The 55,566-nt window shown below is 57.4% G+C and carries 58 protein-coding genes (1 of these 58 only partly in view); 33 read left to right on the top strand and 25 right to left on the bottom strand.

Annotated elements, in window-relative coordinates; genetic code table 11:
• Together ppk2 and DK510_RS21880 are read left to right on the top strand one after the other, a co-directional pair.
• Positions 1–57: the 3' end of a polyphosphate kinase 2 gene (gene ppk2 / locus DK510_RS21885; RefSeq protein ID WP_109313917.1), read on the top strand. It extends 867 nt beyond the left edge of the window; the window shows 57 of its 924 coding nt (coding positions 868–924); its start codon lies beyond the left edge, outside the window; the stop codon is at positions 55–57.
• A 105-nt stretch (positions 58–162) separates the two neighbouring features.
• Positions 163–1,527, top strand: a complete 1,365-nt coding sequence (locus DK510_RS21880) for an MATE family efflux transporter (RefSeq protein WP_109313916.1) — start codon at positions 163–165, stop codon at positions 1,525–1,527.
• Positions 1,528–1,538: 11 nt separating this feature from the next.
• On the opposite strand, the gene DK510_RS21875 is transcribed toward DK510_RS21880, so the two are convergent.
• Positions 1,539–1,940, bottom strand: coding sequence for a hypothetical protein (locus DK510_RS21875; RefSeq protein ID WP_109313915.1), 402 nt, complete (start codon positions 1,938–1,940; stop codon positions 1,539–1,541).
• Between the two features lie 10 nt (positions 1,941–1,950).
• Entirely contained in the window at positions 1,951–3,153 is a 1,203-nt protein-coding gene (locus DK510_RS21870; RefSeq protein ID WP_109313914.1) for a pyridoxal phosphate-dependent aminotransferase, read from the bottom strand.
• 91 nt (positions 3,154–3,244) lie between these two features.
• Between DK510_RS21870 and DK510_RS21865 the strand changes: the two genes are divergently transcribed.
• From DK510_RS21865 to DK510_RS21855, 3 genes are all read left to right on the top strand, one after another.
• Positions 3,245–3,637 carry a helix-turn-helix domain-containing protein gene (locus DK510_RS21865; RefSeq protein WP_109313913.1) on the top strand — a complete coding sequence of 131 codons (393 nt, stop codon included), beginning with the start codon at positions 3,245–3,247 and terminating at the stop codon, positions 3,635–3,637.
• Positions 3,638–3,672: 35 nt separating this feature from the next.
• Positions 3,673–3,891, top strand: coding sequence for a succinate dehydrogenase assembly factor 2 (locus tag DK510_RS21860; protein ID WP_108860430.1), 219 nt, complete (start codon positions 3,673–3,675; stop codon positions 3,889–3,891).
• 78 nt (positions 3,892–3,969) lie between these two features.
• Positions 3,970–4,467 carry a MarR family winged helix-turn-helix transcriptional regulator gene (locus tag DK510_RS21855; protein WP_186437453.1) on the top strand — a complete coding sequence of 166 codons (498 nt, stop codon included), beginning with the start codon at positions 3,970–3,972 and terminating at the stop codon, positions 4,465–4,467.
• Here DK510_RS21855 and DK510_RS21850 read toward each other — a convergent pair whose 3' ends face one another.
• The 3 genes from DK510_RS21850 to DK510_RS21840 are packed head-to-tail and all read right to left on the bottom strand — an operon-like array spanning position 4,468 to position 6,316.
• Positions 4,468–5,190, bottom strand: a complete 723-nt coding sequence (locus DK510_RS21850; protein WP_109313912.1) for a DUF1194 domain-containing protein — start codon at positions 5,188–5,190, stop codon at positions 4,468–4,470.
• Positions 5,187–5,891 carry a DUF1194 domain-containing protein gene (locus DK510_RS21845; protein ID WP_109313911.1) on the bottom strand — a complete coding sequence of 235 codons (705 nt, stop codon included), beginning with the start codon at positions 5,889–5,891 and terminating at the stop codon, positions 5,187–5,189. The genes DK510_RS21850 and DK510_RS21845 overlap by 4 nt, the downstream gene beginning before the upstream one ends.
• The gene (locus DK510_RS21840; protein ID WP_109313910.1) at positions 5,888–6,316 is read right to left on the bottom strand and encodes a VOC family protein; all 429 of its coding nucleotides are present in this window, start codon (positions 6,314–6,316) and stop codon (positions 5,888–5,890) included. The genes DK510_RS21845 and DK510_RS21840 overlap by 4 nt, the downstream gene beginning before the upstream one ends.
• Positions 6,317–6,491: 175 nt before the next feature.
• Here DK510_RS21840 and thyX point away from each other — a divergent pair, with 175 nt between their 5' ends.
• The gene (gene thyX, locus DK510_RS21835; protein WP_058274136.1) at positions 6,492–7,403 is read left to right on the top strand and encodes an FAD-dependent thymidylate synthase; all 912 of its coding nucleotides are present in this window, start codon (positions 6,492–6,494) and stop codon (positions 7,401–7,403) included.
• 229 nt (positions 7,404–7,632) lie between these two features.
• Here thyX and DK510_RS21830 read toward each other — a convergent pair whose 3' ends face one another.
• Positions 7,633–7,839, bottom strand: coding sequence for a cold-shock protein (locus DK510_RS21830; protein ID WP_010439113.1), 207 nt, complete (start codon positions 7,837–7,839; stop codon positions 7,633–7,635).
• Between the two features lie 215 nt (positions 7,840–8,054).
• Between DK510_RS21830 and DK510_RS21825 the strand changes: the two genes are divergently transcribed.
• The gene (locus DK510_RS21825) at positions 8,055–8,372 is read left to right on the top strand and encodes an ArsC/Spx/MgsR family protein (RefSeq protein WP_109313909.1); all 318 of its coding nucleotides are present in this window, start codon (positions 8,055–8,057) and stop codon (positions 8,370–8,372) included.
• A 39-nt stretch (positions 8,373–8,411) separates the two neighbouring features.
• Entirely contained in the window at positions 8,412–8,780 is a 369-nt protein-coding gene (locus DK510_RS21820; protein ID WP_058275883.1) for a hypothetical protein, read from the top strand.
• 1 nt (position 8,781) lies between these two features.
• On the opposite strand, the gene DK510_RS21815 is transcribed toward DK510_RS21820, so the two are convergent.
• The 5 genes from DK510_RS21815 to thrS form a co-directional block, all read right to left on the bottom strand.
• Complete coding sequence (locus tag DK510_RS21815) at positions 8,782–9,309, bottom strand: DoxX family protein (protein WP_058274133.1); 528 nt, start codon at positions 9,307–9,309, stop codon at positions 8,782–8,784.
• Positions 9,306–10,067, bottom strand: coding sequence for a DNA-binding domain-containing protein (locus DK510_RS21810; RefSeq protein WP_109313908.1), 762 nt, complete (start codon positions 10,065–10,067; stop codon positions 9,306–9,308). Before DK510_RS21810 ends, DK510_RS21815 begins: the two co-directional genes overlap by 4 nt.
• A complete protein-coding gene (locus tag DK510_RS21805) occupies positions 10,064–10,921 on the bottom strand; it encodes a DUF692 family multinuclear iron-containing protein (protein ID WP_109313907.1) in 858 nt (285 codons plus the stop codon). Before DK510_RS21805 ends, DK510_RS21810 begins: the two co-directional genes overlap by 4 nt.
• 70 nt (positions 10,922–10,991) lie before the next feature.
• A complete protein-coding gene (locus DK510_RS21800) occupies positions 10,992–11,294 on the bottom strand; it encodes a DUF2282 domain-containing protein (RefSeq protein WP_058275886.1) in 303 nt (100 codons plus the stop codon).
• A gap of 222 nt (positions 11,295–11,516) precedes the next feature.
• Entirely contained in the window at positions 11,517–13,475 is a 1,959-nt protein-coding gene (gene thrS / locus DK510_RS21795; RefSeq protein ID WP_109313906.1) for a threonine--tRNA ligase, read from the bottom strand.
• 195 nt (positions 13,476–13,670) lie between these two features.
• Between thrS and DK510_RS21790 the strand changes: the two genes are divergently transcribed.
• The 5 genes from DK510_RS21790 to DK510_RS21770 all read left to right on the top strand — a co-directional run bounded on the left by DK510_RS21790 (position 13,671) and on the right by DK510_RS21770 (position 17,273).
• Complete coding sequence (locus DK510_RS21790; RefSeq protein ID WP_109313990.1) at positions 13,671–14,420, top strand: alpha/beta fold hydrolase; 750 nt, start codon at positions 13,671–13,673, stop codon at positions 14,418–14,420.
• The gene (locus tag DK510_RS21785) at positions 14,417–15,412 is read left to right on the top strand and encodes an alpha/beta fold hydrolase (protein ID WP_109313905.1); all 996 of its coding nucleotides are present in this window, start codon (positions 14,417–14,419) and stop codon (positions 15,410–15,412) included. Before DK510_RS21790 ends, DK510_RS21785 begins: the two co-directional genes overlap by 4 nt.
• Complete coding sequence (locus tag DK510_RS21780; protein ID WP_109313989.1) at positions 15,412–15,840, top strand: VOC family protein; 429 nt, start codon at positions 15,412–15,414, stop codon at positions 15,838–15,840. The genes DK510_RS21785 and DK510_RS21780 overlap by 1 nt, the downstream gene beginning before the upstream one ends.
• A 17-nt stretch (positions 15,841–15,857) precedes the next feature.
• A complete protein-coding gene (locus tag DK510_RS21775; RefSeq protein ID WP_109313904.1) occupies positions 15,858–16,472 on the top strand; it encodes a hypothetical protein in 615 nt (204 codons plus the stop codon).
• Positions 16,473–16,556: 84 nt separating this feature from the next.
• Positions 16,557–17,273, top strand: a complete 717-nt coding sequence (locus DK510_RS21770) for an alpha/beta fold hydrolase (RefSeq protein ID WP_109313903.1) — start codon at positions 16,557–16,559, stop codon at positions 17,271–17,273.
• Here DK510_RS21770 and DK510_RS21765 read toward each other — a convergent pair.
• Both DK510_RS21765 and phaZ read right to left on the bottom strand, forming a co-directional pair.
• Complete coding sequence (locus DK510_RS21765) at positions 17,264–17,836, bottom strand: DUF6151 family protein (RefSeq protein WP_370247442.1); 573 nt, start codon at positions 17,834–17,836, stop codon at positions 17,264–17,266. The genes DK510_RS21770 and DK510_RS21765 overlap by 10 nt on opposite strands.
• A gap of 17 nt (positions 17,837–17,853) precedes the next feature.
• Positions 17,854–19,125: a polyhydroxyalkanoate depolymerase gene (phaZ, locus tag DK510_RS21760; RefSeq protein ID WP_109313901.1), complete on the bottom strand. Its 1,272-nt coding sequence runs from the start codon at positions 19,123–19,125 to the stop codon at positions 17,854–17,856.
• A gap of 110 nt (positions 19,126–19,235) precedes the next feature.
• Between phaZ and DK510_RS21755 the strand changes: the two genes are divergently transcribed.
• The 4 genes from DK510_RS21755 (at position 19,236) to DK510_RS21740 (ending at position 23,077) form a co-directional block, all read left to right on the top strand.
• Positions 19,236–21,038: an alpha/beta hydrolase gene (locus DK510_RS21755; protein ID WP_109313900.1), complete on the top strand. Its 1,803-nt coding sequence runs from the start codon at positions 19,236–19,238 to the stop codon at positions 21,036–21,038.
• Positions 21,039–21,170: 132 nt separating this feature from the next.
• Positions 21,171–21,617, top strand: coding sequence for a phasin family protein (locus DK510_RS21750; RefSeq protein ID WP_058274073.1), 447 nt, complete (start codon positions 21,171–21,173; stop codon positions 21,615–21,617).
• A 135-nt stretch (positions 21,618–21,752) separates the two neighbouring features.
• Positions 21,753–22,307, top strand: coding sequence for a polyhydroxyalkanoate synthesis repressor PhaR (phaR, locus tag DK510_RS21745; protein WP_109313899.1), 555 nt, complete (start codon positions 21,753–21,755; stop codon positions 22,305–22,307).
• A gap of 11 nt (positions 22,308–22,318) precedes the next feature.
• Positions 22,319–23,077 (top strand): serine protease, encoded by a 759-nt coding sequence (locus DK510_RS21740; protein ID WP_109313898.1) that lies wholly within the window; start codon positions 22,319–22,321, stop codon positions 23,075–23,077.
• Between the two features lie 6 nt (positions 23,078–23,083).
• On the opposite strand, the gene DK510_RS21735 is transcribed toward DK510_RS21740, so the two are convergent.
• The 7 genes from DK510_RS21735 to DK510_RS21705 form a co-directional block, all read right to left on the bottom strand.
• Complete coding sequence (locus DK510_RS21735; protein WP_109313897.1) at positions 23,084–24,298, bottom strand: DegT/DnrJ/EryC1/StrS aminotransferase family protein; 1,215 nt, start codon at positions 24,296–24,298, stop codon at positions 23,084–23,086.
• Positions 24,299–24,411: 113 nt separating this feature from the next.
• A complete protein-coding gene (locus DK510_RS21730; protein ID WP_109313896.1) occupies positions 24,412–25,716 on the bottom strand; it encodes an FAD-binding oxidoreductase in 1,305 nt (434 codons plus the stop codon).
• Between the two features lie 8 nt (positions 25,717–25,724).
• On the bottom strand, positions 25,725–27,083 hold the full coding sequence (locus tag DK510_RS21725) for a glutamine synthetase family protein (protein WP_109313895.1): 1,359 nt from the start codon (positions 27,081–27,083) through the stop codon (positions 25,725–25,727).
• Positions 27,083–27,763, bottom strand: coding sequence for a type 1 glutamine amidotransferase (locus tag DK510_RS21720; RefSeq protein WP_109313894.1), 681 nt, complete (start codon positions 27,761–27,763; stop codon positions 27,083–27,085). Before DK510_RS21720 ends, DK510_RS21725 begins: the two co-directional genes overlap by 1 nt.
• A 59-nt stretch (positions 27,764–27,822) precedes the next feature.
• Positions 27,823–29,142 carry a glutamine synthetase family protein gene (locus tag DK510_RS21715; protein ID WP_109313988.1) on the bottom strand — a complete coding sequence of 440 codons (1,320 nt, stop codon included), beginning with the start codon at positions 29,140–29,142 and terminating at the stop codon, positions 27,823–27,825.
• Positions 29,143–29,272: 130 nt separating this feature from the next.
• On the bottom strand, positions 29,273–31,459 hold the full coding sequence (locus DK510_RS21710) for a xanthine dehydrogenase family protein molybdopterin-binding subunit (protein ID WP_109313893.1): 2,187 nt from the start codon (positions 31,457–31,459) through the stop codon (positions 29,273–29,275).
• A gap of 3 nt (positions 31,460–31,462) precedes the next feature.
• Entirely contained in the window at positions 31,463–31,927 is a 465-nt protein-coding gene (locus DK510_RS21705; RefSeq protein WP_109313892.1) for a (2Fe-2S)-binding protein, read from the bottom strand.
• Positions 31,928–32,068: 141 nt separating this feature from the next.
• On the opposite strand from DK510_RS21705, the gene DK510_RS21700 reads away from it, so the two are divergent.
• Positions 32,069–32,671, top strand: coding sequence for a TetR/AcrR family transcriptional regulator (locus DK510_RS21700; protein WP_058274090.1), 603 nt, complete (start codon positions 32,069–32,071; stop codon positions 32,669–32,671).
• 53 nt (positions 32,672–32,724) lie between these two features.
• Here the strand turns inward: DK510_RS21700 and DK510_RS21695 are convergent, their stop codons facing one another.
• From DK510_RS21695 to DK510_RS21680, 4 genes are read right to left on the bottom strand one after another with little or no spacing between them, the layout of a single operon-like run.
• On the bottom strand, positions 32,725–33,513 hold the full coding sequence (locus tag DK510_RS21695) for a heme ABC transporter ATP-binding protein (RefSeq protein ID WP_200833270.1): 789 nt from the start codon (positions 33,511–33,513) through the stop codon (positions 32,725–32,727).
• Positions 33,514–33,516: 3 nt separating this feature from the next.
• On the bottom strand, positions 33,517–34,593 hold the full coding sequence (locus tag DK510_RS21690) for an iron ABC transporter permease (protein ID WP_234999198.1): 1,077 nt from the start codon (positions 34,591–34,593) through the stop codon (positions 33,517–33,519).
• Complete coding sequence (locus tag DK510_RS21685) at positions 34,590–35,465, bottom strand: hemin ABC transporter substrate-binding protein (protein WP_109313890.1); 876 nt, start codon at positions 35,463–35,465, stop codon at positions 34,590–34,592. The genes DK510_RS21690 and DK510_RS21685 overlap by 4 nt, the downstream gene beginning before the upstream one ends.
• Positions 35,465–36,520 carry a hemin-degrading factor gene (locus DK510_RS21680; protein WP_109313889.1) on the bottom strand — a complete coding sequence of 352 codons (1,056 nt, stop codon included), beginning with the start codon at positions 36,518–36,520 and terminating at the stop codon, positions 35,465–35,467. The genes DK510_RS21685 and DK510_RS21680 overlap by 1 nt, the downstream gene beginning before the upstream one ends.
• 233 nt (positions 36,521–36,753) lie before the next feature.
• Between DK510_RS21680 and DK510_RS21675 the strand changes: the two genes are divergently transcribed.
• The 6 genes from DK510_RS21675 to DK510_RS21650 are packed head-to-tail and all read left to right on the top strand — an operon-like array spanning position 36,754 to position 41,486.
• Positions 36,754–38,784, top strand: a complete 2,031-nt coding sequence (locus tag DK510_RS21675; RefSeq protein WP_234999196.1) for a TonB-dependent receptor domain-containing protein — start codon at positions 36,754–36,756, stop codon at positions 38,782–38,784.
• A gap of 20 nt (positions 38,785–38,804) precedes the next feature.
• Complete coding sequence (locus tag DK510_RS21670; RefSeq protein WP_109313888.1) at positions 38,805–39,251, top strand: hypothetical protein; 447 nt, start codon at positions 38,805–38,807, stop codon at positions 39,249–39,251.
• A gap of 28 nt (positions 39,252–39,279) precedes the next feature.
• Positions 39,280–39,924 carry a MotA/TolQ/ExbB proton channel family protein gene (locus DK510_RS21665; RefSeq protein ID WP_234999194.1) on the top strand — a complete coding sequence of 215 codons (645 nt, stop codon included), beginning with the start codon at positions 39,280–39,282 and terminating at the stop codon, positions 39,922–39,924.
• Positions 39,914–40,285, top strand: a complete 372-nt coding sequence (locus DK510_RS21660; RefSeq protein WP_160116591.1) for a biopolymer transporter ExbD — start codon at positions 39,914–39,916, stop codon at positions 40,283–40,285. Before DK510_RS21665 ends, DK510_RS21660 begins: the two co-directional genes overlap by 11 nt.
• The gene (locus tag DK510_RS21655; RefSeq protein WP_109313885.1) at positions 40,282–40,677 is read left to right on the top strand and encodes a biopolymer transporter ExbD; all 396 of its coding nucleotides are present in this window, start codon (positions 40,282–40,284) and stop codon (positions 40,675–40,677) included. The genes DK510_RS21660 and DK510_RS21655 overlap by 4 nt, the downstream gene beginning before the upstream one ends.
• A complete protein-coding gene (locus tag DK510_RS21650; protein ID WP_109313884.1) occupies positions 40,674–41,486 on the top strand; it encodes an energy transducer TonB in 813 nt (270 codons plus the stop codon). Before DK510_RS21655 ends, DK510_RS21650 begins: the two co-directional genes overlap by 4 nt.
• Positions 41,487–41,506: 20 nt before the next feature.
• Here the strand turns inward: DK510_RS21650 and DK510_RS21645 are convergent, their stop codons facing one another.
• A complete protein-coding gene (locus tag DK510_RS21645) occupies positions 41,507–42,289 on the bottom strand; it encodes a FadR/GntR family transcriptional regulator (protein ID WP_109313883.1) in 783 nt (260 codons plus the stop codon).
• A gap of 350 nt (positions 42,290–42,639) precedes the next feature.
• Between DK510_RS21645 and DK510_RS21640 the strand changes: the two genes are divergently transcribed.
• The 9 genes from DK510_RS21640 to DK510_RS21600 all read left to right on the top strand — a co-directional run.
• Positions 42,640–43,689: a TRAP transporter substrate-binding protein gene (locus DK510_RS21640; RefSeq protein WP_109313882.1), complete on the top strand. Its 1,050-nt coding sequence runs from the start codon at positions 42,640–42,642 to the stop codon at positions 43,687–43,689.
• 113 nt (positions 43,690–43,802) lie between these two features.
• Positions 43,803–45,866 (top strand): TRAP transporter large permease subunit, encoded by a 2,064-nt coding sequence (locus DK510_RS21635; RefSeq protein WP_109313881.1) that lies wholly within the window; start codon positions 43,803–43,805, stop codon positions 45,864–45,866.
• A 12-nt stretch (positions 45,867–45,878) separates the two neighbouring features.
• The gene (locus DK510_RS21630) at positions 45,879–47,066 is read left to right on the top strand and encodes an alpha-hydroxy acid oxidase (RefSeq protein WP_109313880.1); all 1,188 of its coding nucleotides are present in this window, start codon (positions 45,879–45,881) and stop codon (positions 47,064–47,066) included.
• Positions 47,063–48,760, top strand: coding sequence for a D-lactate dehydrogenase (gene dld / locus DK510_RS21625; protein ID WP_109313879.1), 1,698 nt, complete (start codon positions 47,063–47,065; stop codon positions 48,758–48,760). The genes DK510_RS21630 and dld overlap by 4 nt, the downstream gene beginning before the upstream one ends.
• A gap of 235 nt (positions 48,761–48,995) precedes the next feature.
• Complete coding sequence (gene phbB, locus DK510_RS21620; protein ID WP_109313878.1) at positions 48,996–49,718, top strand: acetoacetyl-CoA reductase; 723 nt, start codon at positions 48,996–48,998, stop codon at positions 49,716–49,718.
• A gap of 38 nt (positions 49,719–49,756) precedes the next feature.
• A complete protein-coding gene (aceE, locus tag DK510_RS21615) occupies positions 49,757–52,411 on the top strand; it encodes a pyruvate dehydrogenase (acetyl-transferring), homodimeric type (RefSeq protein ID WP_109313877.1) in 2,655 nt (884 codons plus the stop codon).
• Between the two features lie 27 nt (positions 52,412–52,438).
• Positions 52,439–53,686: a dihydrolipoyllysine-residue acetyltransferase gene (gene aceF / locus DK510_RS21610; protein WP_109313876.1), complete on the top strand. Its 1,248-nt coding sequence runs from the start codon at positions 52,439–52,441 to the stop codon at positions 53,684–53,686.
• An 11-nt stretch (positions 53,687–53,697) separates the two neighbouring features.
• A complete protein-coding gene (gene lpdA / locus DK510_RS21605) occupies positions 53,698–55,428 on the top strand; it encodes a dihydrolipoyl dehydrogenase (protein WP_109313875.1) in 1,731 nt (576 codons plus the stop codon).
• A gap of 10 nt (positions 55,429–55,438) precedes the next feature.
• Positions 55,439–55,566 (top strand): hypothetical protein (locus DK510_RS21600; RefSeq protein ID WP_160116555.1); only part of this gene is annotated, 128 nt, incomplete at its 3' end.

Genomic DNA, 55,566 nt, shown 5'->3' with positions numbered 1-55,566 from the left:
GTGATCCAGCACTCGGAACATATTCTGGGCAATTCACTGCATCCTGAAACCGTGTGATAAGAGTCCTCTCAGCTAACATTTGAACCTTCGGGTGTAGTCTCAAGGTGAAATTTCGTCGTTCGCCTCTTGTCCCGGCCTCGGGCCGGGCATAAGGCTGTCCGGATGAGTAAGGTGATGACATATGGTGGCCACTTCCGGGCCATTTCTGTGCTGGGCCTGCCGCTGATCGGCGGGCACCTGGCCCAATTTGCTATTGGGCTGACGGATACGGTCATGCTGGGTTGGTACGGTGTCGAGGCGCTGGCCGCCGTGACCTTGGCCAGCAGCTATTTCTTTGTGCTGTTCCTGTTTGGGGCCGGATTCGGTTTGGCCGTCATGCCGATGGTGGCGACGGCTGCGGCTGAAGAAGACGAAACAAGTATTCGCCGTACAACGCGCATGGGGTTGTGGTTGTCGTTGATCTATGCGGCCGTCATGATGCCAATGCTGTGGTGGTCTTACCCTATTTTCCTTGCGTTGAAACAGGACCCGCAAGTCGCTGAAACCGCGTCCCAGTACCTTAGGGTTGCTGGGTGGGGCTTAATTCCGGCGCTTTTGGTGATGGTGCTGAAATCTTATCTGGCCGCGTTGGAGCGCACCCAGATCGTTTTGTGGATCACCGTGGCCGCGGCAGTGGTCAATGCGATTACCAACTATGCCCTGATCTTCGGCAATTGGGGAGCCCCTGAGCTGGGTGTGATGGGTGCCGCCATCGCGTCGGTTGTCACTCAGATCGTATCGTTGGTCTGCGTGGTGATCTACGCCATGCGCGTTTTGCCCGAACATAGCCTGTTCCAAAGGTTCTGGCGTCCGGACTGGGAGATGTTTCTGAGCGTTCTCCGCCTTGGCGTGCCGATTGGCCTGACGACCCTGTCCGAAGTCAGCCTGTTCGCAATGTCGGCGATCATGATGGGCTGGCTGGGTCAGGTTCCGCTGGCGGCACATGGCATTGCACTTAATTTGGCATCCGCGACGTTCATGGTGCATCTGGGGCTGTCAAACGCTGCGACGATCCGGGCAGGGAATGCGTTGGGCCGGAAAGATAGGCCACATCTGGAACGCGGCGCGATTGCGGTGACGGGGATGTCTTTGGTGATCTCGGTCGTGACTGTTATCCTGTTCCTTGCCTATGCTGAGCCTTTGATTTCCCTGTTCATGGAACCGGATGACCCGCAGCGTCCGGAAATTCTGATGATCGGTACAGGCCTGCTGGCCATGGCGGCTTTGTTCCAATTGGTGGACGGGGCACAGGTCATTGCGCTTGGCCTCCTGCGTGGGTTGCAGGATGCAAAGGTCCCGATGGTCATGGCCGCACTCAGCTATTGGGGCGTGGGGATCACGTCGTCGTATTACTTCGGCTTCGTCTTGGGCATGGATGGAATCGGAGTCTGGCTGGGCCTTGTTCTGGGCCTGGCCTGCGCAGCGGTTATGCTGATGGCGCGGTTCTGGATGCGGTCCGTCCGCGAGGTCGGTGTGCCCGCCGAGTAAGATTCGGCGGGTCAGTCTTTGCTGAAGCGGTCTGCCTTTTTTCGCACCAGGACAGAACGTAGATCATGCATGGCCAGCAGCAACCGGTCGGTTACATCCTCAAGCTGCTCTGGTGTCGCCTTGGATTGCGCCCATTGCGTGGTGAGGTTCAGATAATCAACCGCGCGGTGAATGTCGTCGATGTCGCGCTGGGCGAGCAATGCTTTGCGCGCCTCCATCCAACGGGCAATCTCGGCCTTGTCGGCGTCGGACAACGTGCGTTGGCCTTGCGGTTTCACCTCGCCATTGCGGATGTTGATGACCGCGATCTGATCCATCTCGATCCTGCGCTGGCGGTTTTCAGTGTCGATCCTGAAAACCGCCGCACCATTTTCGCGAACGCGGAAATAATATTCGGGCAGTTCCGACGTCATTTGCGCTTACTCAAGTCAATGATGCGCAAAAGCGCTGGATGCGGGTGCAGGCTTCGGTCAGCGCCTCGTCCGAGGTCGCATAGCTGACCCGAAAGTTTGGCGACAGGCCAAAGGCCGCACCGAACACGACGGCCACGTCCACCTCTTCCAGCAATGCGGTCGCAAAAGCCTCATCCGAGTCAATCACAGTGCCTGCGGGGGTGGTTTTGCCAATCAATCCGGCAATGGACGGATAGACATAGAACGCGCCTTCGGGTATCGGGCAGCTGATGCCGTCGATTTCGTTCAGCATGCGAACAACCAGATCACGGCGGCGTTTGAACGTTTCGTTGTTGGGGGCCAGGAAGGACTGAGTGCCGTTCAGTGCTTCAACCGCCGCCCATTGGCTGACCGAGCAGGGGTTCGAAGTTGATTGCGATTGGATCTTGCGCATGGCGGCGATGACCTCGACCGGTCCTGCCGCGTAACCTATGCGCCACCCAGTCATGGCGTAGGCCTTGGAGACACCGTTGCAGGTCAGCGTCCGGTCATACAAGCGGGGTTCAACTTCCGCCGGTGTGCAGAATTCGAACCCGTCATACGCCAGATGTTCATACATGTCGTCGGACATGACCCAAACATGCGGATGGCGCATCAGGACGTCGGTTAGTTCTTTCAGCTCTTCACGGCTGTAGCCTGCACCTGTGGGGTTCGACGGTGAGTTGAAGATAAGCCACTTGGTCTTCGGCGTGATCGCAGCCTCAAGCTGATCTGCAGTCAGTTTGAAGTTGGTCTGGATCGAAGTTTCCGCGATTACCGGAGTGCCTCCGGCCAAAAGCACCATGTCGGGATAGCTAACCCAATAGGGTGCAGGGATCACAACCTCATCGCCCTCGTTCATCGTGGCCATCAGGGCATTGTACAAGGTTTGCTTGCCGCCGGTGCCGACCGAAATCTGCGCGGGCGTGTAATCCAAGCCGTGGTCACGCTTCATCTTGGCGCAGGCCGCTTGTTTCAATTCTGGGATGCCGTCAGGCGCAGTATATTTGGTCTTCCCGGCTGCGATGGCCGCTACTGCTGCGTCCTTGATGTTCTGCGGAGTGTCGAAATCGGGCTCGCCCGCGCTTAGGCCGATGACATCGCGCCCGGCAGCTTTCAACTCGGCCGCTTTAGCGGTTATCGCAATGGTGGGCGATGGCTTCACGCGTGACAGTGTCGCAGAAAGGAAACTCATGGTCGGCCTCGATTTGTATGTTCAGCTTGACTGTCATAGGGTGCGCTCGAATGACGATCAAGCGATATGAATTATGGAATTGGAGAGCCCGATGAACGACGACAATGACTGGTACGGACCGGACTCTGCGACATTCGGGGACAGGCTGGCAGGGGCACGCGAAGCGGCTGGTATGACCCAGGCCCAGATGGCCCGCAGGCTTGGCGTGAAAAAGACGACAATTGCAGCCTGGGAAAATGATCTGTCCGAGCCACGCGCGAACCGTCTTTCCATGATGGCAGGCATGGTCAACGTGTCGATCATGTGGCTGCTGACCGGCGAAGGCGAAGGCATGGATGCCCCCGTCGAAGCGGAAGAAGGCGCACCCGAGCTTGCGGATGTCGTGGCTGAGCTGCGTTCCATTCGCGGTGAAATGCGCGCCAGCGCCGAGCGGGCCGCGAAGCTGGAGAAAAGGGTCCGTCTGATGCTGGAGCAGGGTCGGTGAACGAACCACGAGACGTTCGTATAAAGCGGCTGAAGATGCGATCCATGCGGCGTGGGATCAAAGAAATGGATCTGATCCTGTCAGCCTATGCTGACCGAAATCTGACGGCTATGGAGCCGTCGGATCTGGATAATTATGATGCGTTGCTGCACGAAAACGACCAGGATCTTTATCAGTGGGTCACAGGGCAGGTGCAGCCGCCCGAAACCTATTCCGAATTGATCTCGGACATCGCGCAGACCTTTCAAAAATAAAAGAAAATCCGGCTTAACCGATTTTTCGGGATTTCCATTCATCCTGCCTTAAACAGCGCGACTGAATCGGAGGATCGGATGAGTATGGAAATGCAGGTCTCCGCGCCGGGAACCAAGGGGTTCATGACCAGCTATCTTGAGGCACTTGCCTTGGTGGAACGGCTGCACCGGTTGCTATTGGACGTCATCAAGGATGAGTTTGAGCGTGTTGGCGTATTGGAGATCAACGCCGTGCAGGCCTTGCTTTTGTTCAATATCGGCGACCATGAAGTTACCGCGGGTGAACTGAAAAGTCGTGGGTATTATCAGGGCAGCAACGTCAGCTACAACCTGAAGAAACTGGTCGAAATGGGGTACATGCACCATCAAAGATGCGAGATCGACCGCCGTTCCGTAAGGGTTCGATTGACCCCACGCGGTCGTGAAATACGCGATGTGGTATCCGAGTTGTTTTTGCGCCACGCTGAGGGGCTGCAAAATCGCGGCGTGTTGGGGCTGGAAGGCATCGACGACATCACCACATCCCTGCGTCGGGTCGAGCGGTATTGGACGGACCAAATCCGGTACATCTATTGATCAGGGGCGCAGGGAATCTGTGGCGTCGGACAGGGTTAGCCCCTCCAGCTCGCGTATCAGTTTGCGGGTCATCGCGTCCTCATAGGCCTCAAAGCCCAAAGCGACTTCGACGAAGGCTCCGGGCCCCAGAATAACCCATGTGTTGTAATAGGCGGAAAGCTCACCGACCTGGACATAGCGTTTGTCGCCATGACTGGGATCGTCTGCTCCGATCACGAGCCCGTTGATCGTGATGCCGGTGTTTTCCAGTTCGGCTTTCACGCTGCGTGGATGAGGGCCCAGATTGTGCTTGCCGTCCCCTGACAGATCCAATGTGCGTTTCCAGCAATTCGGTTGCTGCGACAGTAGATTGGCTCCGAACCGCATTGCCGACCCAACAGCCGTGCCCTGTGGTGCGTTACCCCGCGCGACGGTCTTCAATTGGTCGCTGATCCGTGCAAGATCTTGTGCCGTGCGGATCTTAGTCCAGTTTACCAACATGCGTTGATGGCGGGGCTCGCTCCATTCGTAGATCGCCAATCGCACAGGCGCGCCGATGTCGGACAGGATCAGTTGAACAACTTCAGGGCGTTGCAAGGCCGCAGCCAGACCGCCGGTTTGCATCCTATACTCGGCGCTGTCGACCGAACCGGACACGTCCAGCCCCAACGCCAGTGCTTGCCTGCATTCCGACGCAGCGGCGCTGGCGAACATGGAAATTATCGCGGCCAGGAGGCGGATCATTGATGTGCACCCTCCTTCAACGCACCGATCTGCAACCCTTTCAATTCTCGTTCCAGCTTGCGACGCATCGCGCGCTCAAAATCCTCGAACCCTTGCGCGATTTCCAGAAACGCACCGGGGCCGTGCAGAACGTTGTTCTCGAAGAACGGGATGAGGAACAGCTCTCCTTCAAAGTCTGCAGCGTTGATTACCAACCCGTTGACCACGACGTTTTGAAAGGGAAAGTGCCGGTATGCAGAGTCCGGCCCATAGCCGTCATTGTTTGAACCATCCCCGGACAGATCGATAGTTTGGAACAGGCAGGGCGGTGCTTGCTGCATCAAAGTCGCGCCAAATGCCAAGGCATAGCCCATTGCTGTGGCTGAGCCACTATCCGAACGAACAGATTGTTGCACTGTTGAAGCTGCAACCAGCAGGTCGGCTTCGGTGTTGATCATGGTCCAGTTCAGAACAACGCGTTGTGTGGTGCGACCACTCCACTCATACACGGCCAGCGCCACCGGTGCGGGCGAGGCAAAAAACGCCTCGACCACTTCTGGTGCGATCAATGCAGCCGCAAGACCCTGCCGTTGCAAAACGTCTTCGTTCTCGTCCACGGAAGTCGAGATATCCATAGCGAGTGCCAGTGCAAGCCGGCAGGTCTCGGCCCGAAGGGGGCTGGCCAGAACGGCCAGACCCAGTGCTATCAGCCAGCGGATCACCAGGTGCCGCTGCTTTCCATGCTGGCCCAGGGTTCAGCTGGTTCCAGCTCTTCGCCGTTTTGCAGCAGTTCGACCGAGATATTGTCCGGAGACCGCACAAACGCCATACGACCATCGCGCGGCGGGCGATTGATCACAATGCCGTTGTCCTGCAAGTGCTGGCAAACCTCATAGATGTTGTCGACCCCATAAGCGAGATGCCCGAAATGACGGCTGTCGCTGGGCAGGGTGTCATCCCCATCCCAGTTATGCGTCAGCTCGATCGGCCGATCCTCTTGTCCCGGGGGGGCCATGAAGATCAGTGAAAATCGGCCCGCTTCGCTGTCATAACGGCGGGTTTCCTTCAGGCCCAGCAGTTCATAGAACGCCATCGACTTCTCCAGATCCTTCACGCGGACCATGGTGTGAAGATATGTCAGCCCCATTGTGGCTTCCTTTCTATTCAGGTGATGGGCTGCAGCTTAGCGCGCGGGCCAAGCGTGTCGAGGGGCAGGGTGGACACAATTTGGAAATTGCGACGCTTGGTGCACATGTCGCGGTTCCTGTCTGTGAATTGCCGATATATAGTGGTGAGCGACTCATTGCTGGAAAGGAACATTCATGCCGCTGTCCTCTGACCAACTGGCCGAGATCGAAGCGCAACGGGCGCAATCGCATCCAACACGCCGCGTTGTGGCTGAGGGGATGGAAGACCACCTCTATACCGCGCATCAAGTACTGGACCACGGATTTGTGCGCGTCATTGACTACATGGGGGATGACGCAGCAATTTGTCAGGCGGCACGTGTATCTTACGGCAAGGGCACCAAATCGGTGCAGAACGATGAGGGTCTGATCCGCTATCTGATGCGGCACTGGCACTCGACCCCGTTCGAGATGTGCGAAATCAAGCTGCACGTCAAACTGCCGGTCTTTGTGGCCCGTCAGTGGATTCGTCACCGCACCGCCAACGTGAACGAATACTCAGCCCGCTATTCGATTTTGGACCGCGAGTTCTATATCCCCGCACCGGACCACGTGGCCGCGCAGTCCGAAGTGAACAATCAGGGCCGCGGCGACGCCCTGCAAGGCGAAGAGGCAGCCCGCGTTCTGGAAATGCTCAAGGCCGACAGCGCGCGGTGCTATGACAATTACGAAGCCATGATCAACCAGGATGGTCAGCAGGGGCTGGCGCGAGAATTGGCGCGCATGAACCTGCCTGCGAATATCTACACGCAGTGGTACTGGAAGGTGGATCTGCACAACCTGTTCCATTTCCTGCGCCTGCGGGCCGATCCACATGCTCAGTACGAAATCCGAGTTTACGCCGACATGATGTGCAAGATCGTCGCCGACTGGGTGCCCTTCGCGTATAGAGCGTTCGAAGATTACCGTTTGGGTGCGGTCAACCTTTCGGCGCAGATGGTTGATAGCCTGCGACGCATGTTGGCCGGTGAAACTGTGACGCAGGAAAACTCGGGCATGACGGCACGGGAATGGCGCGAGTTCGAGGCTGTCATTCGCGAGGGTTAAAGCCGACAGAACTCTTTCTTCTGATGTCATGATGCCTTTTCGAGTGGTTCATGACATCAGTCATCAGTGTGATGTGAGAACGCTCGGAAATCGTGGTGTTCGGCTAAAACGAAAGCACTCATGCCGATACCAAACCGACGCGAGGGTAAGGTTTCAAACCCTTGAGAATGGACAACGGCCGGAAATTGGCCGTTGGCCTGCTTTTAGTACCCGCAGATGACGGGGTGTTTTATAACGGCTTCAAATCAGAGGCCATTTGTCGGCCGTCGCGTCCGTCTTCCAACTCATACGAGACTTTCTGATTGTCAGCGAGTCCGGTCAGACCGGACCGTTCTACGGCCGAGATATGAACAAAAACGTCCTTGCCACCTTCGTCAGGGGCAATAAACCCATAGCCTTTCGTGGTATTAAACCATTTCACGGTGCCAGTTGGCATTTCCCGTGTCTCCTTCTACTTACACGTTGTCCCACAAATTGGTGGGGGCAGTGGTTGACGCAACCACAACGCATCACCGCTTCGCCCACACGACGCAGCCCGAATTGTGTGTTTCGTCTTTTTCAACATTGCACGGTGAAGTAAAAAATCAAGAATAACTGGATGTAGCAGGCAAAAATGCCAAAAATTCATACAAGTACAGGAACGGTCCCAAAATGCGTCTATATGGCCTGAGAAACTGCGATACTTGCCGTAAGGCACTGAAAGAAAATGAAAATATTGAATTTGTAGACGTTCGCGCGCAAGGAGTTCCCGATTCTGTCCTGACAGAGGCGTTTGATACGTTCGGCGAAGCTTTGCTCAATACCCGGTCGACAACTTGGCGTGGATTGGACGCGGAACAACGCACGCGACCACCGCTGGAGTTGCTGAAGGAACACCCGACTTTGATGAAGCGCCCCTTGATCGAAGATGACGGTACGTTGTTGTTGGGCTGGACCGCGAAAACCAAGGCAAGCCTTGGCGTTGCCTGATCGGGCGCTTATGTGTCTGACGTAAATATGAGGGTTTAAATGCGCAACGCATCAATGATTTTGGGCGTCATTGCCGGTTTGATCGGAATGATTGTTGGCTTTTTTGGCTATGGCTATATCGAATTCATAAACCACTACGGCGAGATCGAAGGCCTTGCTGAGCAAGTGGACAACGTACAGTTCATCCAGACCGCTTCCATTATTGCGCCTTTGCTGGCCATCGCGGGGGGCGCAATGGCCCATGCGCGGGCTCTGATCGGTGGAATATTGCTGCTGATCTCAGCCGTCGGGATGTATTTCGCTTTTGGATTCAACGTCTTCACGATGTTTCCGGTGGCCTTTGCCGCCGTGGCAGGCATCCTTGGGCTGGCCGCAGGAAAACCGGACGAGCCCAAGGCACATTTCTAGGTCATTTCACGTGCAGGGCCCGGTCGACAGACAAGGGGCCTGCGCCGTTGATCACGATAACGAGCAGCACGAAAGTCCAGAGCGTCCGCTGGTCCAGCACGTTTGGTGCGGCGGTGAAAAAGCTTCCAAGCGCTGCGCCATGCCCGGTGACGTCGACAATTGTCTGAACCCAGACAAATCCGATCATACCCAAGGCCGCCAGCCGGGACAGAAGGCCCACCAGAATCAAGGCCGGCAGCAGAAACTCAGCCCAGGTGCCGGCAACTGCGATCACCCAATAAGAAAAGCCGAGTTGTGAACTGTCATAGCTGACGGCTTCCATTGCTTTGGGAAAAATCTGGACGTATGCACCGTCAGACGGGAACAGGAAACCCAAAATGCCACTGCCAAGTTTAGTGGTTGCTGAGTTCCAATAGTAGACAAGCAGCGTCGCGGCAAAAACCACCCGGGCCAGTGTTGGCGTGAGCCAGCCAGAGGTCATTTCTAGCCGTCCCAGGGTATTATTGTGAAAAGAGATCAGGGCAGTCATGTTGCCAGCCTTTCGATAGACACAGAAGTAATCGCGCCGCCCTGCAAAAGCAGCGCCAGAGTGGCCCCAAGGTCAAATTCGGGGAATTCGGCAGAGGTTTGTTCAAATGCCTCGCCAATGGTAAGCCCGGCCTGAACGTGGGCGATCCAGTCCGCTCCGCCTTTGGGCAGCAAATGCGGGGCCGGGTCGAATTCGGGTCGGGTGATCAGGATATCTTCGGACCCGGGTGCAGGTTTGGGTGCACCCTCTTCGGAATTGAAGCGCCAGATCGAAAACAGCGGCCAATCTGAACGAAGAACCTTCATGGATGGCGCAAATTCCAGCTCTGCCAGAACGATCTCTTCCGGTGGTATGGCCAGCGCATCGGGCCGTGCGGCCTGGCTGTCGGCAGAGTGGTAGGACCGGCGCAGTGCCAGTTCCAGACGCGCTACGTCGGCAAGGTAGCCAAGGTGCGACAGTTGCTCCATCCCGGCAAGAAATTCGGGGAATTCCTCACCGTAGAACATCATCAGCGGTGAAGACGGGGGGTGTTTGCGCAGGAAAAGCCCGGCAAGCCCATCCATGTTCTGAGGCCCCAGCAGTCGTGCGATCACGGGAAAGGCTTGATGCATCGCCTCGGTCAGCGAAACAGCCACGTTGTTGCGGTAAACGCTGAACCGCCGCCCGGCGGGGCGTTCTGTGGCATCCCATAATCCGTCCGGAACAGCCGCCGACGGGTCAAGCAGGGCTACGCGGAACGAGGTTTGCGAGACGCTCATGCGGGGATGCGGTCCAGTGCCGCCTGCGCCCGATCTGCTTCGGCCCGAAGAACGGACCAGTCGGGTACGTCCGTATCCCATTCGATCAGAACGGGTTTTGAACCGGAACGCTCTAAAACGTAATCCAGCAACGCCCAGACCGGATCGACGACTTCGCGACCGTGGCTGTCGATCAGCAAGGGACGACCATGGTCGTCTTCGTCTTCGTCATGACCGCCAAGGTGGATCTCGTGGACGTTGTCCAGCGGGTAGGCGTCGATGTAGCTCTGCGGCGAGAAGTCCAGATTGGTGGCCGACACAAAGACGTTGTTCACGTCCAGTAAAAGACCACATCCTGTCCGACGTGCGATTTCCCGCAGGAAGTCAGGCTCGGACCATGTACTTTCTTCAAAAGCCAAATAGCTGGATGGGTTTTCCAACAGCATTTGCCGCCCCACGGTTTCCTGAACCTGGTCTATATGGGCACAGATACGCTTCAGCGTTTCGTCCGTGTAGGGCAGGGGCAGAAGATCGTTCAGGAAATGACTGTCATGGGTCGACCAGGCCAGATGCTCGGAAAAGCTGGCCGGATTCAGCCACCCCACCAAGTGTTTCAGGCGCGCCAGATGATCGGTGTCCAGGGGGCCTTCTCCACCGATCGAGAGGCCAACGCCGTGGACGGAAATGGGGAATTTTTCAGAGAGATGGCGCAATTGCGCAAGCGGCCTGCCGCCATCACCCATGTAGTTTTCGGCATGGATCTCAAGCCAGCCAACCGGATGCGCATGGTCCAGAATCTGGTCGTAATGCTGGGGTTTATAACCGACGCCCGGTGCCGCAGGCAGCCTGTTCGATCGAAGTGAACTATCCAGCATGTGCAAATCCTCCGGTCACGAAAAGAGGCGGGCGATAGGGCCCGCCCCTCCGATTCTCAGATGCTTAGGTTTATGCCGGCAGGTCGCGCTCCAGCGGTTCCAGCGAACCTTCACGCGCTGCACCATCTGCAGACTTGGGCAGTTCGATATCGGCGCAGGTTCCAGCGTCGACCAGTGTCCAGGCGTTGCCCTGATAGTCAACGGTCGAGGTGCCCGCGCAGGTGGTGCCGGGGCCAGCGGCACAGTCGTTCTGACCGGCCAGCGAAACGCCATAGCATTTCTCTTTGGCTTGTGCGGAGGCGGTTGTGGCTACGCCAGATACGGCTGCTGCAACTGCGCTTGCGATAACCAGGGTTTTTGCGGTGTTCGACATCTCGGTAATCCCTTTTGATGACTGCGTATGTCTTCTTGTGACAATGACAAAGGTAGTAGCTAAATCGGGGCAGGTGAATTCACGAGCCCGTGTCTCACAACCCCGTCAAAGAGCGTAATGCCCTCTTGAAGGTTAACAAACTGTTTTTGAAATGAAAAATGGAAAATGTTTCAATCCGACCCCGAATTCGGGGTCGGATTTCGGGCAATTTGTCGCCGAATGTTACAGAAGATCAGGCGGCGTCGCGGCCAATGACAGCTCTTTTGTTACAGCCTCAAGAGATTGAACTTGTGTCTGTTTTTCGCCAAGGCGGCGCACACTTACGGTACGCTCTTCAACTTCGCGGTGACCGACTGCCAGAATGATCGGCACCTTGCCGACCGAGTGCTCACGAACCTTGTAGTTGATCTTTTCGTTGCGAATATCCGCCTCGGCCCGCACGCCAGCAGCCTTGAGCGTTTCGACAACTTCCAAAACATAGTCATCCGCCTCGGACGTGATCGAGGCGACCACAACCTGACGCGGGGCCAACCAGAACGGCAGTTTGCCAGCATGTTCCTCGATCAGGATACCGATGAAGCGTTCGAACGAGCCCAGGGTTGCACGGTGCAGCATGAACGGACGGTGCTTGGCACCGTCGGCACCGATAAAGTTCGCATCCAGACGCTCGGGCAAGTTTGGATCAACCTGCAGGGTGCCGCACTGCCATGTCCGGCCGATCGCGTCGGTCAGAGTGAATTCCAGCTTGGGGCCATAGAACGCGCCTTCGCCTTCCAGAACCTCATAGTCATAGCCCGCTGCCTTACAGGCATCACCCAGCGCCTTTTCGACCAGATCCCAGCTTTCGTCCGATCCGATCCGTTTTTCCGGTCGGGTCGACAGCTTGATTGTCCAATCATGGAACCCGAGGTCAGCATAGACCTTGGACAGGAACGCAATGAACTTGGCGGTCTCAGATTCGATCTGTTCCTCGGCGCAGAAGATATGGCCATCGTCCTGCGTGAAACCACGGACCCGCATGATCCCATGCAAAGCGCCCGAGGGTTCGTACCGGGCGCACGATCCAAACTCCGCCATACGCAGGGGCAGGTCGCGATAGGACTTCAAGCCCTGATTGAACACCTGCACGTGGCAGGGGCAGTTCATCGGCTTCAGCGCGTTGATCGCCTTTTCGCGGGCGTGTTCTTCGTCGACTTCGACGATGAACATGTTCTCTTGATATTTGTCCCAGTGGCCAGACGCTTCCCACAGCTTGCGGTCCACGACCTGCGGCGTGTTCACTTCGACATAGCCGTCTCGTTCCTGCATCCGGCGCATATAGTCCTGCAGGGTGGTGTAGATCTTCCAGCCGTTCGGATGCCAGAAGATCTGGCCCGGCGCTTCTTCCTGCATGTGGAACAGGTTCATCTCGCGGCCCAGCTTGCGGTGATCACGCTTGGCGGCCTCTTCCAGCATATGCAGGTGCGCTTTCAGCTTTTCCTTGCCGGTGAAGGCCACGCCGTAAATGCGCTGCAGCATCGCGCGGTCGCTGTCGCCACGCCAATAGGCGCCAGCAATGCTCATCAGCTTGAAGGCGTCGCCCGGCAGTTGGCCCGTATGCTGCAAATGCGGGCCGCGGCACAGATCCTGCCAGTGACCATGCCAGTACATGCGAAGCGGTTCGGTACCCGGGATGGCCTCGATCAGCTCGACTTTGTAAGGCTCGTTATTGGCCTTGTAGAATTCGATTGCGCGCTGACGGTCCCAGATTTCGGTGGTGACGGGATCGCGCTTGTTGATGATCTCCTTCATCTTTTTCTCGATGAGGCCGAGATCTTCGGGCGTGAACGGTTCTTCCCGGTCGAAATCATAGTACCAACCGTTGTCAATCACGGGGCCGATGGTGACCTTGGTTGCAGGCCAGATTTCCTGTACCGCGCGCGCCATCACGTGCGCCAGATCGTGACGGATCAGCTCGTTGGCCTGTTCCTCATCTTTCATGGTGTGGATGGCGATCTGCGCGTCAGATTCGATGGGCCACTGCAGGTCCCAGTGCTGGCCGTTCACTGTGGCCGAGATGGCCTTTTTGGCCAATGAGTTCGAGATATCAGCAGCTACCTGAGCTGGCGTGACGCCTGCGTCATAGGATCGTGCATTGCCATCGGGAAAAGTAAGGGAGACTGACTGTTTGTCCAGGGCCATATCGGCTCTCCTCGTCGGTTTGGCGCCCACTGAACGCCCGGTTGCGGGTTATGTGTGTTCGATCCATTTGGCAGTTGCAGCATGACCTGTCAAGCACCCAACCGCGCTGTGGCTGACGCGGCGGGAGGTTCGAATTCGGGAATTGCAGCCACCGGGCAGCCGTGCATGATGAACCGCAAAAGGAAAGAGGGCGACATGGCAGCGACGGATTTTCTGGAAACGGCGCAAGGGCGGCGGCTGGCTTATCACAAAAGCGATGGGGCAGGGCCGACGATTGTATTTTTGGGCGGGCTGAAGTCTGACATGGAGGGCACCAAGGCGGTGCATCTTGAGGCTTGGGCCAAGGCGCGCGGTCAGGCATTCCTGCGGTTCGATTACTCGGGCCATGGCGAGAGCTCGGGCAAATTTGAGGACGGATGCATCGGCGACTGGCACGAGGATGCTTTGGCCGCGGTAACTGCCCTGACCGATGGGCCGCTGATCGTGGTCGGGTCGTCTATGGGCGGCTGGCAAGCGCTTTTGCTGGCGAAGGCAATGCCGGATCGGATTGCAGGTATGGTTACCATCGCCGCCGCGCCTGATTTCACTGAAGACGGTTATTGGGCGTCGTTTTCTGACACGCAAAAACAGGTGTTGGAAACCGAAGGGTATGTTGAATTACCCTCTGACTATATGGAGCCTTATATCATCACGAAACGCATGATTGAGGACGGAAGACAGCAGTTGGTTCTGCGGGATGCAATTAATCTTCAGTTTCCGGTGCGTTTTCTGCAAGGGACTGCAGATACTGCTGTTTCCTCTGCAACCGCTGTGCGTCTGGTGGAACATGCCACCGGTTCAGATATGCGCCTGCTCTTGGTCAAGGATGCAGACCACAGGTTCTCGGACGGGCCATGCTTGGAAATCATCGAAAACGCCGTGCTTGAAGTGATGAGCGCGCAATGATCCGGGGGGTGGGCAAAGCCATCGGGCGTGTTCTTCTGGTGCTGGTCGCGGCTGGTGCCCTGATCTATTGGTTCGGTCCGCGCGAAGAAGTGAACCTGAACCCGACATTTGAACCGCGCAAGTTTGGCGAAGGGGTGCAGGTCTATTTCGAAAGCGTCGAGTCCGCTTTCGATGACATCACTGCTGGTGTCGAGAAACGGGTTGTCTGGCAAGACGGGTTCAAGGAACAGCGCACCCCGGTTTCCATATTGTATTTGCATGGGTTTTCCGCCTCGTCCGAGGAAGTTCGCCCTGTCCCGGACATGGTCGCCGATGCGTTGGGGGCCAATCTGGTCTACACCCGCTTGCAGGGTCATGGGCGCGGCGGGGAGGCGATGGCCGAAGGCACCGCCTCGGGCTGGATGCAGGATATGGCCGAAGGGTTGGCCGCCGCCCGTGCAGTGGGCGATCAGGTCGTCGTGATTTCAACCTCGACCGGCGGAACACTGGCTGCGGCGGCGACATTGGACGATGCACTGATAGAAAACGTAGCCGGTTTGGTCTTTGTCTCTCCGAACTTTGGTGTGAACACGCCCGGTGCCTGGATACCGGGCCTTCCATGGGCGCGAAGCTGGTTGCCATTGATCATGGGGGAAGAACGGGACGTCTCGGGGCCGGATCCCGAGAAGAACAAGTACTGGTCGTCGGTTTATCCGTGGGAGGCAGTTGTGCCCATGACCGCCTTGGTTGAGACTGTTTATGCCATGGACTTCTCGCAGGCGCGTGTCCCGGCGCTGTTCTGGTTCTCTGACGATGATCAGGTTGTGCGCCCGGACTTGACCCACAAGGTGGCCGAAGCTTGGGGCGGACCTGCAAGTGTTCAGACGGTTACAATGGGGCCGGGCGATGACCCGTCATCCCATGTCATTGCCGGACGTTTGATGTCTCCGGGACAGACCGATGCTGCGGTCGCTGGTATTGTGGCATGGTTGAAAGAGCAGGGGATCGAATGATGGAACAGCGCGTCAGCCTAATCACTGTCGGGGTGGAAGACCCTGAAACCGCCGCTGCATTCTATGAAAAGATCGGCTGGAAACGTGTCGACAGCCCGGACGGTGTGATTGCCTTTGATCTGATCGGGCAGACGCTGGGGCTGTATCCTCTGCCGGCACTTGCCGATGAGATTGGTATTGACGTGGGCACCTTGGGCCGTGGGGCGCTAACGCTTAGCTATAACTGCCGGTCAAAGGAAGATGTCGCGCAGGTTTTAACCAAGGTTCATGCCGCTGGTGCCGAGGTTCTTAAACCGGCCTCGGATGTGTTCTGGGGCGGGCATCACGGTTATTTCCGCGCACCCGAAGGCACGATATGGGAGGTCGCTTTCAACCCGTTCTCACCGCTGGCCCCTGATGGGGCGTTTCGTTGGAACGGGTACGGGTGATGCGTAAGCCGGGTAGCATGTGGAGCCTTGAAAACCTTGGCCGCGTGCGCCTGTCCAAGCACTTTTTCATGCGGGATTTTCTTTATTCTGAGATCGGAAATTTCCATGAAAAACAGAACCTTCCCGACAACCCTGATTTTGCCATCGAAACCGGCGGCGCCTTTTGCCAGACGTTACTTGACCCGTTAGAGGAGACGTTCGGCCGCGTGGCGGTTCGATCTGGTTATCGGTCGCCGTCGTTGAATCAATATGGCAATGAAAACCGGCTGAACTGCGCCCGAAACGATAATCCACTGGAGTGCCATATCTGGGATTGGGGCACCGGCGTTGATCGGATTGCCGGGGCGTCGATTGTCATTCCGTGGTTCGCGGATCGTTACGCGGAAGGCCGGGATTGGCGCGATTTGGCGTGGTGGATGCACGATCATTTGGAATATTCCGAGATTTGGTTTTTCCCAAAACTCTGTGCTTTCAATCTGGTGTGGCGGCCAATTCCCCTAAGGCGTATCGACAGCTACATCGCCCCGCGCGGGTGCCTGTTGCGTGCGGGCGAAAATCCGGGCGAGGACCTGAAGGCTCGTCAAAAGCGCTATGCGGATTTTCCCACGTTTCGCGGTATTGCCTACCCGTGAAGTTTAACTTGCTCAGGCTGAAAAAACCTCTCATCCTGTTAAAAAACAAAGCCACTCAAGAAGCTGAGACGAAGGAGGCCGCGATTGATCGAGCCGCTGGTTCTATTGCCCGGATTGATGTGCGATTCTAGGGTATTCGCCCCTCAGATCGCGCACTTTTCCCGTCAGCGTGCGGTTGCGGTTGCGCCGGTTTCGCTGGGCGAGCGGATTGAAGAAATCGCCTCGGGCCTTTTGGATCAACTGCCACACCGCTTTGCGCTTTCGGGGTTTAGTATGGGTGGTGTGGTGGCTCTTGAACTTATTCGTCGCGCACCCGACCGGATTTCGCGCCTGTGCCTTATGGCCACCGATGCGCAGTCCGACACGCCGCAGATCGCGGCGACACGAGAAGAGTATATGGTTGGTGCCAAGGCCGGGCGGCTTGAAGAGGTTATGCGAAAGATCTTTGGGTCAGATACGTTGGCCCCTGGGCCAAGGCGCGTTCCCATTCTGAGTGACGTGACTGCCATGGCATTGGATCAGGGGGCAGATGTGTTCGAACGCCAGATGCGCGCTTTGCAGCGGCGTCCGGATCAGCAAGGTGCGCTGCGAATGATCAAGGTTCCCACGCTGGTCTTGTGTGGTGCGCATGACCTGCTGACACCAGTAAGAAAGCACGCCTTTATGGCAGATCTGATCCCAAATGCGGAACTAAATGTGGTTGAGGACGCGGGGCATTTGCCAACGCTCGAAGCGCCTCAGGTTGTCAATGAAGCACTTGAGAACTGGTTAAACATGCCTTCGCGAACCACTTATGGGTAAAAGGCTGCACGCTCGGATTTGCTGAGGATCACAGGCTCGACAACCGGGTCGAAGGTACTTGGGTCGAAGAAGGGTGTGTTCTTCCAACTGCCTGACATCCGCGATTTCGCGACGCGGGTCGCCAGCCCGTATACGGCCGACCCAATCTTTTCATGGGTTTGTTTGCCGTTACCTTTGGGTATGAATCCGCGCGTCGTGATCGGGCCCAGACCGCTTGGGTCGGGGATACGTTTGACGATAAAACCTGCAAATGGGAACTTCGGCGTTGTTGGTGTGGTCGCCAGTGGCGCATTGCAGCAACTGGCATACCAGCGCATCATCCCTTTGGGGCTCAGTTGCATCAGCGCGAGATGCTCGGCACCGCCGTCAAAAATGATCTCTTCCGGAAGCATCTGCAGGATTTCAACAGGACCGGGGGCAGGATCGGGTTGCCCAAAATACAACTGAGCCGCGCGGCAATCGTGACAGTAGCACACGACATGTGTGCCGTGTTTCACGCCTGCGGCGCTGATCCGTCCATGTAGGGAACCGCAAGAGCAGGAAAATGGGGTGTCTTTCGCCACTTTCCTGCTCATGATTTTTAAGCCACTTTGTTTTTGTTTGCGGCGCGACGCTTTGGTTTGCGCGTATTTGCATTCATGAAGTCAATCACAAGCGGCCGGATGTTATCCCGCCAGCTGCGGCCTGCAAAAATGCCATAGTGACCCGCGCCGGGTTCGACGTGGCTTGCCTTTTTTGCATCCGGCAAACCGGTGCAGAGTTCAAGCGCGGCAATACACTGGCCGGGTGCCGAGATATCGTCATTTGCGCCTTCAACCGTTTTTACCGCAACATCGGTGATTTTGCCGATATCGACCTTGTGACCTGCGACAACGAACTCATTGCGGGCGATCTCGCGGTCTTTGAACACGCGCTCGACCGTGGAAAGGTAAAACTCGGCGGGCATGTCCATGACCGCCAGGTATTCATCGTAAAAGCGGTTATGCGCATCGTGATCGGACGCTTCGCCTCGCATTACGCGCTGGATCTGATCGGTGAACGCTTTGGAGTGGCGATCCCCGTTCATCGACATGAAGGACGCCAATTGCAGCAAGCCTGGATATACCATGCGGCCGACGCCTTTGTATTTGAAGCCGACGCGCTGGATCATTGTTTCTTCCAGCTGTCCCATGGTCACACGACGTCCGAAATCGGTCACGTCGGTCGGGGTTGCATCAGGGTCAACCGGACCACCGATCAGGGTCAATGTGTTTGGCTGGGCCTTGGGCTCGACCTCGGCCAGATAAGCGGTTGCGGCAAGCGTCAGAGGGGCGGGCTGGCAAATGGCTACAACATGAGTGTCCGGGCCCAGCTCTTTCATAAAATCGACAAGATACAGCGTGTAGTCCTCGACATCGAACTTGCCTTCGGAAACGGGAATATCACGCGCATTATGCCAATCGGTTACGTAAACCTCACAATTGACCAGCAGACTTTTGACCGTGGAACGCAACAAAGTCGCGTAGTGGCCGGACATTGGCGCCACCAGCAGCACCTTGCGGGGTTGTTCTTCGCGTCCATTGACGCGAATATGGATCAGGTCGCCAAATGGGCGCTCCATTACGGGAACAATATCAACAAGGTGGTCTTTGCCATCCTCACACGTGAACGTTCGAATACCCCAGTCCGGCTTTGCGATCATGCGCTGAAACGTGCGCTCGGTCACTTCGCCCCATGCAGCCATCATGCTGAACGCAGGATTGGGTATCATGGAAAACAGTGGGTAAGACGCCATAGCACTGGCCGTTGCCCCCATCCATTGGTTCGTGTTGCGCATGGTTTCCATAAGGTCGTAGGTCATCATGTAGCGCATATAGGGGGCCTCCTGGCTGCCGGTGTGAGTGTCGGACCATTCGTCGCTTTGCTCCCCAAGCCCACGACGATTATTCTGCGTAGCAGCGAGGTTAAGGGGGAATTGTTAAAATGACAACAAGTGAACACCGGACGCCGGAGCTATCCCCGGAACACCTTGAGAGGCTTAAAGAAAATATGGACAAGGTGGAGGAGCTTTCGAAGCGACTTGTTGATGCGATGTCGGGAAAGAAGGGACATAACCCTGCTTTGGACGGTCCGAATCAAGAGCTTTATGCAAAGGCAGCATCGGCGTATTGGGCTGAAGCGATGCAAAATCCCGCGCGGCTTATGGAGCAGCAGATCGAGTTCTGGGGTCAGTCTGTTATGAACTTTGCCGAGGCGCAGCAGGCGCTGGTGGGCAGCGAGGCAGAAGAGGCCGCATCCGGACCCCGGGACAAGCGGTTTTCCAACCCTTTGTGGGAGACCAATCCGTATTTCAAATTCATCCGTCAGCAGTATCAGACAAATGCCGAAGCGATTTCGCAGGCGGTGGCCTCGGTCGAGGATCTGGAAGTGAAGGACAAGCAGCGGCTGGCGTTCTTCTCGCAGCAGATCATCGATATGATGTCGCCGACGAACTTTCTGGCGACCAATCCGGATGCGCTGGAAAAGGCGGTCGAGACGGAGGGCCAGTCACTGATCCAAGGTTTGGAAAACCTGGTGGCCGATCTCGAGGCCAATGACGGCGAGATGGTGGTTAAGCTGGCCGATGACAGCGCCTTTGAGGTGGGTGGCAATATCGCGACGACGCCCGGCGATGTGGTCTATCGCAACCGGTTGATGGAGCTGATCCAGTACAAGCCTGCGACCGAGACGGTGCACGAAACGCCGCTGGTGTTGTTCCCGCCGTGGATCAACAAGTTCTACATTCTGGATCTTAAGGCGCAGAACAGCTTGATCAAATGGGTGACCGAGCAAGGTTATACCCTGTTTGTGGTTAGCTGGGTGAACGCCGATGAATCCCATGCCGATATCGGCATGGAGGATTATATCCAGGACGGATTCCTGACCGCGATCGAAGAGGTCAAATCGATCTGCAAGGTCAAACAGGTCAACGCTGTCGGTTACTGCATCGCGGGCACCACGCTGAGCCTGACACTGTCGCTGCTCAAGCAGCGCGGCGACAAGTCGATCAAATCGGCCACGTTCTTCACGGCCCTAACCGATTTTGGCGATCAGGGTGAGTTCACGCCCTTCCTGCAGAACGACTTTGTGGACGGGATTGAGGATCAGATCTCGGAGGACGGTGTTCTAAAAGCGTGGATCATCGGGCGTACGATGTCGTTTCTGCGATCAAAGGATCTGATCTATGGGCCTGCGATCCGCAGCTATATGATGGGCGAGACACCGCCCGCGTTCGATTTGCTGTTCTGGAACGGGGATGGGGCCAATCTGCCCGGCCGCATGGCGGTCCAGTACCTGCGCGGCTTGTGCCAGCGCAATGACTTTGTCACCGACGGGTTCGAACTGCTGGGGCATAAGCTGCATGTGCACGACGTGGACGTGCCCCTGATGGCTATCACCTGTGAGACGGATCACATCGCGGCGTGGAAGGCGTGTTATCGCGGGGTGCAGCAGATGGGTTCGCGGTCGAAGACCTTCATCGTCTCGGAGTCGGGGCATATTGCGGGCATCGTGAACCCGCCCAGCAAAAAGAAATACGGTCACTATACCAACACCGACCTTAAGGCAGATCCGGAGACCTGGTTGAAAGAGGCCACGTATCACGAAGGCTCCTGGTGGCCCCGGTGGGAGGCCTGGCTGAAGAAGCGGTCGGGTAAACAGGTGCCCGCGCGTGCGACCGGCGATTCGGCCCATCCTGCCCTGGCTTCGGCGCCTGGGACCTATGTGCGAGTCAAGGCAAGTATTTGATTTCAATGCGCCTTGCAGAATTATGCCGCAGCGCAGCAATAAAAATCTTGCAATGCCGCATTGCAGCATCCATATTGTCCTCAAGCTGATGAAAACCGGGGTGGGCTCGGTTCGGCAAAAGGATTTAGGACAATGGCAAAGACGCAAGACTTCACCGCGACCCTGAAAGACGTTATGGGCGCGTTCCCCGTTGACACCACCGCTCTGGAAGGTGCTTTCAAATCGACCGCGACGCTGAACGAAAAGCTGTCGGGTGTTGCACTGGAAGCGGCTGAAAAGTCGGCGGAGATCTCGAACAAATGGACCAAGGACACCCTGGCCAAGCTGACCGAGATGTCGAAAGCCAAGGCAGAGCCTGCAGACTACGCCAAGGCAGCAACCGACTTCGCCAGCGCATCGGCTGAAGTTGCAGCTGAAAACATGGCAGCCTTCGCAGAGATCGCGAAAAAAGTTCAGTCCGAAACCGTTGAGTTGCTTATGGCAGCTGGCAAAGACGTAGCCGAAGACACAACCGCGGCTGTCAAAAAAGCCACCAACGACGTGACAGCAGCTGCCAAGAAAGCAACTGCCGCCAAGTAAGCAAACGCCGCGAGGCGCACCCACTCCTCCCAATCGGTGCTATCGCGCAGGGCAGGTCGAAAGACCTGCCCTTTCTTTTTGTGCTGCGCTCGCATAATCTCTGCTGCAATGCATCATCCTTGGGGAGGGTAAACGGTGTCGGAACAAGAAAAACCACTGTTGATCAAACGTTATGCCAGCCGTCGGCTGTATAACACCGAGACCAGTGACTACGTCACACTTGAAGATATCGCGTCATTTATTCGGGACGGGCGCGAAGTGCAGATCATTGACCTTAAATCTGGTGATGATCTGACGCGGCAATATCTGCTGCAAATTATTGCTGAACACGAAAGCCGCGGCGAAAATGTGCTGCCGGTCAATGTGCTGAACGATCTGGTGCGCAGCTACATGTTGCCGGGTGGCGGTGTGATGCCGCAATTCCTGCAAAGCTCATTCGAGATGCTGCGGGAAAACCAGAGCAAGATGATGGAAAACATGAGTGCGATGAATCCGATGTCTCAGATGCCGGGGTTTGATGCAATGCAGGCCCAGCAGCAAGCATTCCTGAAAGCTATGACTGGTGGTCTGTCCGGCGGATGGTCCGGCCCGAACAAAGACGATGACGCCAAATCCGAGCCCAAGGAAGATTTGGACGACATCAAAAAACAGTTGGCGGAACTGCAGCAAAAGCTGTCCAAGCTTAACTGACGCGGCCAAAGATGCGCTGGTTGATCCTGAGTATCACGATACTTTGGACGCAACCCGCGCTGGCGCAGGGCAATTTCTCAGGCCAGTGGTCCCAAATTTGTACATTGGGGACACGGGCCGAGGCCGGATGTGACGCGATTCGTGCACGCGAAATTCTTGCGGCCGATCAGCCACCGTGGCGCACGATTGGACGTGTTAATTTTGCCAGTCGGGATCAAAAGTCTCACTGCACCGGGGTTCTTGTTTCGGACAACCTTGTCCTGACCGCGGCGCATTGCCTGTACAACACACCGCGTCAGCGGTGGATTCCAGCCTCAAGCATCCGTTTTGCCGCCGGGTATCAGCGCGGAGAAGCTGCTGTGGTTTCAGGAGTGAAAGCGTATCGGGTTCATCCTGAACAGGGCGTTGAAGGCCGGTTTGATGACAGAGCAAACTTGGATTGGGCGGTTCTGGAACTCAGTGCACCGATTGGGCAGCAAGCCGGCTATCTGCCGCTGGGGGATGATAGCGCCACTAGCACGTTTGTTGCGGGGTATCCCGGTATCCGGCCCCATGTGCTGAGCAAAACAAAGACCTGCCAGCCGCGCCGCCATTCAAGCGGGGTTTTGCTGGCGACATGTCCTGTCATGATGGGGGATTCTGGTGCGCCCTTGTTGGTCGAGATGGACACTGGATTGCAGGTTGTCGGCATCCTATCCCGCGTGGCTGCAACCCCTAAGGGGATCACAGCACTGTTTCTGCCGGTCGATCTTTTTGACCTTGGACCCTAGTTTTCGTCAGGTTCCGTACACCGGAACCGGGCCTGTAACCTCGCCCACAGACGCCAGCAGGATATCCGAAATCACATCCAGCTCTTCGCGCGTCAGGCGCACAGGCAACCGGACATCGCAGGCCTTCATAAGCATTGCGCGAGTTTGCGGTAGCTCGAACTTTTCCGGCAGGAATTGCCAATTCCAGAATGCGCGGGCGTTGTCCTGGCTCAGACCAAAGACCTGAACTTTGACGCCACGCGCCTCAGTCGCCGCAGCGAAGGCGCGGATATCGTTGTCGTCGATGTCCACCAGGTTGAACTGTATGGAATCCGGTGCCCGGCGTTCGGGCTCCAGAGGGGAAGGGACGTCGATATGGGGCGATGTATTCAGCCGGTCTGCAACATAGTCGTGGTTGGACAGGCCATCACGCACACGACGCGCAAGTTCCGGGATTTGTGGCCGGATCACAGCAGCACTAAGATTGCTCATCCGCAAATTATAGAGCGGCAATTGGTTCTGCCAGCGGGCGAACGCCTGCTCCAACTCGGGCGAGTTGTCGCTTTGCGGCCCTTTGTGTTTCTTCCAGTTATGTTCGTACGCGCCCGACATGATCACGGCTTGCGCCACCAGATCTGCATCATCGGTGATCAGAATACCGCCTTCGCCCGCGTTGATCATCTTGTACGATTGAAACGAGAAACAGCCGATCTTGCCGATCGTGCCGATATTGCGCCCGTGCCACGTTGTGCCCAGCGAGTGTGCCGCGTCCTCGATCACAGGGATGTCGCGTGCGTCACACAGCGCCATGATCGCATCCATGTCCGAGGTGTGGCCGCGCATATGGCTGATGATCACGGCCTGAGCGTCGTCAAGTTTGGCTTCGAAATCCGCCATGTCGATGCGATAATTCTCACCCACTTCGCACAGCACCGGAATGCAGTCCGCATGCACGACCGAGGACGGAACGGCGGCAAAAGTAAAGCCCGGGATCAACACCCGCGCGTCTCGCGGCAGACCGAGCGCCTTGAGCGAAAGGAACAGGGCAGCCGAGCAGGACGAAACGGCCAGCGCGTATTTACTGCCCAGCAACTTGGCAAATTCGGCCTCAAGCAAGGCAACCGGCGCATCCTGCGGCGCGGTATAGCGAAACAGATCGCCTGACTGCATCAGGGCGTCGATGGCTTCTTTTGCTGCTGGGGGGATTGGTTCGGCGGCATGAACGTTTGGCGGAAGCGTCATATTTGATTTTCCCAAATTCTATCTTTGGGAAAGATAAAGCTAAATATTATGCAATCCAAGCCTTCATTCGCCCCTAAGGCGAAATTTCACCGATCTGTCAAAATTTCTAAATGTTAGAAACCGAACCGGTCCCGCAGACCGAACCATGTCATCGCAAGCACCAGCAGCGGGCTGCGCAGGGCAGGGCCTCCTGGAAAGGGCAGGGCGGGGACACGGGCCATTGTGTCAAACCCTTCGGCTTGCCCCTGGATGGCCAGCGCCATCAGTTGACCCGCATGCGTGGCCGTGCCGACCCCGTGCCCGGAATAGCCCGAGGCGGACAGAACATTCGGCGCGGTTCGCACCAGATACGGCATCCGGCGCATGGTGATCGCCAACGTACCGCCCCATGCATAATCGATTTTAACATCTTGCAAATGCGGGAAAATTTCGGTCATAGGCTTTCGCACCGTCGCGGCAATGTCGTTGGGGAAACGGTAGCCATAGCTTTCGCCACCGCCAAACAGCAACCGCCCATCGGCGCTGAGGCGGAAATAGTTCACGACGAACTTGGTGTCAGCAACGGCGACGTCGCGGGTCAGAACACGGGCAGATTCCGCGCCCAACGGTTCGGTCGCAGCGATGAAATTGTTGATAGGCATGACCTTTGCGGCCACTTTGCGGTTCAGACCACCGAGGTATCCGTTGCAGGCCAGAATAACGTGGTCGGCCGTTACCGTGCCCTGTGAGGTTCGCACCACCGCCGGTGCGGTTTCTTCGACGCCCAAAACCTCGGTGCCTTCAAAGATACGCACGCCTGCGTTTGCCGCAGCTTGAGCCAGACCCAGCGCAAAATTCAAAGGGTGCAGATGCGCAGCACCCATATCCAGATATCCCCCACGATACGTGGGCGACGGGCAAAGCGCTTGGCCTGCGCCTTCGTTCAGAACCTCTATCTGATCATAGCCGTAGCGATCTGACAGGTGGGCAGCGTGGTCATGAAGCTCTTGCTGCTCACCGCTGCTGAGCCCCAGAACGGCCACGCCGGGTTTCAGATCACAGTCGATCTGGTGTTTCGCAATCAGGGATTTGACCAGATCTTTTGCGTTTTCGGCCAGGTCCCACAGCTTGGCGGCATCATCATCGCCGACCAGACGTTCAAGGTCTTCCTGATCCATCCGCTGCGCACTGCCCAGCTGACCGCCATTGCGGCCTGATGCCCCAAAGCCAACGCGGTGCGCCTCAAGCAGAACAACATCGAACCCTGCTTCGGCCAGATGCAATGCGGCGGACAGGCCGGTATACCCGCCGCCGACAATGCAAACATCGGCCTTCACATCGCTGGACAGCGCGGGGAAGCGATCCACCGGATTGGCCGTCTCAGCGTACCAGCTGGCCGGGTACTCGGCCTTGCGGTCATTGGAATAAAGCAGGTTCATCGGGTGCCTCAGACATTCATCAGCAGATGCTCGCGCTCCCAAGGAGAGATGACCTGCAGGAATTCCTCGTATTCGGCCCGTTTGACGATGCCATAGACGCGGGCGAACTCAGGGCCCAGAACTTCGTGCAAGGCGGTGGCCTCATCAAACAGGTCCAAAGCGTTGCCCATAACATGCGGGATATCACCTTCGCCTTCATAGGCGTCACCATAGAATTGGCGGCGCGGGCGCTCTTGCTGGGTCAGGCCCAGATAACCACAGGCCAGAGACAACGCGATGCCCAGATAGGGGTTGCAATCCATGCCGGCGATCCGGTTTTCCACGCGGCGTGCCTCGGGGCCGGACAGGGGTACGCGAATGCCGGTGGTGCGATTGTCACGCGCCCATTCCAGATTGATCGGCGCAGCGTGGTCTTTCACATAACGGCGGTAGGAATTCACGTACGGGGCCATCACGGCCAGGCCAGCTGGCAGGTGGTTCTGCAACCCGGCAATGAAGTTGTAGAACGCGTCCGTTTCACCGCCTTGAGGACCGGAAAAGATGTTCTGGCCTGTTTCCATGTCGATAATCGAGTGGTGGATGTGCATGGCCGAGCCCGGCTCATCCTCGATCGGTTTCGCCATGAAGGTAGCAAAGCAGTTGTGGCGCAGCGCGGCCTCGCGGATCAGACGTTTGAAGTAGAACACTTCGTCAGCCAGCTTGACCGGGTCGCCATGGCGCAGGTTAATCTCTAGCTGACCCGCGCCGCCTTCCTGCGTGATGCCGTCAATTTCGAACCCTTGATGTTCAGCAAAATCATAGATGTCGTCGATCACAGGTCCGAACTCGTCCACCGCGGTCATCGAATAGGCCTGCCGCGCGGCTGCCGGACGACCCGAACGGCCCATCATCGGTTTGATGCCCTGTGCCGGGTCGACATTGGGGGCGACCAGAAAGAACTCCATTTCCGGTGCTACGACCGGTTTCCATCCCTTGTCGTGATACAGTTGCACGACGCGTTTCAGAACATTTCGCGGGCTGAAAGGGATCGGGTTGTCGTCCCGATCGTAGGCGTCGTGAATAACCTGCAATGTCCAGTCACCCGTCCACGGCGCGGCAGATACGGTCGAGAAATCAGGTTTCAGGATCATGTCCCGTTCGATGAACCCGTCCTCACCGGCTGCTTCGCCCCAATCGCCGGTGATGGTTTGATAAAAGATGCTGTCGGGCAGGTGGAAATAAGTCTGCCGCGCGAACTTGCTGGCAGGTACGGCCTTGCCGCGCGCAATGCCCGGCAGGTCCGAGATGATGCATTCGACCTCATCCAGCCGGTGGCCGGAGATATAGGTTCTTGCTGCTTCTGGCAGCTGCTCTGTCCAGTCGGCCATCAGGCCCTCTCTTTCTTCAGAAATTCTGCCATGTGCCGTCCGATGGTCGCGTTGTCGTCGGGGCCGGGCAGCCGGTTAGCGGCAGCTTCCATCAACGGGTCGGGAACAACACCCTTGCCGCGTGTTTCCATCAGACCCTGGATAAAGGCATCGCCATATTCCGGGTGGGCCTGCACGGTCCAGATGTTGTCGCCATAACTTACCATCGCATTGTGGCAAAAGTCGTTGGAGCCCGTCACACGTGCACCTTCGGGCAGCTCAACCACCTGATCCTGATGCCAGGCATTCAGGGTGACGGATTGGCCTTCCAAGTCATATTCGGTGCGCCCCACGGCCCAGCCACCGGTAAACTTTTCTACTTTGCCGCCAAGCGCCTGCGCGATGATCTGGTGGCCAAAGCACACACCGATCAGCGGGCGACCGCTGCGTTGAATGGCGCGGATCAGATCTTCGAGCGGTGGTATCCACGCATGCTCCTCATACGCGCCATGGCGCGAGCCGGTGATGATCCAGCCATCAGCCTGAAACGCGTCCTTGGGGAATTGGCCGTCTACAACGGCGAAGGTTTCGTAGGTAAAACCATTGCCGTCCAGCAGCGCGGCAAACATCGCGTCATATTCGCTGAATTTGTCCTGCAGTTCATCAGGTGGATGGCCGGTCAGTAGGATGCCGATTTTCATGGGTCACCAAATTTGATCAAATCTATTCTAGCCCAGCGGATGCGAGCGGGCAAGAGGGCTCATACGGCTTCGACATAACTCAGCCAATGGTTTTCGGATGGGCGTTCGGCGAACCGCCTGATTTCCTGTCGCTTGGTCATGGCGAAATAGCGGATCAGGTCGGCCGGAAAGATGCGCGCGACATTGGGGTCTGTTTCGAATGCTGCAATGGCTTGGGTCCAGTCGGCAGCCAATTGCGGCAGCCCGTCGATCTCATAGGCATTGCCCGAAATCGGGGCAGGCGGTTCCGACTGATCTTCGATGCCGTTCATGGCGCCCCCCAGAACAGCGGCCAACATCAGATAGGGGTTGATGTCCCCACCGGCGACGCGGTGTTCGATCCGCCGCGCAGCCGGAGCGCCACCGGGAATACGCACGGCGGCAGTGCGGTTTTCATAGGCCCAGCACGCACCGGTTGGGGCGTGCGCGCCCGGGACCAGACGCGTGTATGAATTCCCGTGCGGTGCAAAGACAAGCGTACATCCGGGCATCGCGGCCAGGCATCCCGCCACGGCACAGCGAAGAAAATCGGTGCCATCGGGTCCACCGTTGTCAAACACGTTGCGGCCCTGTTGATCCACGACCGAGAAATGGACATGCATCCCGTTACCAGCGTCATCGGCGTAGGGTTTCGCCATGAAGGTTGCGGTGAACCCGTGTTTACGGGCAAGGCCACGCGCCAAGGCCTTGAAAAGCCATGTATCATCGGCACAGCGCATGGCGTTTTGGTGATTCAGGTTGATTTCGAACTGGCCAATACCGCTTTCCGAGATGGCAGTTTGCGCGGGAATACCCATCGCAGCGCACCCGTCATAAAGGTCGGTGAAGAACGCATCGAAGGCATCCATTTCTGCCATCGACAGGACTGCTTCATCCTCCAGCCGTCGCCGGGTCACAGGATTGACCGGCGGTTGCGGATGCGCGCCTGAGGCGTCTAGCAAGGTGAACTCCAGCTCTGTCGCCGCAATGACCGACCAACCGCGTTGTGCATAGCGATCAAGAACAGAGGCAAGTGCATGCCTTGGGTCGCCAGCAAACGGGTTGCCTTCGTCGTCATGCAGGCACATGGGGACAAGTGCGGTTTCCGTTTCCAGCCAAGGCACAGGCACCGGGCCGCGATCAGTCGGAAGCAGGACGCCATCTGCGTCACCGGATTCGAATACCAGCGGGCTGCCGTCGATATCCGCGCCCCACAGGTCGACATTCAACGCTGAAAACGGCATGCGCAGCGTGCCTTTGTCCAGCTTGTCGGCGTAAGAGGGCGGCACACGCTTGCCTCGCATTTGACCATTCAGGTCACATGCGGCAACGCGAAAACTGTGCAGGGCGCTCAGATCCATCACTGACTCCATTACTCTGGCTACCCGAGGTGTAATAGAGGAGTGACCTGTTGTCACGAAATTTGATCAAATTTTCTTTGACTGAGAAAAACCCCGCGCTCGTCCAGTGGGACAGGCGCGGGGTTGGCCGTCAGACGAAGCTGACGCCGTTTTCCACCATCGGCAGAGTGGTGACTTTCACGCCGGAAAGCGCCCGGATCGCATTAGCCAGCGCGGGGGCCGAAGGCGGTGTGCCGGGTTCTCCAACACCAGTGGGGGCTTCGGCGGAAGGCACGATATGAACGTCAATCTCGGCAATATCGCCGATGCGCAGCGGTTCATAATCAGGGAAGTTGTACTGGTCCACCGCGCCTTGGGTCAGCGTGATCTGATCACGCATGACGTGGCCGATACCATATCCGATACCGCCTTCCATCTGTGCGCGCACCACGTCGGGGTTCACGGCAATCCCGCAATCCACGGCGCATGTGACCTTCTCGATCTTGATGCCGTTTTCCGGATCACCGGACACCTCAACAACCTGTGCGGCATAAGACCCAAAGGACTTATGCACCGCGATACCTTGTGCGCGACCCGCAGGAGCATTGCCCCAACCGGCCTTCTCAACAGCCAGCTTCAGAACTTCTGCCTTGCGTTGCTGATCCGCATTATTGGTGTCCGCCAGATGGGACAGACGGAATTCTACCGGGTCACGACCCGCAGCCTCGGCCACGGTATCCATCATTGTCTCCATGACATACCCGGTGTGCGTGTGCCCCACCGAGCGCCACCAAAGAACCGTTGTTGCCTTGGGGGTGTCGGTTAAACCCAAGGCCATTCCGGGGATGTCATACGGGCTGTCGGCAATGCCCTCGACAGAGCTGTGGTCGACCCCGTCATGTACCGCAACAGCCTCAAACGGTGTGCCCTTGATGACCGACTGACCGGCGACCTGATGCTGCCAGCCGACGATTTTGCCATCGGCATCCAGGCCAACGCGAACCCTGTGTCCGAAGGCAGGGCGGTAGTAACCGCTGCGGATATCATCTTCGCGGGTCCACACCAGTTTGACCGGGCGCGAGCGGTCGGTGACCACAAAGGCCAGCGCAGCCTCAACCTGATAATCCGCATCTGGCGTCGCCCGCCGCCCAAAGGATCCGCCGGCCAGCATTGTCTTGATGTGAATCTTTTCTGGCGGCAGTTGGAAGATCTGCTGATAGGCCATATGCGGGCCGGTCGGCATTTGTGCACCATCGTGCAGGACAATGTCACCTTCGGCAGTTTGCTCAATGGTGCAGTTCAGAGGTTCCATCGGCGCGTGGGCCAGCAGCGGGAAATAGAAAGTCTTTTCAACGATCGAGTCCGCGCCATCAATGGCCGCCGACACCGCTGCGACATCCGCCTTGTTCACGTTATACGTCGCTTTGGCGTCCAGAGCGGCCATGATTTCGGCCTTGATCTGGTCCGAGTCGCGGGTCTCAGATCCGGACATGTCCCAGTCGACCTCAAGCGCGTCGCGCGCCTGAATGGCGGCCCAGGTGTTTTCGGCATAGACAGAGACACCAGCCTGATTGGGCAGGATGGCGGCACTGATATAGCCTTTGACCTCTTTTGACGCGCTGTCGTCAAAGCCGCTTGCGATGCCACCCTTCGATTCGGGCCGTTTGATCATGGCGACCATCTGGTTCGGCAGATAGACGTCCATCGCGTACATTGCCTGACCGTTGCCTTTGATTGCCGAATCCTTGCGGCGCACCGTCTCGTTGCCGATCAGACGGAACTCTGACGGGTCTTTTAGGCGCGGCTCGGTCGGGGCCTCCAGTTGAGAGGCCGCGGCCACGAATTCAGCGATTGGGACCGATTTGTCGCCTGCCTTGACGATACCTTCCTCAATGGTGATGCCGGATGCGTCCAGGCCCCAGCTTTGCGCGGCGGCATTGATCAGCATCTCACGCGCCGCCGCACCTGCCTGACGGTATTGCATCCACGAATTCGCCATTGCGGTTGATCCGCCAGTGCCCTGGAAGGGACCGAACAGCAGGTTGTTATAGACTTGCGGGTTGGATGGCGCGAATTCGTATTCGATCTGGTCCATGGTCAGGCCGATTTCCTCGGCGATCAGCGTCGGCAGACCGGTTGCTGGACCTTGGCCCTTTTCAAAGTGTTTTACGATGGCTGTTACAGTGCCATCTGCATCGATCTTCACGAACGGGTTGAATTGAGCGGTCTCTGACGAAGCAGCCGCCAGCGCCCCATCAGGGCGTGCGCCAACCAGCAGGACGGCACCGGCAGCAGCGGCACCTTTCAGAAATCTACGGCGGGAGGTGTTGATGGTCATGGATCAGGCCTCCAAAATTTCAGATGCGCGCTGGATGCCGGCGCGAATGCGTTGATAGGTGGCGCAACGGCAGGCGTTGCCATGCATGTAATCGTCAATCTCTTCGACGCTGGGTTTGGGGTTTTCGGACAATAGTCCAACCGCCGACATCACCTGACCCGACTGGCAATAGCCGCACTGGACCACGTCCAGTTCGACCCAGGCTTGCTGAACAGCCGCGCCGATTTTGTCGTCTCCAACCGCCTCGATTGTGGTGATCTCGGCATCTTCGACATCTTCGATATAAGTCTGGCACGAGCGCACAGGCTCGCCGTTCAGATGCACGGTGCACGCGCCACAGGATGCGACGCCGCAGCCGAATTTTGTTCCGGTCAGCTTAAGTTCATCCCGGATCACCCAGAGCAGGGGCGTGCCGGGTTCGGCGTCGACCGTGTGGGTCTCGCCGTTCAGTTTCAAAGTCAATGCCATGAGGGCGGCTCTCCGTGTTGGGCTGGTTACCTGAGTCGGTAAACTGGCGGGTTTACACTAGGCCAGAAACCCGCGCGTGTAAACTGGTGAGTTTACGTAGTGTTTGACCTTGATCTGTCAATGGGTCTATAGCTTTAAAATATGAACGAATGCACAGCGCCGAATGCGTCCAAACATGCCCAGATCATCGAAGCGGCGGTAGCGGAATTCCAAGAAAAGGGGTTCGCCGCCGCCAGCATGGACCGTATTTCAGCGCAGGCCGAGGTGTCCAAGCGCACGCTTTACAAGTACTTTGAAAGCAAGGAAAACTTGTTTAGATCCATCGTGTTGGAATTGTCTAACCGGTTCGCGGCCGTTCGGGATATCCGCTATGAAAAAGGGCGCGACATTCGTAAGCAGCTAACCGATCTGGCCTGGGCCGAGGGGCGCATTCTGATGCTGCCCGAAGTGATGGCGATGGCACGGATGGTGATCAGCGAAACTCTGCGCAACCCTGATCTTGCTGCCGCTGCGCAAGGCAAACTGGACAAAACAGCGATCTTTATCGAGATGCTGAGGGATGCAGCCGAAGACGGGCAGTTACGGATCGAAAACCCCGAACAGGCGGGACAGGAATTCATCGGCCTGATCAAGTCCAGAGCTTTCTGGCCGATGGTTTTCTCTGGCAACGTTCTGACCGAAGTCGAAATGACCGCGACTATAGACAGCAGCGTCGAGATGATACTGAGTCGTTACGGCGTTTAGTTTCGGTGCGTGATTAGGGCAGGCGGAAATACTGCTCGCCCTGAGTGTGCCCTTTAAGCCGTTAAGGTCTGTCGCATGGCCTGCGGCAGGATGAACGGAACCTGAGCTTTAGGCAGGGTGCTGATAGGCAGGTCGATACCATAGACCTGCAGCATCGTCTGGTCGTTCAGGATCGCAGTTGGTGTGCCCGATCCCCAAACAGATCCTTCCGACATGACATACACATAATCGGCAAACAGCGCCGTCAGGTTCAAGTCGTGCATCACCACAACAACGCCGCCGCCTTGTGTGGCGAAGTTTCTTGCAACACCCAACACAGTGATCTGATGTGCGATGTCCAGGCTTGCAACGGGTTCGTCCAGCAACAACCATCTGGGCTGATCGTGGTATGTCGCGTCCCAGACTTGGGTCAGAACGCGGGCAAGCTGAACTCGTTGTTGCTCACCCCCCGAAAGGTTCTGGTAAGACCGGTGCTCAAACCCAGCGAGGTCGACATGAGCAAGCGCGCGGGAAGGCAGGCTGTCATCCGCTGCAGCTAGCCCGTTTGCAAAGCCCAGTCGGACGATCTCGAGCACAGTGAAGGGAAAGGCAACGGTTGACGATTGCGGTAGAACCCCGCGCATTGCAGCCAGTTGCCAAGGCTTCAGCTCGGAAATGCTGTGCCCGTTCAGAGAAATCTCTCCATAAGATTCAAGTTCACCTGATAAGGCTTTGAGTAACGTAGATTTTCCCGAGCCATTCGGGCCGATGATGGCTGTGACTTTTCCGGGTTCTGCGTCAAAGTCCACGCCGTGCAGAATCTCTTTACGGCCGAGTTTGACGTGTATGTTTTCGCCCTTCATCACTTACATTCCCATTGTTCCGTGACGCCGCAGCAGAATCCACAGGAAGACCGGTGCGCCTAAGATTGCAGTTACGATGCCAATCGGCAGTTCGGCCGGTGCCACGATCAGGCGACTGATCATGTCGGCACACAGCAGTAAGCTAGCCCCTAACAGGGCCGAGTTCCTCAACAGGCGGTGGTGGTCCGGTCCGGTCGCCAACCGCAGCAGATGCGGCACAACGATACCGATGAAACCAATGCCGCCGGATACGGCAACGGCGGCTCCGGTCGCGCCGGCCACGGCCAGAATGGCGATGTTCTTGCTGCGCTGAACGGGGATTCCCATGTGGTGCGCCACGGCTTCGCCCATCGCCATGCCGTTCAGCGCACGGACAAGGAACTGGGCCGTGAACACGGAAATCAAGATGATCGGAGCGGCCGTGGCTGCTTTGGTCCATGTTGCGCCGGCCAGCGAGCCCATGCCCCAGAACGTCAGGTCGCGCAGCTGTTGGTCATCGGCCATGTAGACCAGAACCCCGGACACAGCGCCCGACAGCGCACCCAACGCGATCCCTGCCAACAGCATGGTTGCAACCGATGTCTGCCCGCCTCGTGTTGAAACGCGATAGAGCAGCAAGACGGACGTCCACCCGCCCAGAAATGCCGCCACGGCGACCAAGCTATTACCGACCCAGGCCAGAATGGAGGCGGGCAGGTACGCACCGAGGATGATCGTGGAAATCGCGCCCAGACCGGCTCCTGCGCTGACGCCCACAATTCCGGGGTCAGCCAAAGGGTTGCGAAACAGGCCCTGCATCACCACGCCGGAAACCGCCAAAGCGGCGCCGACAAGAACTCCCATCGCCAGCCGGGGCAGTCGGATATCCCACAGGACGATCCGGTCGAGGTCCGAAATGTCCCGCCCTGCAATCAGGTCTGCGAATGCTGCGCGAACGGATGCGTCCGACGCGCCGACCGAGATGCTGCAGATGCTGGTGATGATCAACAGCGCCATAAGAGCCAGAGTGGCCCGGCGCGCCGTCACTCGGCGGTCGTGGGCAGCCACGCTGAGCCCATCGTGATCCATTGCAAGGGTCATGAGCCGTTTATTCTCTGCAATTCCGCCGACAGATCAGCAATCGCCTCGGCCGTTCGGGGGCCAAAGCCCAACAGATAGGCCCCCTGCATGCGGATCAGACGTTTTCTCTGTCCAGCGGGCGTCAGCTTGATGGCTGGCATGGCAAACAGGTCTTCATTGGCGGTGATGTGGTTGCCTTGTCGATCCATCATCAGGATCACGTCTGGCGCGGTTGTGGCAATCGCTTCGGGTGTCATGGGTTTGAAACCCGATACGTTGCCAGCTGCGTTCACGCCGCCAGCCAGACGAATGATACTGTCCGCCTGCGTGTCCGCGCCGCCAACCATGATGCGATTATCCTGAGCCGACAGGACAAACAGAACCCGGGGTGTGCCGCCCACCGAAGCATCAACTGCATTCGAATGGGCCCCGTCAATCTTGGCACCGGTCTGATTGGCAAGTTCCTCGGCGGCCTCTTCGACACCCAGGGCGGCCCCGACAGCCCGGATTTTTTCCACCACGCCGTCGCGTGAATAGTCTTCACTGATCGAGACGAAGGGCACACCGGCCTCTCTGAGAACCTCGACAGCCTCCGGTGGTCCGGACCCTTCTAAAGCCACGATCAGGTCGGGTTTCACCGACAAGACCCCTTCGGGGGACAGCGCACGTATATAGCCGACATCGGGCAGGTCCAGCACATCAACCGGGTAGGTCGAGGTCCGGTCCCGCCCAACAAGGCGGTCCTGCTGACCCAGGGCATAGACGATCTCTGTCACGGAACTGCCGATGGCGATGATGCGGTTGGGTTCTGGCTCATCTGCTGCGATGGCCGCTGTTCCGATCACCGCGCCGGCAAGCGCGACGACCGATGAAAACCTGCAAAGGGGGCTCATCACGCCACCTCGGTTTCTTTTTTGGATTGCAGGCCTGCCACCAGTTGGTTCCAGGCCGGGCGGTGATCGTTTTCGCCTGAACGGCGACCAAATATCTGCAGAATAAGACCACCTTCGGCATCGAACGCCTCAACTGAAACGGCGGGACCGCGTTGCGTGGGTTTGTTCACGGCCCAAACCTCGGCAATATGGTCTGAGCGCAGGTGCAAATTGAACCGCGGATCAAGCACGTTGAACCACGGACCCATCTGTCTAAGCGTCTCAACCGACCCACCGTGAATTTCGATGCACCCCCGGTTGCCGACGAAGACCATGACCTCAAGCCCTTGGTCCCGGACCTGTTCGAACATCTGGGAAACCGTTGCCGGTTCCAGCGCGCGAACCAGCGGTTCACCAGCAACGCGGTAGGCGCCCAATCGGTTCATCTTCAGCTTTGAGGTCAGGCGCAGGAACTGGTGTGTACCCGTCATCTTGGCCCATTCGGATCGCAGAAGTTCGACCTTGTCGGTGTTCACTTTGGCGGCCTCGGTTGGCTTTCGCGGCTCGACACTCAGCGTCGGGGATTGGTCATCTGCCTTCAATTTGCTAACAAGCTCGCCCCAGTGGTTCAGGTCAGATCCATCGCGCAGAAAGATCTTGTGCACCGCATCCCCGGCGGCATCAAAAACCTGAAGGGATCGCTTTGTCCCTTTTTCCGTTTCACGTTCGATGGCAAAGGCGTGGACCCATTGGCCGGGGAACATGCGCAGGTCAATCTCTTCGGTCAGAACCATCGAAGCATGCGCACCGGAGTGGTAGTTGTCGTATTGCCCGACCTTTTCAATGACGCAAGAGAGGTTGCGCGTCAGCGCCATGACCTCACCCAGCCCGTTGAGCATCGGGAAGATATCATCAAGGCTTGCCGAAAGCCGCGTTACGTCGATACCCGCAAACGCCGCAACGAGTTGACCTTCGGTTATTCCAAGTGATTCCGCCAAATCGCGGTCACGTTTTCCGGTGTTTTTAGCATAGGCTGCACGAATTTGATCCGGGGCCAGAAGCACCTGTTCCGTCATGGGTTTTTCCATCTTCGATTGTCATGGGTGTCGGGCTGGCACGGCCACCGGTGAACGCGGTGTACTGCTGGCGGCGGTCGTAAGCACGACCAGGAATTTATGTTGACTGTTTTAGTCAACTTTATTAACGAGCACAAGTCGCCAAAAAAGGCGATTCCAAAAATCATAAAAGACTGACCAAGCCAGCGCGGAGCAAGCATTTCCGGTCCTCTTAATATTTCGAAGGGACAGAAATGCGTTCGCGTATTCAAAAGATGGGGTTGCTTGGTACGGTGTCGTGCCTGAGCATGGTAGCGACTGGTGCTTCGGCGCAGGAACAGGATGAAGGCTTCCTGGGCACACTGGAACTGGGTGAAAGCAAACGGGAAATCCAAACGGATACCGCCGTGCCGGTCACCAATATTGATCAGGAAGAGATCAACGACCGTCAGGCCAACACCGTCGCAGAACTGATTGACACGGTGCCCGGTGTGACGCTGGTCAATGGCTCGACACCGCAAGGGTCGGGGATCAATATCCGTGGATTCGGTGCCAACGGCACCTTTGGGACCGACCAGAAAGTGCTGATCCTTGTCGATGGGGCAACAACCGGCGCGGAAGAGCTGTATCGGATCGGCAATCAGTTGTTCACTGATCCGCAGCTATACAAAAGCGTCTCAGTCATTCGCGGCACTGTGGGGTCGTTCGAATACGGTTCGGGTGTCGTAGGCGGCGTGGTTCAGTTGGAAACCAAAGACGCGTCAGATTTCACCGGTGGTGAGCCGGGCTTCCGGTTCCGCCAAACGCTGGAAGGGTATTCCAACGGGAACGGCTTTGCCTCGTCGTCCATCTTGGCCTGGCAGCCAAACCGCCAGACCGAATTCCTGTTCAACTACACCTATCGTGATCAGGACGATCAGAAGGACGGCAATGGCGATACGATCGGTAACAGTGCTTTCACGCTGCCGTCGCTTCTGGCAAAGGGTAAATACAGCTTTGGTGACGACCTCGAACACTCGATCACTGCGTCCTATAATCAGTCGACGTCGGAAGAACGCGACGTTCCGTATGACTCGTTCGGCACGACATCGGATTCGTTTGGCAACGTAGACCGCGATATCGAAACGAAAATCGGTATTCTGCGGTATCAGTACCGTCCGGCGGGCAATGACTTGATCGATCTGGACGTGAACCTCAGCTACTCAGAGCAGGAGATTGACAGCTCTTACGTGCCCGGGTCCTCAAGCCTGGAAGGAACGCCTTTCTTCCCAAGCATTCGTGGGCTGGCTGACGCGACGCACAACTATGAAACCACGAAGCTGACGATCAAGAATACGTCGTACTTCCAAACCGGCGTCGCCTCGCACGACCTGCGCGCCGGGATCGAATTCATCAATCGCGAGCGTCTGGGCGCGCCCTCGGCCCCCGGTGGCACCGACCGACGTGTCGCACTGTTTGCCGTGGACGATATCCAGATCGGCGATCAGCTGACCATCACTCCGGCCATCCGGTACGAGACACAGGACATCAAAGGCGACGGTGATGCACCCGCTCCACGCAATGAAGGTTATGACAACAACGCGTTGATGGGTGGTTTGTCCGCGCGGTACGAGTTTGCCAGCGGCTTTGCCGTGTTCGGCAGCGGTGCATACACGGAGAACCTGCCAATCATCGACGATCTGGGCACGCCCGCATACATGACGCAGCCTGAAAAGTCGCGCACATGGGAAGCGGGGTTCTCGTACAACAGGCGCGATGTTTTTGCAGCGGGCGACGTAGTCCGTGCCAAGGTCAATTTCTACAAGACAGATCTGTGGGACATCACGTCTTATGTATCGGGCAGTCCTTCCCGCCCGCTGCAGGAAGTTGAAACCAAAGGCGTTGAAATCGAGGCATCTTATGCCAGCGCGGCTGGGTACTATGTCGACTTCAACGCAAACATCGTCAAAGGGACTGAAACCAGCTCGCTTGGCGTGGACTCACCATGGCGGAACGAGCCGACAGACTCGGCGCGGGTAACAGTCGGCAAACGCTTTGGCGAAACTCTGGACGTCAGCTGGGAGCTGTTCGGCGCCAAATCCGGCACCGACTCAAGCGGAGATCCGGTTGCTGGCTACGGCGTGAACACCCTGCGCGCGACCTATCTGCCGCAGGAAGGCGCGTTTCAGGGTTTCGAAGTTCGCGCAGGCGTCGAGAACATCTTTGACAAGAACTATCTGCCGAACCTTTCGACCCGCAACTCACCGGGCCGGAACTTCAAGCTGACCCTGGCCAAAACCTTCTGATCCACACGAAAGGACCAGTCATGCAGACAACAATCAAAAGAAATGCTCGGGTGGTCCTGCTGACCCTGCTCCCCGTTTTGGGGGCAGGGATTGCCAGCGCAGAGGAAACGCAAAAACCCAGCGGCGTATCAATCGAACTCAGCAGTGCCGAGACAAAGGGCGAAAGCTGTTTGCTGAGCTTTGTCGCTGAAAATACCTATGGCATCGATATCGATGGCGCGGTTTATGAGACCGTTCTTTTCGGCGCTGAAGGTCAGGTGGCCCTTCTGACACTACTTGATTTTGCCGAATTGCCTGCGGGCAAGCCCCGTGTGCGGCAGTTCCAGTTCAACGACATGGCTTGCGATCAGATCAGCCGAATACTGATCAACGGTGTACAGGAATGTGTGACACAATCTGACATGGCCGATGCCTGCATGTCCGGGCTTACGCTCACAAGTCGCCTTGAAACGGAAGTGATCGGGTGAGATTATGGACGCAGTAATAAGAAAAATAATGGAAAATCTGGAATTGGGCGGGCCGGTTGTTGCCATCCTGATCGTGACCTCAATCGCAACACTTTCGTTGGTTCTGTACAAGCTGTGGCAGTTTCGCGTCGCAGGTGTCGGTCGTCATATTGAGCTTTCGCGCGCCATTCAGGCCTGGGATCGCAGGGACCTTGCCGAGACAACGGCGCATCTGCGCAATAGCCGCAGCTACTTGGCGCCGGTGATCGCAATGGCTTTGTCTGGAGAGGATCGCACCTTGTCAGAACGTACCGACGCCGAGGCCGAAGCGCGGTTTGCCCAACTTGAGCAAGGGTTCAACGTCTTGGATATGGTCGCCCAACTTGCGCCGCTTCTGGGGCTTTTCGGGACCGTATTAGGCATGATCGAGGCGTTCCAAACTCTACAGGGCGCGGGCAATTCTGTTGATCCGTCGCTGCTGGCCGGTGGTATTTGGGTGGCCCTGTTGACGACCGCTGCCGGCCTTGCAGTCGCTATGCCGACATCAATGGTCCTGACGTGGTTCGAGGCGCGCATGAACCGTGAGCGTACCTTTGCCAACCGCGCTTTGAGAACTGTGTTTGCACCGGGCTATGCTGAGGACGCGCCGATGGCTGATCAAACCCCGCAACAGGTTTTCGCCCATGGCACTTAACGTCCGCAGAAAACGGCGCAGACGCTTGTCGATGACGTCCTTGATTGACGTCATCTTTCTGCTGTTGCTGTTCTTCATGCTGACGTCGACGTTCTCCAAGTATGGCGAAATCGAATTTGCCACTGCCGCTGCCGGAGGTGCGGAAACTGACCGGGCAATCCGCTTTGTCAAACTTGAGGCCGACCGTATTTTGGTTGATGGCACGCTTGCCGCGTTCGAAGACATGGCCATGGTGATGGCGACCGATAAGCCTCAGACCGCGTTGATCAGTCTTGGACAGAACGCAACTTCGCAACAGCTGATTGATCTGCTCTCGGTGCTGAAAGGCATCGACCATTTGCGCGCACAGGTGATCGGGTGATTCAACTCAAACGCAAGGCAAAACAGGGTCGAGAGCCAACGATCGCACTGATCAATGTCGTCTTTCTGATGCTCATCTTTTTCATGATTGCAGGCACCCTTGCACCGCCGCTGAGCAAATCGGTGAAGCTGGTGGAAACCAGTGATCTGGACGGTCGCGAGCCACCCGATGCTTTGGTCATTCGTAGCGATGGTTCACTGGAATACCGGGGCGCCGAACTGACTGGAGTTGAGGCGTATGTGGAACGCGCGTCGATCAACCTGCCGCTGGATGATGTTCGCGTTGTGCCGGACCGGGCTTTGCCTGCTGTTCGGCTGAAAGAGGTCAGTGATACCTTGCGCGCGCTGGGTGCAAAAAGGGTGTACGTGGTCACAGAAAGAGGTTTGCAATGATACCCAGATCTCGTGGCGTAGCTGTTGCGGCTTTGGCGCTGGCCGCAGCCACCCATGTTCTTGCCCTGCATGACTTTTCCGCAGGTGAACCGGTGCTTGTCGAGGGTGGCGGGTCCGGCGAGGTTGCTGCGCTGGGGGATGCCTTCAAGGACTATGTGACCGGGGCCACGGCCTCGGCACCCGCTACTGCACATCAACCGACCGTCGCACCGACACAGCAACAAACTGCGGTCAGCCCAACCTCTCAGGCCCGGGCGTCAGTTCCCGGGGCGATCAAGCATACTGTCGCCGACACCAAAGCGGCCGTCGCGGTGATCCATCGACAAGCATCCGCCGAAGCGCAAGAAACAGTGTCGTCAGAGACCGAAGCCGTCGCGAAAACCCCAGCCGTGAAACCGGCGGACCCGACCAAACAAAAGGTCGATCAGGTTGCGTCGCAGGCAGGAAATTCTGAAAAGAGCGCCAGAAAAGGCAATGCATCGGGAAAAACCAGCAAAGGCGATGCGACGGCCAAAAAGACAAGTTCCATAGCGGCCGGGCAGGGTAACGCTAAGGTCAGCAATTACAGAGGGCACGTAATGCGCAAGATAACTCGTGCCCGACGTAAGAACGTCAATATTCGTGGTGCAGTGTTGGTGAGTTTTCGGATTGGCGACAATGGGGCGCTTGTAAGTGTCACCGTTAAGCGCAGCTCGGGGTCGAAACGAATGGATCAGGTGGCACTTGCGCAGGTGCGCGCGGCAGCGCCATTTCAGCCACCACCTGCCGCAGCCCGTCGTGATTACATGATTGAGATCGTTGGAAAGTAAGAACGACTTGCGCTGCCCGATCAGAGTTTTGAATCAGACAGAAGGCGGCGCTTTTCGGCCATTGCCTCACGGCGGCGTCTTTCAATGCCAAGCTTGAAGGACTCTTCAACAAAGTCGATATGGTCATACGCAGCTTTTTCCGCGCGTGCTTCGTTGCCTGCGATGACCGCCATTCCCAGTTCGCGATGCTGCTCCATCAGCAGCTTGCCCGTGCCGTCGATGGTCTTCAGAAAATCACGATTGTAGAACACGCCTTGCCGCGTGAGCTCATAGATCGAAGCCATCATGTGGATGAGCGTCGCGTTTTGGCTGGCGTCCACAATTGCCGCGTGAAGCGCAAAATCAGCCTCACGCGAGGCCAATGCATCCTTCTCGTGCCAGGCGCGTTCATCCTCGGCCAAGATATTCGTGATCCGTTCCTTATCCGCTTTGGTCGCCCGCCGCGCGGCGAGCTTAGCGGCAAAACCTTCCTGTTCGCGCCTGTATTCGAGATAGTCAAAAAAAGCGGGCTCATGGCGTTCATAAAGCGCCAACAGGGCAGGGAGCATGGCGCTGCCTGTCAACGCAGCTACGAAAGTGCCTTCACCATGCTGTGTCGTCACCAAGCCCCGTTCTTCAAGAACCGCCAGCGCCTCACGCAGTTTGGGGCGGGAGACGCGAAGGGTTTCCGCCAGATCGCGTTCCGATGGCAGTTTGCGACCCTGCTTGAGAATGCCCGAAGCAATCAGGTCTTCAATCTGAGCCACCACTGCATCCGAGAGTGATTCGTGCCCGATTGGTTCGAAAATCGCTGTCGTGTTCATCGTGATTTACCCTTCTGAAGAAGATTCAGAACCCATTTGGTAAATAAAAGTAACCTTTGAGTGTGTGTTTTTCAATGCCTGATTTAACGGGGGAACCTCTTGGATAAATTGGAGTGCAACTGGTTGCCAGTAAATAAAAAAGGCCAAAATACTTGCCTAGGTGTCGTCGTCGGCGGTCCTCTTAAGTTTAGGCGATCTGGGTCATCTCTAGGCAAATAGCAATCGAGCCACTGGTAAATAAAGTTGTTGACTGAAATGTTTGGTCAACTTTATTTACCAGTATGGCGCAGGCAGATCTCGCGTCACAAATTCATCGGACGCCAAGTCCGACCGACCCTGGAGGAGATTTCATGAAAAAGACCCTGACGAGCCTTGCCGTGGCTGCCAGCCTGATGGCGGTACCTGCGGTTGCTGCTGACAAACTGCTGCTGAAAACCCCGATTGCTTTCTCGACCGAGCTTCCAGGGTTGGGTTCCCCGATCCCTCGTGTTGCCGAGCAGCTTGACCTGATGTCTGGCGGCACACTGAAGATGAAGGTCTATGAGCCGGGCAAATTGGTCCCGCCGTTCGAAATTCTGGATGCCGTATCGACTGGCAAGATTAACTCGGGCTACACCACCGCTGGTTACTGGGCGGGTAAAATCCCAGCTGCGCCGCTGTTCTCGGCCGTTCCGTTTGGCCCTGAGGCGGGCGAATACATGGCTTGGCTGTATTACGGCAACGGAATGTCGCTGTATCAAGAGATGTATGATCAGGCAGGATACAATGTTCATGTGATCCCCTGCGCGGTCATTGCCCCTGAAACGTCGGGCTGGTTCGCGACCGAGATCAACACCCCTAAAGATCTGAGTGGCCTCAAGATGCGCTTCTTCGGTCTGGGTGGAAAAGTCATGCAGAAACTGGGCGTGGCGACCTCGCTGCTGCCGGGTGGTGAAATCTTCCCCGCGCTTGAAAAAGGCGCCATCGACGCGACTGAGTTTTCGATGCCTGCCATCGACGCGCGTCTGGGCTTTCACAAGCTGGTCAAGTTCAACTATTTCCCCGGTTGGCACCAGCAGGCGACCGTGTTCGAGCTGATGATCAACAAGGACGTCTGGAACGAGACCAGCGAGCAGCACAAGGCTATCATCGAAAACGCTTGTAAGGCATCGATGGCCGACAGTTTTGCCGAAGGTGAGGCCATCCAGCACGCGGCCCTAATCGACAACGTTGAAAACAACGGCGTCACCATCAAGCAGTGGTCGCCCGAGATGCTGGATACATTCCGTGCCACCTGGGATGAGGTTGCTGCCGAAGAGGCCGCCAACGATGCCTTCTTTGCCAAGGTTCTGTCCGACATGAACGAGTTCCGCGACGGCTATGTCCTGTGGAAAACCAACGCGTTCCTCCCCCGTCAGTAACCCGACTTGCTGACGCGTCCGGGGCGGGGCAACTCTGCCTCGGACATTATCAGGATTTCAAACCTGCATTCCCTTGACCGCGCTAGCGCCGGTCAACTGAGCGAGGATTACCCATGGCCACGCAAAAGAACCTCAATGATCCGGTCGAAGCCTATGAAGGCATCCTGGAGCACCCCGAAACTGACCGCCAAAAAATCGCCGTTGCTATTGATACTGGTGTAAAAACCGTCGGGCATGTGGTGATGTGGGCCAATGTCCTTTTGATGGCCGCGATCTTCAGCCAGGTTTCACTGCGCTATCTGTTCAGCCAAAACTATCCCAAACTGGACGAGATCCAGTGGCACTTTTACGGCATCGTCACGATGATCGGCATTTCCTATGCCTTGATCACGGACAGCCATGTTCGCGTCGATGTCCTGCACATGCAGCTTTCTCGCCGGGCGCAGCGTGTGATCGAAGTGATCGGCATCCTGACCCTGCTGACTCCATTCATCTATCTGATGATCGACCAAGGGTATGATTATTTCTACGAAAGCTTCCGCGTCAGCGAGCGCTCGGACAGCCCCACAGGTCTGCCTGCGCGCTGGGCCTTCAAGGCGGTCATTCCGATCAGTTTTGTTCTGTTGGGCTTGGCCGCGCTTGCGCGATTGATCCATGACGGGCATGCGCTGATGTACGGGCCCGCCTCGGAGCGCGAGGGTGCACCCCTGCGCCGAATCCTTCTGGTGCTGGCCGTATTTGCCGCGGTCTGTATTGGCCTGACCTTCCTGGTTGAAACGACTGAGGAAAAGCTGGTCATCGCAATGTTCCTGACGTTCATTGCGCTGCTTTTTACCGGGTATCCGGTGGCTTGGGTTCTGGCCGGTGTCGGCGTTGCCTATTGTGGGCTGGCTTATCTGTTCGACAACGATCTGATGCTGTGGACAGGGTTGGAAAGCACCTTTACGGGACTCGACTATCTGACCTTGGGCGCTGTGGTGAACCGGGTCTACGCGACCATGTCCAACGCGGTTCTGGTTGCGCTGCCGATGTTCATCTTTATGGGCCTGATGCTGGACGAAAGCGGCGTGGCCGAGCGTCTGATGTCCTCGATGCAGCGCCTATTTGGTACGGTGCGCGGGGGATTGGCCATCACCGTAACCCTGATCGGCATCATTCTGGCGGCTTCGACCGGCATCATCGGTGCGTCTGTGGTTCTGCTGGGTGTGCTGTCGCTGCCGTCAATGATGCAGCAAAACTACCAACCCACGCTGGCGGCCGGAGTGGTTTCGGCCTCAGGCACGCTGGGCATCCTGATCCCGCCGTCGATCATGCTGGTGATCATGGCTGACCAAATGGCATTGTCGGTAGGCGATCTGTTCATGGCCGCGGTCTTTCCGGGTGTCATCATCGGTGGCCTCTACCTGACTTACATCTTTATCCTCGCTTTGGTGAAACGCGATGCGGCACCAGTGCCCCAGGGTGCAAAAGCCCCCGATTGGGCCGCCGTCAAGGACGTGCTGTTTGCCGTCATCCCAACCCTGTTGCTGATCCTTGCGGTACTGGGTTCGATCTTTGCCGGGCTGACGACGCCAACCGAGGCTTCGGGCATCGGTGCACTGGGTGCAACACTGCTTGCGCTGGGCTATCGCAAGCTGACATTCGCCAAACTGTGGAATGTGCTGGTATCGACCTTCAACACGACCGCCTACATCTTCGCGATCTTCCTGGGCGCGACCGTGTTTTCGTATGTCTTACGAGAACTGGGCGGAGATGAGTTGATCGAACACGTGGTGCAGTCCACCGGCTTTGGTGCGAACGGCACGATCCTCTTCATCCTGTTCATCGTCTTCCTGCTGGGTTTTGTGCTGGACTGGATCGAGATCACGCTGATCGTGCTGCCCTTGATGCGCCCCATCGTAAATGGGCTGGGCATCGACATCCCAGGTTTCGGTGTTCTGGATGAACCAGCCTTGGTGTGGTTCGTCATTCTGGTGGCAGTGACGCTGCAGACCAGCTTCCTGACGCCGCCTGTGGGGTTCGCGTTGTTCTATCTCAAGGGCGTCTGCCCGCCCGAGATCAAACTGACGCATATCTACAAGGGCATCATCCCCTTTGTCCTGCTGCAATTGACCGGACTGGCTCTTGTCTTCCTGTGGCCCACACTTGCCACCTGGTTGCCATCCGTCGCCTATTAAGGAGGAAGAGTCATGCGTCTGAAGGATTGTCATAACTTTCAGGACTTCCGCAGATTGGCCAAGCGCCGCCTGCCGGGGCCGATCTTTAACTACATTGATGGCGGCGCGGATGATGAGGTGACTTACCGCGAAAACACACGGGCGTTTGATCGGTGTGATTTGCTGCCCTCGGTCCTGTGTGGGGTGAAGGACGTGGACATGTCGGTCACCGTGATGGGGCAAAAGCTGGATATGCCGATTTATTGCTCGCCGACGGCTTTGCAGCGCCTGTTCCACCATCAGGGCGAACGCGCTGTGGCAGCGGCCGCCGAGAAATATGGCACCATGTTCGGTGTGTCGTCGCTGGGCACCGTGTCCATGGAAGAATTGCGCCAGAAGCATAAGAACCCGCAGGTCTATCAGTTCTATTTCCACAAGGATCGCGGCCTGAACTCTACCATGATGCAGCGCGCCAAAGAGGCGGGTGTCGAGGTCATGATGCTGACCGTCGACAGCATCACCGGCGGCAATCGCGAACGTGACCTGCGCACAGGCTTTTCAATCCCGTTTCGCCTGACTTTGGGCGGTATGATCCAATTCGCGATCAAGCCGATGTGGGGCATCAACTATGTCACGCATGAAAGGTTCCGCCTGCCGCAATTGGACAAACATGTGGATATGGGCGGCGGCGCCAGTTCGATCGGTGGCTACTTCACTGACATGTTGGACCCGTCGATGGACTGGGATGATGTGGCCGAGATGGTGCGTGAGTGGGATGGCCAGTTCTGCCTCAAAGGTATCATGACAGTCGAGGACGCACGCCGTGCGGCTGAGATCGGGTGTACCGGCATCATCCTGTCGAACCACGGCGGTCGCCAGTTGGACGGCTCGCGTACGCCGTTTGATCAGTTGGCCGAGATTGTGGATGCCGTCGGCGACAAGCTGGACGTGATGATGGACAGCGGAATTCAGCGCGGAACCCATGTGCTCAAGGCGTTGTCTTTGGGTGCCAAGGCGGTTGGGGTAGGGCGGCACTATCTGTATCCATTGGCTGCCGCTGGTCAGCCGGGCGTCGAACGGGCGCTGGGATTGATGCGGGCCGAGATCGAGCGCGACATGAAGCTGATGGGCGTAACGCGGCTCGACCAACTGTCGCGCACCAACCTGCGCTTCCGGGACACAGCGACCAGTCTTGGCGATGCACATCGGAACGCGGCATGATCAACGAAGCCCTCATAACCAAATTTCGCGCCATCGTCGGCGCCCGTAATGTGCTAAAAGGCGAACGCGCGACCGAGCGGTTCCGCCGCGGGTTCAGATCGGGTGAGGGCAAGGCACTCTGCGTCGTTCGACCCGGCGCTTTGCTGGAACTGTGGCACGTCCTGCTGGCCTGTGTCGCCGCCGACAAGATCGTCATCATGCAGGCGTCCAATACTGGCCTGACCGAAGGGTCTACACCCAAAGGCGGTTGCGACCGTGACGTTGTGCTGATTAATGTCAGTCGGATGAAAGCCTTGCACCTTTTGCAAGACGGTCAGCAGGTTCTAAGCCTGCCGGGCGCGTCTCTGTTTGAGTTGGAGAAGCAGTTAAGGCCACTGGGGCGAACACCGCATTCGGTAATCGGGTCCTCCAGCATTGGGGCCTCGATCGTGGGTGGGGTTTGCAACAATTCCGGCGGTTCCTTGTGCGAGCGTGGACCCAGTTATACAGAGCTTGCCCTCTTCGCCCAGATCGCCCCGGATGGGACGCTGAAACTGGTGAACCATCTGGGACTGGATTTGGGCGACACTCCAGAGGAAATCCTGACCCGGGTTGAAGCCGGGGATTTCGACAAGGATGCCCCGACACCTCAGGGTCGCAATGCGTCGGACCCGGATTACACTGCGATCCTGCGCGATGTCGATGCGGACACGCCCTCGCGTTACAACAATGACGAACGGCTGTTGTACGAAGTGTCCGGCTGTGCGGGCAAACTGGCGGTATTCGCTGTGCGGCTTGATACCTTCCCGACCTATGAGCGTGAACAGGTCTTTTACATCGGTACAAACGACCCTGCTGACCTTACCGACCTACGTCGCCACATCCTGACGCATTTCAAAACACTGCCTGTTTCGGCTGAATACGTGCATCGCGAGTGCTTCGACATCGCTGCGAAATACGGCAAGGACACTCTGGTGATGATCAACAAGCTGGGGACCGACCGGCTACCGATGTTCTTTGCTATGAAGGGCGCGGTGGACTCGCGTCTGAACAAGTTTTCGTTGACCCGGGGTTTCACCGACAAGTTCATGCAGGTTGTTGCAAAGCTTTGGCCCGAGCATCTGCCGAAGTTCCTGTATGAGTATCGTGACAGGTATGAACACCACCTCATTCTGAAGATGCATGACAGCGGTATTGAAGAGGCGGCGGCGTTTCTTCCCGAATTCTTTTATTCCCGCAGCGCCGAATTTGTCACCTGTACTCCGCGTGAGGCCAAGATCGCCGGGTTGCATCGATTTGCTGCTGCGGGTGCCGCCGTGCGGTATGGCCATGTCCATTCCGACGAAGTCGAAGAGATACTGGCGCTGGATATCGCGCTGCGTCGCAATGATCGTGATTGGTTCGAAACGCTGCCGCCTGAGATCACTGATCAGTTGGCAGGCAAAGTCTACTACGGCCACTTGATGTGCCACGTGATGCACCAGGATTACATCATCAAAAAGGGATGCGATCCAAGGGCGATCAAGACTGCGATGCTTCGGATACTTGATGAGCGCGGGGCCGAATATCCGGCCGAGCACAATGTCGGCCACCTCTACAAGGCCAAGCCGGATCTCGCGGCGCATTACAGGCGCTGCGATCCAACTAATTTCTTTAACCCCGGGATCGGTAAATTGTCGAGGTTCCGGGATTACGTTGGTGACAAGCCCCGATGACGGTGACCGCAATCGTGTGCCATCCTTTGTGTGTTGACCGTGAATGGTTGCGTAAACACTCCGATAACCCTTTGTAAAGGAAGTACTTTAAATATCAAATTTCAGGTAGTTTAATATTAAACCTTTCCTGAAACGCATGGCTGCTATTCCGCTCAGGCCTATCCGGTGGTAAAAAATTACGCTACGTAACACTGCAAGTTAGGTCAATGTCACTGACTAATTGGAGGGATTAGAGATGACACGAACTGCACTTGTAACCGGCGGTAGTCGGGGTATCGGCGAAGCGATTTCCAGAAAGTTGAAAGCTGAAGGTTATACTGTTGCCGCGACCTATGCCGGCAATGACGAAAAGGCGGCTGCTTTCACTGCCGAGACCGGCATCAAAACCTACAAATGGAATGTCGCAGATTACGAAGCCTCAGCCGCCGGGATCGCGCAGGTCGAGGCCGAGATTGGATCGATCGATATTGTGGTCGCCAACGCCGGGATTACCCGTGACGCGCCGTTCCACAAGATGACGCACCAGCAGTGGAAAGATGTCATAGACACCAACCTGACCGGCGTTTTCAACACCATCCACCCAATCTGGCCCGGTATGCGCGAACGTAAGTTCGGCCGTGTCATTGTCATCAGTTCTATCAACGGCCAAAAAGGCCAGTTTGCGCAAGCCAACTATGCCGCCACCAAGGCGGGTGATCTGGGAATCGTCAAATCTCTGGCACAGGAAGGCGCGCGCGCTGGCATTACCGCAAACGCCATCTGCCCCGGCTATATCGCCACTGAGATGGTCATGGCCGTGCCTGAAAAGGTCCGCGAGGCAATTATTGGCCAAATCCCGGCAGGACGGCTGGGCGAACCCGAGGAAATCGCCCGCTGTGTGGCCTTCTTGGCCTCGGATGACGCCGGGTTTGTCAACGGCTCAACGATTTCTGTCAACGGCGCACAATTCTTCGTCTGACACTCCACCGGACACAGTTTGAGAAAGGAACCTGCCCAATGAAAGACCTCGAACCCGATATCGACCCGGTAGAAAGTCAGGAATGGCAGGACGCCATTGAAGACGTGATTGAACGAGACGGTGCGGACCGTGCGCATTTCCTGTTGGACAAGGCCGTGCAGAAGGCCCGCGCCGCCGGGGCGACGCTGCCGTTTTCGGCTACGACGCCCTATCAGAATACCATCCCGGTTGATGATCAGTACGCCTTTCCCGGCGATCCTGAGATGGAGTGGCGGATCCGTACGATCAACCGCTGGAACGCCATGGCCACCGTGGTTCGGCGCAACAAAGTCAGCAGCGAATATGGCGGCCACATTGCCTCCTTTGCCTCATCAGCTGTTATGTATGACGTGGGCCTGAACCACTTCTGGCGATCGAAATCGGCGATCCACGGTGGCGACCTGGTGTTTTTTCAAGGCCATGTGATCCCCGGCATCTATGCCCGGTCCTTCATGGAAGGGCGCATCACTGAAGAGCAGCTGGAAAACTTCCGCTCCGAGGTCGATGGCGGCGGGCTGTCCAGCTATCCGCACCCGTGGTTGATGCCGGATTACTGGCAGTTCCCGACGGTCTCGATGGGCTTGGGTCCACTGATGGCGATCTATCAGGCGCGGTTCATGAAATACATGCACAACCGGGGTCATATCGACATGGCCGACCGTAAAGTGTGGTGCTTCCTCGGCGATGGCGAGATGGACGAACCCGAAAGCCGGGGTGCAATTGACCTGGCCGTGCGAGAAGGCCTGGATAACCTGACCTTCGTGATCAACTGCAACCTGCAACGGCTCGATGGTCCGGTTCGCGGCAACGGCAAGATCGTGCAAGAACTTGAGGGCGACTTCCGCGGTGCGGGCTGGAACGTGATCAAGCTGCTTTGGGGTAAGGGCTGGGATCAACTGCTGGAAAAAGATACGAGCGGGCGGTTGCGTCAGTTGATGGATGAAACCGTCGATGGCGACTACCAAACGTTCAAGTCGAAAGACGGCGCTTATATCCGCGAACATTTCTTTGGGAAATACCCGGAAACCGCTGCTTTGGTCGAAGACTGGACCGACGATCAGATCTGGGCATTGCGCCGGGGCGGACATGACCCAGAAAAAGTCTATACCGCATTCAAGCGCGCGACCGAGAACGAGGGCACGCCGACCTGCCTGCTGGTGAAAACCGTCAAGGGCTACGGCATGGGCTCGGCCGGTGAGGGGCAGAACACCACCCACCAGCAAAAGAAACTGGCCGAAGATCAGTTGCGTGCGTTCCGTGATCGGTTCCAGATCCCGGTCAGTGACGAAGACCTGCCCAACGCGCCGTTTGTGTCGTTGAACAACGCACAAAAGGCCTACCTGGCCGATCGACGCAAGGCTTTGGGCGGTGAGTTCCCCAAACGCGACAGCAGCGCTCCGGCGTTGGAGGTCCCCGAACTTTCCAAGTTCCAAGCTCAACTAAAGGGCACCGGTGATCGCGAGATCTCGACGACGATGGCCTTTGTCCGCATCCTGACCACGCTGTTGCGTGACAAGGGAATGGGCAAGAACGTGGTGCCGATCGTGCCGGACGAAAGCCGGACCTTTGGGATGGAGGGGCTGTTCCGCTCGGTCGGGATCTACAACCCCTCGGGTCAGAACTATACCCCTGAAGATGCTGATCAGATGATGTTCTACAAGGAAACGACCAACGGTCAGGTCCTGCAGGAAGGCATCAACGAGGCTGGCGCCATGGCCGATTGGATTGCGGCAGCGACTGCGTATTCCAATCACGGCGTCCCGATGATCCCGTTCTTCATCTACTATTCGATGTTTGGCTTCCAGCGCATCGGTGATCTGGCCTGGGCGGCTGGTGATAGTCGTGCGCGGGGCTTCATGCTGGGCGGTACGGCCGGTCGGACGACGCTGAACGGTGAAGGTCTTCAACACGAGGATGGCCACAGCCACATTCTTGCGGGCACTATCCCGAACTGCATCACCTACGATCCGACCTTCAGCTATGAAGTCGCAGTGATCATCCAGAATGGTCTGCAGCGCATGTATGGCGATCAGGAAGATATCTATTTCTACCTGACCCTGATGAACGAAAACTATACGCACCCCGATATGCCGATGGGCGCGGAAGAAGGGATCATCAAGGGGCTGTACCGGTTCCAGGAAACCAAGAAGCCGGGCAAGAAGCACGTCAACCTGATGGGCTCGGGCACCATTCTGGTGCAGGCGATGAAAGCGGCGGAATTGCTGAAGAAGGATTTCGGCGTGACGTCTGATATCTGGTCGGCCACCTCGTTCAACGAATTGGCCCGTGACGGACAGGATGCGGCACGCGCCAACCGTCTGGACCCGCTGGCAGAGGAACGCGTGCCTTACGTGACCGAACAGCTTTCAAAGGCCAAAGGTCCGATCATTGCAGCCACTGACTATATGAAGAACTACGCCGAGCAGATCCGCGCCTTTGTGCCGGGCCGCTATTCGGTGCTGGGCACGGACGGCTATGGCCGTTCGGACAGCCGGGTGAACTTGCGCCGGTTCTTCGAGGTCGATGCCAATCATATCGCGGCGGCGGCAATGGTCGATCTGTATCGCGAAGGTGCGGTGACCAAGGCCGAGCTCGAGAAGGCGCTCAAGACATATGAAATCGACGGCGACAAGCCGAACCCCCGGTTGGTTTAAACCCACGGGGCACGAGGAGACATAGACATGGCAATCGAAGTAACTGTCCCGGATATCGGGGATTTTGCGGATGTCCCGGTGATCGGCATCCTGGTCTCGGTCGGTGATACCGTCGCTGCCGAGGACCCCCTGATCGAATTGGAAAGCGACAAGGCCACGATGGAGGTTCCGTCCCCCGCCGCGGGTGTCATCAAGGAAATCAAAGTGTCCGAGGGCGACAACGTGTCCGAAGGCGCGCTGATCCTGCTGCTGGAAGGCGAGGGGGCACCTACCGCCCCGGCCGTGGCCGCGCCCACCGTCGCACCGGCACCTGCGGCTGCCCCCGCACCAGCCACCCCGGCGGCGCCGGTGATGGATCAAGGGTTCGGCAAGGCCCATGCCTCGCCATCGGTGCGCGCCTATGCCCGTCAGCTGGACATTGACCTGTCTAAGGTCAACGGCTCGGGCCGCAAGGGTCGTATCCTGCGCGAGGACGTCACCAAGTTCCTTAAATCCACGACTGCGGCCGCTCCGGCAGCTGCAGGTGCATCGGGTGGCATGGGTATCCCGCCGATCCCGGTTGTCGATTTCTCAAAGTTCGGCCCGGTCGAAGACGTGGAAATGCCTCGGATCAAAAAGCTGTCTGGCCCTGCATTGCATCGGTCATGGCTCAATATCCCACATGTCACCCATAATGATGAGGCCGACATCACCGAGCTGGACAAATACCGCAAGGAAATGGACACGATGGCCAAGGAAGAAGGCTATCGCGTCACATTGCTGAGCTTTGTGGTCAAGGCCTCGGTCAATACACTGAAACAGCATTGGGAGTTCAACTCGTCGATCCACCCCGATGGCGACAAGCTGATCCGCAAATCTTACTACAATATCGGCTTTGCTGCAGACACGCCGAACGGCCTGGTTGTTCCGGTCATCAAAGATGCGGATCGTAAGGGCATTGTCGAGATCTCCAAGGATCTGATGGAGCTGTCGGGCAAGGCGCGTGCAGGTGAGCTGAAATCGAACGACATGCAGGGCGCGACGTTCACGATCTCGTCGCTGGGCGGTATCGGTGGCACCCATTTCACTCCGATCGTCAACGCGCCCGAGGTGGCCATTCTGGGCCTGACCCGGTCGAAGATGGCTCCGGCCTGGAATGGCGAAGAATTCGTGCCGCGCCTGATGCAGCCCTTGTCGCTCAGCTATGACCACCGTGCCGTTGATGGCGCCTTGGCCGCACGCTTCTGTGTGACGCTCAAGACGCTGTTGGGTGACATGCGCAAGTTGATGTGGTGAGGAGAGATCAGATGGACGTCAAAGTACCCGATATCGGTGATTTCTCCGATGTGCCCGTGCTCAGCATTCTTGTCTCGGTTGGTGATACCGTCGCCGCCGAAGACCCGCTGATCGAACTGGAATCCGACAAGGCCACGATGGAGGTTCCGTCCCCCGCCGATGGCAAGGTCGTCTCGATTGCCGTTGCCGAAGGTGACAATGTCTCGGAAGGCGCGCTGATCCTGACACTGGAAGCCGCCGATAGCGCAACACCCGAGGCTGCGCCAGCCGAGGCACCCGCCGCACCGCAGGCTGTGGCCGCCACCGTCACCGCAGCCGGGCAGGGCGACGTACATGCCGAGGTGGTTGTGCTGGGCTCGGGCCCCGGTGGTTACACCGCAGCCTTCCGCGCCGCCGATCTGGGCAAAAAGGTTGTCATGATCGAGCGCAACCCGACGCTGGGCGGTGTCTGCCTGAACGTGGGCTGTATCCCTTCGAAGGCGTTGTTGCACGTGGCCAAGGTTATCACCGAGGCCGAAGAGATGGGCGCGCATGGAGTCACCTTTGGCAAGCCCAAGATTGACCTGGACGAATTGCGCGCCTTCAAGGACAGCGTTGTCGGCAAACTGACCGGCGGTTTGGACGGTTTGTCCAAGGGCCGCAAGGTCCAGATCGTGCGTGGCTACGGTCGCTTCTCTGGCCCAAACATGATCGAGGTCATGGGCGATGACGGAATGACAACGGTTTCCTTTGACCAATGCATCATTGCGGCGGGATCTGAACCGGTTGAGCTGCCCTTTCTCCCCCATGATGACGACCGCGTGATCGACTCGACCGGTGCGCTGGAACTGACGGATGTTCCAAAGCGGATGCTGGTTCTGGGCGGCGGTATCATCGGTCTGGAGATGGCTTGCGTTTATGACGCGCTGGGCTCGGACATCACCGTGGTCGAGTTGATGGATCAGATTATCCCTGGTGCGGACAAGGATATCGTCAAACCCCTGATGACCCGCATCAAGGGCCGGTACGAAAACATCTTCCTCAAGACCAAGGTCACAGCGATTGAACCGTTGAAAAAGGGCCTCAAGGTCACGTTCGAGGATGACAAGGGCGACAGCTTCACCGACACCTTTGATAAAGTTCTAGTTGCCGTGGGACGCAAACCCAACGGCAAATTGATCGACGCAGAAAAAGCCGGAGTCGCGGTGGATGAGCGTGGGTTTATCGCCGTGGACAACCAAATGCGCACCGGCGTGCCGCATATCTTCGCTATCGGTGACTTGGTCGGCCAGCCAATGCTGGCGCACAAGGCCGTGCACGAAGGCAAGGTTGCAGCCGAGGTTGCCGCCGGTCACAAGCGGTTCTTCGACGCGAAACTGATCCCTTCGGTCGCCTATACCGACCCGGAAGTGGCTTGGTGCGGCCTGACTGAAACCGACGCCAAGGCTAAAGGGATCAAGGTCGAAAAAGGCGTGTTCCCGTGGGCCGCGTCGGGCAAATCTCTGTCCAATGGCCGATCCGAAGGCATCACCAAGCTGCTGTTCGATCCACAGGATCAGCGCATCGTTGGTGCCTGCATCGTCGGCACCAACGCCGGTGATCTGATCTCCGAGACTGCTCTGGCCATCGAAATGGGGGCGGACGCGGTCGATCTTGGTCACACGATCCACCCCCACCCGACGCTGAGCGAGACAGTGAACTTCGCGGCCGAGATGTTCGAGGGCACGATCACCGATCTCATCCCACCCAAGAAACGCAGCTAGGATTATGGCGATGAAGATAGGCACACCGAGAGAGACTTATGACGGTGAGAACCGTGTTGGGATGACGCCGGAGTCGGCGTTGCAGCTTCAGAAGTTGGGCTATGAATGTCTGATTGAGAAGGGTGCGGGCGCTGCGGC

The organism is Ruegeria sp. AU67 (assembly GCF_900312795.1).
In the GTDB taxonomy this organism is placed as follows: Bacteria; Pseudomonadota; Alphaproteobacteria; order Rhodobacterales; family Rhodobacteraceae; genus Ruegeria; species Ruegeria atlantica.
This window is presented reverse-complemented; position numbering and strand designations above follow the sequence as displayed.

Excerpts from the sequence above, each read along its gene's own strand:
- DK510_RS21860 (WP_108860430.1), top strand. The coding sequence starts at position 3,673 with ATGCGATCCATGCGGCGTGGGATCAAAGAAATGGATCTGATCCTGTCA.
- DK510_RS21855 (WP_186437453.1), top strand. The coding sequence starts at position 3,970 with ATGAGTATGGAAATGCAGGTCTCCGCGCCGGGAACCAAGGGGTTCATG.
- DK510_RS21740 (WP_109313898.1), top strand. The coding sequence starts at position 22,319 with ATGCGCTGGTTGATCCTGAGTATCACGATACTTTGGACGCAACCCGCG.
- DK510_RS21870 (WP_109313914.1), bottom strand. The coding sequence starts at position 3,153 with ATGAGTTTCCTTTCTGCGACACTGTCACGCGTGAAGCCATCGCCCACC.
- DK510_RS21805 (WP_109313907.1), bottom strand. The coding sequence starts at position 10,921 with ATGCTGGATAGTTCACTTCGATCGAACAGGCTGCCTGCGGCACCGGGC.
- DK510_RS21820 (WP_058275883.1), top strand. The coding sequence starts at position 8,412 with ATGCGCAACGCATCAATGATTTTGGGCGTCATTGCCGGTTTGATCGGA.
- DK510_RS21840 (WP_109313910.1), bottom strand. The coding sequence starts at position 6,316 with ATGGGGCTGACATATCTTCACACCATGGTCCGCGTGAAGGATCTGGAG.
- lpdA (WP_109313875.1), top strand. The coding sequence starts at position 53,698 with ATGGACGTCAAAGTACCCGATATCGGTGATTTCTCCGATGTGCCCGTG.
- thrS (WP_109313906.1), bottom strand. The coding sequence starts at position 13,475 with ATGGCCCTGGACAAACAGTCAGTCTCCCTTACTTTTCCCGATGGCAAT.
- aceF (WP_109313876.1), top strand. The coding sequence starts at position 52,439 with ATGGCAATCGAAGTAACTGTCCCGGATATCGGGGATTTTGCGGATGTC.
- DK510_RS21665 (WP_234999194.1), top strand. The coding sequence starts at position 39,280 with ATGGAAAATCTGGAATTGGGCGGGCCGGTTGTTGCCATCCTGATCGTG.
- DK510_RS21645 (WP_109313883.1), bottom strand. The coding sequence starts at position 42,289 with ATGAACACGACAGCGATTTTCGAACCAATCGGGCACGAATCACTCTCG.
- DK510_RS21710 (WP_109313893.1), bottom strand. The coding sequence starts at position 31,459 with ATGACCATCAACACCTCCCGCCGTAGATTTCTGAAAGGTGCCGCTGCT.
- aceE (WP_109313877.1), top strand. The coding sequence starts at position 49,757 with ATGAAAGACCTCGAACCCGATATCGACCCGGTAGAAAGTCAGGAATGG.
- thyX (WP_058274136.1), top strand. The coding sequence starts at position 6,492 with ATGCCGCTGTCCTCTGACCAACTGGCCGAGATCGAAGCGCAACGGGCG.
- DK510_RS21780 (WP_109313989.1), top strand. The coding sequence starts at position 15,412 with ATGGAACAGCGCGTCAGCCTAATCACTGTCGGGGTGGAAGACCCTGAA.
- DK510_RS21800 (WP_058275886.1), bottom strand. The coding sequence starts at position 11,294 with ATGTCGAACACCGCAAAAACCCTGGTTATCGCAAGCGCAGTTGCAGCA.
- DK510_RS21790 (WP_109313990.1), top strand. The coding sequence starts at position 13,671 with ATGGCAGCGACGGATTTTCTGGAAACGGCGCAAGGGCGGCGGCTGGCT.
- DK510_RS21850 (WP_109313912.1), bottom strand. The coding sequence starts at position 5,190 with ATGATCCGCCTCCTGGCCGCGATAATTTCCATGTTCGCCAGCGCCGCT.
- DK510_RS21825 (WP_109313909.1), top strand. The coding sequence starts at position 8,055 with ATGCGTCTATATGGCCTGAGAAACTGCGATACTTGCCGTAAGGCACTG.
- DK510_RS21635 (WP_109313881.1), top strand. The coding sequence starts at position 43,803 with ATGGCCACGCAAAAGAACCTCAATGATCCGGTCGAAGCCTATGAAGGC.
- DK510_RS21775 (WP_109313904.1), top strand. The coding sequence starts at position 15,858 with ATGTGGAGCCTTGAAAACCTTGGCCGCGTGCGCCTGTCCAAGCACTTT.
- phbB (WP_109313878.1), top strand. The coding sequence starts at position 48,996 with ATGACACGAACTGCACTTGTAACCGGCGGTAGTCGGGGTATCGGCGAA.
- DK510_RS21700 (WP_058274090.1), top strand. The coding sequence starts at position 32,069 with ATGAACGAATGCACAGCGCCGAATGCGTCCAAACATGCCCAGATCATC.
- DK510_RS21735 (WP_109313897.1), bottom strand. The coding sequence starts at position 24,298 with ATGACGCTTCCGCCAAACGTTCATGCCGCCGAACCAATCCCCCCAGCA.
- DK510_RS21650 (WP_109313884.1), top strand. The coding sequence starts at position 40,674 with ATGATACCCAGATCTCGTGGCGTAGCTGTTGCGGCTTTGGCGCTGGCC.
- DK510_RS21810 (WP_109313908.1), bottom strand. The coding sequence starts at position 10,067 with ATGAGCGTCTCGCAAACCTCGTTCCGCGTAGCCCTGCTTGACCCGTCG.
- DK510_RS21830 (WP_010439113.1), bottom strand. The coding sequence starts at position 7,839 with ATGCCAACTGGCACCGTGAAATGGTTTAATACCACGAAAGGCTATGGG.
- DK510_RS21690 (WP_234999198.1), bottom strand. The coding sequence starts at position 34,593 with ATGACCCTTGCAATGGATCACGATGGGCTCAGCGTGGCTGCCCACGAC.
- DK510_RS21725 (WP_109313895.1), bottom strand. The coding sequence starts at position 27,083 with ATGGCCGACTGGACAGAGCAGCTGCCAGAAGCAGCAAGAACCTATATC.
- DK510_RS21660 (WP_160116591.1), top strand. The coding sequence starts at position 39,914 with ATGGCACTTAACGTCCGCAGAAAACGGCGCAGACGCTTGTCGATGACG.
- DK510_RS21875 (WP_109313915.1), bottom strand. The coding sequence starts at position 1,940 with ATGACGTCGGAACTGCCCGAATATTATTTCCGCGTTCGCGAAAATGGT.
- DK510_RS21755 (WP_109313900.1), top strand. The coding sequence starts at position 19,236 with ATGACAACAAGTGAACACCGGACGCCGGAGCTATCCCCGGAACACCTT.
- DK510_RS21720 (WP_109313894.1), bottom strand. The coding sequence starts at position 27,763 with ATGAAAATCGGCATCCTACTGACCGGCCATCCACCTGATGAACTGCAG.
- DK510_RS21630 (WP_109313880.1), top strand. The coding sequence starts at position 45,879 with ATGCGTCTGAAGGATTGTCATAACTTTCAGGACTTCCGCAGATTGGCC.
- DK510_RS21750 (WP_058274073.1), top strand. The coding sequence starts at position 21,171 with ATGGCAAAGACGCAAGACTTCACCGCGACCCTGAAAGACGTTATGGGC.
- DK510_RS21675 (WP_234999196.1), top strand. The coding sequence starts at position 36,754 with ATGCGTTCGCGTATTCAAAAGATGGGGTTGCTTGGTACGGTGTCGTGC.
- phaZ (WP_109313901.1), bottom strand. The coding sequence starts at position 19,125 with ATGCGCTACATGATGACCTACGACCTTATGGAAACCATGCGCAACACG.
- DK510_RS21685 (WP_109313890.1), bottom strand. The coding sequence starts at position 35,465 with ATGAGCCCCCTTTGCAGGTTTTCATCGGTCGTCGCGCTTGCCGGCGCG.
- DK510_RS21715 (WP_109313988.1), bottom strand. The coding sequence starts at position 29,142 with ATGGATCTGAGCGCCCTGCACAGTTTTCGCGTTGCCGCATGTGACCTG.
- DK510_RS21670 (WP_109313888.1), top strand. The coding sequence starts at position 38,805 with ATGCAGACAACAATCAAAAGAAATGCTCGGGTGGTCCTGCTGACCCTG.
- DK510_RS21730 (WP_109313896.1), bottom strand. The coding sequence starts at position 25,716 with ATGAACCTGCTTTATTCCAATGACCGCAAGGCCGAGTACCCGGCCAGC.
- DK510_RS21640 (WP_109313882.1), top strand. The coding sequence starts at position 42,640 with ATGAAAAAGACCCTGACGAGCCTTGCCGTGGCTGCCAGCCTGATGGCG.
- DK510_RS21695 (WP_200833270.1), bottom strand. The coding sequence starts at position 33,513 with ATGAAGGGCGAAAACATACACGTCAAACTCGGCCGTAAAGAGATTCTG.
- DK510_RS21815 (WP_058274133.1), bottom strand. The coding sequence starts at position 9,309 with ATGACTGCCCTGATCTCTTTTCACAATAATACCCTGGGACGGCTAGAA.
- dld (WP_109313879.1), top strand. The coding sequence starts at position 47,063 with ATGATCAACGAAGCCCTCATAACCAAATTTCGCGCCATCGTCGGCGCC.
- DK510_RS21680 (WP_109313889.1), bottom strand. The coding sequence starts at position 36,520 with ATGACGGAACAGGTGCTTCTGGCCCCGGATCAAATTCGTGCAGCCTAT.
- DK510_RS21865 (WP_109313913.1), top strand. The coding sequence starts at position 3,245 with ATGAACGACGACAATGACTGGTACGGACCGGACTCTGCGACATTCGGG.
- DK510_RS21785 (WP_109313905.1), top strand. The coding sequence starts at position 14,417 with ATGATCCGGGGGGTGGGCAAAGCCATCGGGCGTGTTCTTCTGGTGCTG.
- DK510_RS21705 (WP_109313892.1), bottom strand. The coding sequence starts at position 31,927 with ATGGCATTGACTTTGAAACTGAACGGCGAGACCCACACGGTCGACGCC.
- DK510_RS21880 (WP_109313916.1), top strand. The coding sequence starts at position 163 with ATGAGTAAGGTGATGACATATGGTGGCCACTTCCGGGCCATTTCTGTG.